Origin of the sequence: Kitasatospora sp. NPDC092948, from assembly GCF_044754805.1 — a bacterium.
Lineage (GTDB): Bacteria > Actinomycetota > Actinomycetes > Streptomycetales > Streptomycetaceae > Kitasatospora.
Genome location: NZ_JBIVPU010000002.1, coordinates 283,525 through 339,488, shown reverse-complemented (window position 1 = coordinate 339,488; position 55,964 = coordinate 283,525). Strand labels below are relative to the sequence as shown.

Genomic DNA, 55,964 nt, shown 5'->3' with positions numbered 1-55,964 from the left:
GGGTGAAGCCGGTCGACCCGCCGGATCCGCCCGCCCCCGTGCGCGCCCCGACCGTCCGCAGCCTCCGGGCCGCGTCACCGCCGCGCCTGCGTCACCCGTACCACTTGTGCCACCCGTACCACTTGTGCCACCCGTGCCACCCGCGCCAGCTGCGTCAGCTGCGCGAGACGGCCGGCTTCCACGCCGCCTGTTGAGCCCGCGGCCCACCGCGCCGCCGCTCCCGCGCCACCACCGTTCTTCCGGCTCGCCGCCGCACCGGTTTCCCGCCTGCCCGCGACCACGACGGCTGTTCCTGCAGGACAGTCGTCCACCCGCGACCGCGGAGCCGTCAGTGGGCCTTCGCCCCGGCCCGAGCCGCCCGCACCACTCCACTTCACGCACTCGCCACAAGGAGATACCGCCATGTCCGCGATGTCCGCCAAGACCGTCCGTCCCGCCCTGCGCCGCACTCTCGCCCTCGCCTGCGCCGCCGCGGCCCTCCCGCTGTCCTCGCTCGCCCTCGGCGCGGAGGCCCACGCCGTCGGCACCTCCTCGGTCGGCGGGCCGATCACCCGCACCGAGGTGCTGGCCCGGGCCCAGTCCTGGATCGACGCGGGGGTCATGTACTCACAGAGCAACTACCGCACGGACAGCAACGGCACCTACCGGCAGGACTGCTCGGGCTACGTGTCGATGGCCTGGCACATCAACACGGCCGGCACCAACTACGGCTTCACCACCAACGGCGCGGGCGGCTTCGAGACCCAGCTCGGCAGCCTGGACGACCTCAAGCCCGGCGACGCGCTGAACAACATCAACTCCCACATGGTGCTGTTCGTCCGCTGGGTCGACTCCAGCCACACCGCCGCCGTCATCGACGAGGAAGCGCACTCCGGAATCCCGGCCCGCACCCGCACCATGAGCCGGTCGGAGATCACCGGCGGCGGCTTCAAGCCCTTCCGCTACAACAAGATCGACGACTCCGCGGGCAGCACCTCGTACCCGAACCCGGCCTCGCTGCCGACCGGCACCCTGGTGAAGTCCCCGACCAACCCGACCGTGAAGCTGCTGGTCAGCGGCGCGGGCATCCCGGTGACCGGCTCGGACGTGGCGTCCGACGGCTACGACCTGAGCAAGGTGGTGGTGGTCGACGAGGCCGGCTTCAACGCGCTGCCCGCGGCCCCGCCCGCCGGCACCGTGGTGCACGACCAGGCCGGCGGCCCGGACCGGTTCGTGATCGTGGGCGGTGCGGCGCTCCAGATCAGCGCCTCGGAGTGGACCGCGGACGGCTACAACCAGCGACCCGACATGGGCGTGCCGACCGCGTGGCTGAACACGGTGAAGCAGGCCGACCTCCCGTCCGGCACCGTGGTGCACGACCAGGCCGGCGGCCCGGCCCGCTACGTGGTGGTCGGCGGTGCGGCGCTCCAGATCAGCGCCTCGGAGTGGACCGCGGACGGCTACAACCAGCGACCCGACATGGGCGTGCCCGGCGGCTGGCTCAACGCGGCCGCCCAGCGCAGCGTCGCCACCGGCCTGCTGGTCCAGGGCCAGGGCGGCAACGACCCGACGATCTACGTGATGGTGGCCGGCTCGGCGCTGCCGATCAACGGCACCGAGTGGACCGCGGACGGCTACGAGACGCAGACCCTGATGGGCGTTCCGGAGGCCTGGCTGGCCGGGGCGGCCGCCAAGCCGCTGAAGAACGGCACCGTGGTCCACGACGCCGCGGGCACCAACCCGACGATCTCGGTGATGGTCGGCGGCAAGGCCGTCCCGCTCACCAACGCCGACTTCACCGGTCTCGGCTACGACAAGAAGCCGCTGCTGGGCGTCCCCAGCACCTGGCTGGGCTGGGCGGTCAACATCGCCGCCCCGAGCAACGGCACCATGCTCCTCTCGCCGGACAACCCCACCGTCTGGCAGGTCGTCAACGGCGGCAGCAAGCGGGCCATGGCGGGCAGCGAGTTCGGCCCCGGCAAGCTCTCCTTCGACGACGTGGTCAGCGTCCCGACCAGCCTCACCGCGAGCCTCCCGACCGTGGCGCAGTAGTTCTTCGCCCGCACGGTGACCGGCCCGTCCGGCGCAGCGACTCCGCTGCGCGGGGCGGGCCGTTCGCGCGTCCGGTCCGGCGGCGCGGGCAGCGCGATCTCGGCCCACACCCACTTCCCCCAGCGCTTGCGGATCACCCCGTGGGCGAGGGCGAGTTCGGCGATCAGCAGGATGCCGCGGCCGGACTCGGAGTCCTGGTCGGGACGGCCGGCGATCGGGAGGGCGGGGGAGGCGTCGTAGACCTCGATGACGGCCCGGTGGTGCAGCGGGTCGGCGTGCACGCCGACGGTGACGGCGCGGCCGGTGGCGTGCCGGACGGCGTTGCCTAGCAGTTCCGAGGTGACCAGATCGACGGTCAGCCGGGTGTCCTCGTCCAGGGGGGCGCCGCCCCAGGCGGTGATCAGCGCGCGGACCCGGCGGCGTCCGGCGGCGACGGTGGCGGGCTCGCGGGGCAGTGAGAACCATCGACGGTGCACGGACATGGCGGGCTCCTCACGCGGTTTCGCTCGATGAGCGCTCGTGAACGTTCGTCGAGCGGGAGACTCGGCAGCCGATATGAGGGTATGTCAGATTGCAGCATCTCTAGACAAGCTGAAATCTCTAGAGATGTCAATGCATCGGGGGGCGCGCCGTGCGTAGGATGTCTAGAGAAGGGAAGGAAACCCGCCGCCATGACCAGTCACCCCCGCGCCACCCAGCCCAAGTACCAGCGGATCGCCGAGGATCTCAAGCGCGACATCGACTCCGGCCGCTACCGACCGGGCGACCGGCTGCCGGGCGAGAACGACCTGATGGTGACGTACGGCGTGGCCAGGATGACGGCACGTCAGGCGCTCGGCGTGCTGCAGACCGAGGGGATCGCGGAGGCCCGCAAGGGCGTGGGGGTCTTCGTCCGGGAGTTCCGGCCGATAAGGCGTCGTGGCATCCAGCGGCTGTCCGACCGGAACTGGGGCAGCGGCTTCTCGGTCTGGTCGACCGACATAGCGGCCCGCGAGCTGACGGTGGACCAGTTGACCGTCGGCGAACGCGAGGTCCCCGAGGACATCGCCGCCGTCCTCGGGCTGAAGGCGGGCGAGTCGGCCTGCGTGCGCAGCCGCCGCTTCGTCCTGGACGGCAAGCCGGTGCTGCTCTCCGAGTCCTACCTGCCGGCCGCGTTGGTGGCGGGCAGCCGGATCACCGACGCGGACACCGGCCCCGGCGGCACCTACGCCCGGCTCGCCGAACTCGGCCACAAGCCGGTGCACTTCCAGGAGCACATCCGCTCCCGGATGCCGGCCGGCGACGAGGCCGAGCGCCTCGCCCTGGCCCCCGGCACCCCCGTCTTCCTGGTGCACCGCACCGCCTTCGCCGAGGACGGCCAGGTGGTGGAGTTCAACGCGATGGTGCTCGACTCGTCCTCGTACATCCTCGAATACGACTTCGACGCCTGACCGTCCACAGCCGGTGGACGGCGGTGGGCGATCGGGCGCGGTTGTCCACAGGCCTGTGGACGAGTGGGCCCGCCGTCGAACGCACCGGCCGCGCCCGGGCATTCGCCTCGGCACGGTGAGGCCCGCCCGGGCGGTCGCCGCCGCGCCGGGCGGCGCGCCGGGCGGTCGTGCGGTCCGCCGTCAGTGCAGGTCGGCGGTGAACGGGTGGGTGTGGTCGGCCGGGCAGGTGAAGAGCCGGAGTTCGCCCCAGCGGCCGACCTGGATGCCGGGGACGTCGTCGCTGGCGATCGTGAAGAGCAGGGTCGTCGGGCGTCCGCAGGGTTCGCACACGGGGGTGTGGGGGTGGTTGAGGTGCCAGGTCGGCCAGCCGCCGAGCTTCCAGCCGGACACCCGGGTGATGCCGTCCTTGCCCTCGGGGTCGAGGCCGAGGATCAACTGGCGGAGGGCAGGCCGGAGTTCGGGCGGCAGCTCCTCGCGGTACGGGAAGTCGACGAGGTACTCCGCGGTGAACACGCAGGGCTCCGGCAGGTATTCGGGCTCCCAGCACTCCGACGGCTCGGGCGGACCGGCCAGTGGTGCCCCGGCGTGCGCGGCGGCTCGCCGCCAGCGGAGTTCGACGACCGGGCAGAGGTCGGCCTGGCCGGCCGGCGGGTCCCAGTGTTCGAACGGGCACCAGAGGAGTTGAAGCACGTCCATGCCGTCGGGCCACCACGGGCCGGGCACGTCGCGGGCGTGGATCTGGGCGAGCGGCACCATCGCCGGGAGATCGCCGTGCCCGTCGACCGCCGGCTCCCGGCAGTGCGGCCACGGTTCGTCGGCGGGCCACAGCAGCGGGCCGCCGATCGAACTGTCCGCGACCCCGGGCGCGCCGCGCTCGACCCGCAGCCGGGCGGCCGCGCGGCCGTACGGCGCGAGTTCCGGCATGCGCGCCAGGATTTCTTCGGTCGAGGGGCGCCGATGATCCACCGTCGAGACCTTCCAGATCGTGAGCGCACACACTAACCCGGTGTGTTGACGTCCGATCAGTTCGACGGCGGCGGCAGGGCCCGACCCCGGATCAGGGCCAGACCAGGCAGTACAGCTGGTGCCCGGCGTCGTGCAGCCGGTTGGCGAAGTCCTGCCACTCGTGCAGCATCTGGTAGATGACGAAGGCGTCCCGCGGGCCGCGGCGGTCGGGGACGGTGGACCAGATGAACGCGGCGGCGCCGAGTTCGGTCTCGTCCGCCTTGCGGAGCGGTTCGACGACGGTGTGCGGGAGTTGGACCACCGCGTAGTCGGGGTGCAGAACCACCAGTTCGAGTGGCGGGACGTGGTGCAGCGGGACGCCCTGAATGCCCGTCAGGACCATCGCGCTCATCGTCTCGGGCTTGATCTTGGTGGAGAGGTGGCCGTTGCCGGAGCCGCTGGTCTCCATCAGGTCGCCGAGCCGGCCCAGCGAGCCCAACTCCCCGGCGTCGAGGCCGAGGCCGCCGGGACCGAGGGCGGTGGGGACTCTGGCAGCGGTGGCACGGTCCGGTGCGCCGAAGTACTTGTAGGTGACCCCCACTCTGCCCTCGCCCCTCCTTCCCCTGCCCGCTTCCCTGCCCCCGCCGGTCTCGGACGGCCTGCGGGTACGCTCCGCGGCCTCGTCGAAACCGTCCTGCCTCTCGGACACTCGGACCATCCTCACCGGAACTCGCCGGAATCGACAGACCCCCGCATGTCCGACTTTCCCTCCGGACATGCCCCTTACCCGTCTGCTGGCGTGCTACACGAGCGCGCGCTACTCGACCTTACCTTCGCCACAGGCAGTGAGGGGAGCAGCACACGGATCATCGTTCCAGATGATCGGGCCCGACATGCAGAACGCAAAGACACGATTTGAGACCATGTTCGGGTAAGAGAGGCTCCAGGCCACCCCGCGGACCCAACGGATGAGCGAGCAGATGAGCTACCCGTACGAAGCACCCCAGTCCCAGTCGCTGTTCGAGCGCGCCTTGGCGGTCACCCCCGGCGGCGTCAACTCGCCGGTGCGGGCCTTCCGCGCGGTCGGCGGCACGCCCCGGTTCATGGTGTCCGGCAACGGCCCGTACCTGACCGACGCCGATGGCCGCGAGTACGTGGACCTGGTGTGTTCGTGGGGCCCGATGTTGCTCGGCCACTCGCACCCCGCGGTGATCGAGGCCGTGCAGCAGGCCGTCTCCCGCGGCACCTCGTTCGGCACGCCCGGCCAGGGCGAGGTCGAGCTCGGCGAGGAGATCGTCGCCCGGATCGCCCCGGTCGAGCAGGTCCGCCTGGTCTCCAGCGGCACCGAGGCGACCATGTCGGCGATCCGGCTGGCCCGCGGCTTCACGGGCCGCGCCAAGGTGGTCAAGTTCGCGGGCTGTTACCACGGTCACGTGGACGCCCTGCTGGCCGCCGCCGGTTCCGGTGTCGCCACCTTCGGCCTGCCCGACACGCCGGGCGTCACCGGCGCGCAGGCCGGCGACACCATCGTGCTGCCGTACAACGACCTGGACGCGGTGCGCGCCGCGTTCGCCGCGCACCCCGGCGAGATCGCCTGCGTGATCACCGAGGCCTCGCCCGGCAACATGGGCGTGGTGCCGCCGCTGCCCGGCTTCAACCGCGGCCTGGCCGAGCTGTGCCGGGAGAGCGGCGCGCTGTTCATCTCCGACGAGGTGATGACCGGCTTCCGCGTCTCCAAGGCCGGCTGGTACGGGCTGGAGGCCGCCCACGAGGGCTGGGCGCCGGACCTGCTCACCTTCGGCAAGGTGATGGGCGGCGGCTTCCCCGCCGCGGCGTTCGGCGGCCGCGCCGACGTGATGGCGCACCTCGCCCCGGCCGGCCCGGTCTACCAGGCGGGCACCCTGTCCGGTAACCCGATCGCCACCGCCGCCGGCCTGGCCCAGCTGCGGAACTGCACCGACGAGGTGTACGCCACCGTGGACAAGGTCGCCGCCGAGGTGTCCGGCCTGGTCGCCGAGGCGCTCTCGAAGGAGGGCGTGGCGCACCGCCTGCAGACCGCGGGCAACATGTTCTCGGTGTTCTTCACCGACCAGCAGGTCACCAACTACGACGAGGCCCGCCGCCAGCAGGCGTTCCGCTTCAACGGGTTCTTCCACTCGATGCTGAGCCAGGGCGTCTACCTGCCGCCGTCGGCGTTCGAGTCCTGGTTCGTCTCGTCCGCGCACGACGCGCGGGCGATCGAGCGGATCGCCGCCGCCCTGCCCGCCGCCGCCCGCGCCGCCGCCGAGGCCACCGAGGAGTCGAAGTGACCGAGCGAAGCGAGACGGGTGCGTCGACCGGCAAGGACATCACCGTCGTCCACGTGATGCGGCACGGCGAGGTGCACAACCCGGAGGGCGTGCTGTACGGCCGGCTGCCGGGCTACCACCTGTCCGACCTGGGGCGGCAGATGGCCGAGCGGGTGGCCGAGCACCTGAAGGACCGGGACATCACGCACGTGGTGGCCTCCCCGCTGGAGCGCGCCCAGGAGACCGCCGAGCCGATCGCCAAGGCGCACGGCCTGGAGGTGGCCGCCGACCCGCGGCTGATCGAGGCGGAGAACATCTTCGAGGGCAAGACCTTCGGCGTCGGCGACGGCTCGCTCCGCAACCCGGCGTACTGGCGGTACCTGACCAACCCGTTCAAGCCGTCCTGGGGCGAGCCGTACATCGACCAGGTGGTGCGGATGATGGGCGCGATCGCCGCCGCCCGGGACGCCGCGCGCGGGCACGAGGCGGTGTGCGTCAGCCACCAGCTGCCGATCTGGATCCTGCGCTCGTTCGCGGAGCGCCGACGGCTCTGGCACGACCCGCGCCGTCGGCAGTGCTCGCTCGCCTCGTTGACCAGCTTCACCTACGAGGGTGACCGGATCGTCTCGATCGGCTACCGCGAGCCGGCCCGCGACCTGCTGCCGGCCCACCTGGTGGGCAAGGGCAAGAAGGGCGACAAGCCGGTCGGGAAGAGCTTCGGGGCGTAGTCCGCACCGGGTTCGGGACATTGCTCACACCGGCGGTCCCGAGGTAAGCGCGACGGGCGACGGAATGCCCGAATTAAGACGATCATAAGCGTAGTTTTCGCAGGTCACGGGGGGTCCGGTCGACAACGCCGGACCCCCCTAAAACGGGCCGAAGAGCCATGCGAAACTTTTCACATGTCTTGGACGTCCAGTCGCCGCACCCGCCTCACCGCCGCCCTCGGCGCGGCCACCGCCCTGGCCCTCACCGGGTGCGCCAGCTCCGGCTCCGGGGGCGGCTCGACGGGCTTCATCACCGGCAAGGGCGGCATCGACACCGCCGCCGCCGGCCACCGGGTGGACGCCCCCGACATCAGCGGCGTCGGACTGGACGGCACCGGCTCCCTCAAGCTCTCCGACTACCGCGGCAAGGTGGTCGTCCTCAACATCTGGGGCTCCTGGTGCAGCCCCTGCCGGGCCGAGGCCAAGGGCCTCCAGGCCAGCTCCGAGAAGTACGGCGACCAGGTGCAGTTCCTCGGCATCAACACCCGGGACACCTCCCCCGCCAACGCCGTCGCGTTCGAGAAGAACTTCGGGGTCACCTACCCGAGCATCTACGACCCGGACGGCACCCAGATCCTCAAGTTCCCCAAGGGCAGCCTCAACCCGCAGTCCATCCCGACCACCATCGTGATCGACAAGGACGGCAGGCTGGCCGCCCGCGCGATGCGCGCGATGTCCACCGAGGACCTCGACAAGATGATCGAGCCGGTCCTCGCGGAGTCCAAGTGAGCGCCGTCCTGGCCGCTGCCGACGTCGGGTTCAACGAGACGGTGGGCAGCGGCGCGCTGGTGCTCGCACTGCCGATCGCGCTGGCCGCCGGGCTGCTCTCGTTCTTCTCACCGTGCGTGCTGCCGCTGGTGCCCGGCTACCTCAGCTACGTCACCGGCTTCTCCGCGGCCGACCTGTCGGACGCGCGCGGCACCCGCCGCGGCCGGATGCTGCTCGGCTCGGGGATGTTCGTGCTCGGCTTCGCCGCCGTCTTCATCTCCGAAGGCGCGCTGTTCGGCTACGTCGGCCAGAACCTGGTCGACCACCGGCGGATCATCTCGATCGTGATGGGCTGCCTCACGGTGCTGATGGGCCTGGCCTTCATGGGCCTGCTGCCCGGCTTCACCATGCGCGAGCTGCGCACCCACCGGCGCCCGGCGGTCGGGGTGCTCGGCGCGCCGCTGCTCGGCGTGGTGTTCGGCCTGGGCTGGACGCCGTGCATGGGGCCGACCATCGCGGCGATCAACTCGCTCTCCGCCAACGAAGCCGACGCCGGGCGTGGCGCACTGCTGATGACGGTGTACTGCGTGGGCCTCGGCGTACCGTTCGTCCTGGCCGCCCTGGCGTTCCGCAAGGCCCTGGGCGCCTTCGGCTGGGTCAAGCGGCACTACCAGTGGGTGATGCGGATCGGTGGCGCCATGCTCGTCGCGGTCGGCCTGGCCCTGGTGACCGGGGTGTGGGACTCGCTGGTCAACCAGCTCCAGTACCTCACCGAGAACTTCTCGATCGGAATCTGATCAGTGAGCGACACCAAGACCAGCCCCCAGCCGGCCGACGCCGCGGACCCCGACGCCGACGGCGTCGAGCGCCTCAGCACCGCGCCCGAGGAGGGCGACGTCCCGACCGGCAGCATAGGCTTCGTCGGCTGGCTGCGGTGGTTCTGGCGGCAGCTCACCTCGATGCGGGTCGCCCTGCTGCTGCTGTTCCTGCTGTCGCTGGCGGCCATCCCCGGCTCGCTGATCCCGCAGGACGGCCCCGACCAGATGAAGGTCGTGGCCTGGAAGGACGCCCACAAGGGCATCACGCCGCTGTTCGAGAAGCTCCAGCTGTTCCACGTCTACAGCTCGTCCTGGTTCTCGGCGATCTACATCCTGCTGTTCGTCTCGCTGGCCGGCTGCATCGTCCCGCGCACCTGGCAGTTCGTCGGCGTGCTGCGCTCGCAGCCCCCGACGGCTCCGCGCAACCTGACCCGGATGCCGGTGTACGCGGCCTGGCGCAGCGACGCCGACCCGGACGCCGTGAACGCCGCCGCCCACGCGCTGCTGAAGAAGCGCGGCTTCCGGGCCGTCGTCGGAAACGGCTCGGTCGCCGCCGAGAAGGGCTACCTGCGCGAGGTCGGCAACCTGCTGTTCCACTTCTCGCTGTTCCTGCTGCTGATCGGCGTCGCCTGGGCCGGTGTGGCCTCCGGCACCGCCAGCAAGCTGGTGCTGGAGGGCCAGGGCTACTCCAACACCACCACCCAGATCGACGACTTCTACGGCTCGCACTTCTACGGCGTGAACGACCTGGACGCCTTCGGCTTCAAGCTGGACGGCTTCACCGCCCGCTACCAGGAGAGCGGCCCGCAGGTCGGTACCGCGCGCCAGTTCACCGCGAACGTCCGCTACTGGGTGGGCGACGACGCGACCAAGCTGAAGAAGTCGACCATCGAGGTCAACCACCCGCTGGAGATCGGCGGCTCCAAGGTCTACCTGATCGGCCACGGCTACGCCCCGGTGGTGACGGTCCGGAACGCCAAGAACGAGATCGTCTTCAGCGGCCCGACGCCGTTCCTGCCGCGCGACTCCAACATGACCTCGCCCGGCGTGATCAAGGTCAACGACTACGGCACCGACGCCAACGGCAACAAGACCCAGCTGGCGTTCCAGGGCTTCTTCCTGCCGACCGCTCCGGCGAACTTCGAGCAGACCGGTCCGCGGTCGATGTTCCCGGCCGCCGCGGACCCGATGCTGGTCCTCAACGCCTACGCCGGCGACCTGCGCACCGACAGCGGCCTGCCGCAGAACGTGTACCAGCTGGACGACAAGGCGATGACCCAGCTGAAGGTGGACGGCGACATCGCCAAGGTCCGTCTCAAGGTCGGCGAGGGCTGGCAGCTGCCCGACAACTACGGCACGCTCACCTTCGACGGCTACCAGCAGTGGGCCACGTTCACCGTCTCGCACCACCCCGGCAACTCCGTCGCGCTGGTCGGCGCGGTCGCCGCGATCCTCGGTCTGATCGGCTCGCTGTTCATCCAGCGCCGCCGGATCTGGGTCCGGGCGGTCACCGGCCCCGACGGCCGCACCCTGGTCGAGGTGGCCGGTCTGGGCCGCAGCGAGTCCGCCCGCACCGCCGAGGAGCTCGCCGAGCTCGCCGTCGAGCTGCAGGGCGACGCGCCGGCCATCGACGAGGAGCCGGCCCCCGAGGGTTCCATCGACGACCCCGCTGACGACGACGCACCGGCAGCCGCCGACTCCCCGGCCGCAGCCGTCCCCACCGCCCCGGAAACCAAGGAGTAGACGGTGCTGCTCGCGCAGGTCAACACCCATTTGGCCGATATCTCCAACAAGCTGATCTACTCGGCGATGGCCGTCTACACCCTGGCCATGTTCGCCCAGATGTTCGAGTGGACGTTCGGCTCCAAGGGCGGCGTCGCCGTCCGCTCCCGGCAGCAGGCCACCCTCGGGGAGTCGGTCAGCGACTCCACCGAGGCGGCCAAGGGCGTCCGCAAGGTCAGCGTCACCGTGGCCTCGCAGGGCGGCGGAACCACCACCCTGACCCGGACCGCGCTGGCCGACGCCGGCGCCACCACGGTGACCAGCGGCCGCGGCGAGGACGGCCCGGCGGACGGCCTCGGCCCGGCCGGCAGCAGCGAGAAGGCCGACGTGGCCGGCCGGATCGCGGTCTCGCTGACCGTGCTCGGCCTGCTGCTGCACGCCGGCAGCGTGATCACCCGCGGCCTGTCGGTGACGCGCTGGCCGTGGGGCAACATGTACGAGTTCTCCGTCGCGTTCGCGCTGATGATGGTCGGCTCGTACGTCGTGCTGCTGGCCACCAAGAAGAACGTGCGCTGGCTGGGCCTGCCCGTGGTGGTCGCCGTCCTGCTGATCCTCGGCGTCGCCGTGGCCGTGCTGTACACCGAGTCCGAGCAGCTCGTCCCGGCGCTGCACTCCTACTGGCTGGGCATCCACGTCTCCACCGCGACGATCTGCGGCGGCGCCTTCTTCGCAGCGGCCGTCGCCACCGTCGCCTACCTGCTCAAGGACCGCTACGAGCACCGGGTCGCGGCCGGCCTGACCGTTCGGGCCGCCAACCTGATGGAGCGCCTGCCCGCCGCGAGCACCCTGGACAAGCTGTCCTACCGGGTCAACGCCCTGATCTTCCCGCTGTGGACGTTCACCATCATCGCGGGCGCGATCTGGGCCGAGGCCGCCTGGGGCAAGTACTGGGAGTGGGACCCGAAGGAGACCTGGTCGTTCATCACCTGGGTCGCCTACGCCGCCTACCTGCACGCCCGGGCCACCGCCGGCTGGCGCGGACGCAAGGCCGCCTACCTGGCCCTGCTCGCCTTCGCCTGCTGGCTGTTCAACTTCTACGGCGTCAACATCTTCATCACCGGCAAGCACTCGTACGCCGGCATCTGACGCCCGCACCGCCTGCCCCACCCCCTGCCTGACCCCCCTGATCCACCCCCGAGATCCACAAAGCCGCGAGGAGGGCCGCACCATGGAGTGCGACGAGGTCATCATGACCGTCCGAATCACCGCAGCGGAACGTGCGCTGCTGCGACGGCTCGCCCAGGGCCATCACAGCGACGTCTCCGAGGTCGTCGCCGACGGGCTGCTGGACGTCCTGCCCACGCTGCACTGCCCGGCGGACGCCCACCGGCTGCTCGCCGCGCTCGCCACCCCGGCGCCCTGCGCGCTCACGGTGTGGCTCCCCACCGAGCTCGCCGACCTGCTCGCCATCGCCGCCGCGCGGGTCGCCCACTCCACGGGCGTCCGCCTCGACTCGTCCTGCGTCATGCTCGGGGCCGCGGTGCGGCTCTGGCTGGCCCAGGACCCGCTGCGACTGGCGGCCAACCTCACCACCATGCACGCCGGCCGCCCTGCGGCGCTGGCCGCGGCGTAGCAGCAGCGAAAACGCGAGGGGCTCCGGAGGCACTGCCTCCGGAGCCCCTCGCGTGTCTCACGCGGCCTGCTGCCAGCTGACCGGGGAGAAGTACGCCGGGCGGCGCTCCATCCGGGACCAGGTGGCGATCGGCTCGACGGCCTGGTTGGCGGCGGCGACCGCCGAGGCCTGCGCGGCGCGGGCGGTCAGCACCGCGGTCAGGGCGGCGAGCTCCTCGGCGGACAGCGAGCCCCGGACGATACGGACGAGAGGTTCGTTCATGGTTCCTGTTTCTCCCCCTGGCTGGCGGCTGAACGGTGGCGGCGGGCGCGTCGCACCGGTTACATCGGCGGGTTGCCGTGCTTGCGGCTCGGCAGGTCGGCGTGCTTGGTGCGGAGCATCGCCAGCGAGGAGGCCAGCACGGCCCGGGTCTCGGCGGGGTCGATGACGTCGTCGACGAGGCCGCGCTCGGCCGCGTAGTACGGGTGCATCAGCTCGCTCTTGTACTCCTTGATCTTCTGCGCGCGCATTGCCTCGGGGTCGTCGGACCCGTTGATGTCACGGCGGAAGATCACGTTCGCGGCGCCCTCGGCGCCCATCACGGCGATCTCGTTGGTCGGCCAGGCGAAGGACAGGTCCGCGCCGATCGAGCGGGAGTCCATCACGATGTACGCGCCGCCGTAGGCCTTGCGCAGGATCAGCTGGATCCGCGGCACGGTGGCGTTGCAGTACGCGTACAGCAGCTTCGCGCCGTGCCGGATGATGCCGTCGTGCTCCTGGTCGACACCGGGCAGGAAGCCCGGCACGTCCAGCATGGTCACCAGCGGGATGTTGAACGCGTCGCACATCTGCACGAAGCGCGCCGACTTCTCGGAGGCGTTGATGTCCAGCACGCCGGCCAGCGACTGCGGCTGGTTGGCGATGATGCCGACCACGTGGCCGTCGACCCGGGCCAGCGCGCAGATCACGTTGGTCGCCCAGCGCTCGTGGACCTCCAGGTACTCGCCGTGGTCGACGATCTCCTCGATCACCTTGCGCATGTCGTACGGCCGGTTGCCGTCCGCCGGGACGAGGTCGAGCAGCGACTCGTTGCGGCGGTCCACCGGGTCGTCGTTGGCGACGGTCGGCGGCATCTCGCGGTTGTTCTGCGGGAGGAGCGACAGCAGGTAGCGGACCTCTTCGATGCAGGACTGCTCGTCGTCGTAGACGAAGTGCGAGACACCCGAGACCGAGGAGTGCACGTCGGCGCCGCCCAGGCCGTTCTGGGTGATCTTCTCGCCGGTGACGGCCTGCACCACGTCCGGGCCGGTGATGAACATCTGCGAGGTCTCGCGGACCATGAACACGAAGTCCGTCAGCGCGGGGGAGTACGCGGCGCCGCCGGCGCACGGGCCGAGCATGACCGAGATCTGCGGGATGACGCCCGAGGCGCGGGTGTTGCGCTGGAAGATGCCGCCGTAGCCGGCCAGCGCGGTCACACCCTCCTGGATGCGGGCGCCGGCGCCGTCGTTCAGCGACACCAGCGGGGCGCCGGCCGCGATGGCCATGTCCATGATCTTGTGGATCTTCTGGGCGTGGGCCTCGCCCAGCGCGCCGCCGAAGATCCGGAAGTCGTGGGCGTAGGTGAAGACCGTCCGGCCGTGGACGGTGCCCCAGCCGACGATCACACCGTCGGTGTGCGGCTTCTTCGCCTCCAGGCCGAAGCCCTGGGCGCGGTGCCGGCGCAGCGGCTCCACCTCGTGGAACGAGCCCTCGTCCAGCAGCAGCTCGATCCGCTCGCGGGCGGTGAGCTTGCCCTTGGCGTGCTGGGCCTCGGTGGCCTTCTCGCTCGGGCCCCGGCGGACCTGCTCGCGCAGCTCGTGAAGTTCGGCGACCCGGCTACGGGCATCGGCCGGAGCCTCGCCGCCGACCGGCGCGTCGTGCAGGACCGTCATCTCGAACCTCTCCAAGGTCACGTGAGTCAGCGAACACCTCTTCTGTTACGACAGTACGAGCCAGTGCGCCCGCGTTTCGGCGTCCATTCCGTACAAGGTCGGGACCCGATCGCTGTAGAGGACGCACAGAAGGGGGCGCACGGGGCTACTGCCGAGTCGCTCCGGGCGGGTACTCGGGGATACCCCCCACCGGGATCGCCCGGGGCGGTGAATTGGCAGGTCAGCGGCAAGATTGCGGGCATGCGAAGGCCGCCGGAACGCCGCCCTCCGGAAGGGGCGCGCGAAGGCCGGCGGCCGACGGGAACGGAAGCGAAGAAGGCTCGGATCGTAGGGATGCGCCAAAAGGCGGGATCAGCCCTTGGCGGCGTCCCCCTCGGGGCGCTCGTCGCCCCGGCGCAGCTCCTCCTCGCGGCGGCGCAGGTCCGCCTCCCACTGCTTGAGCATGTCCTCGTGCTGCTGGTTGCCGCGCTTCAGCGAGGCCAGGAACTCCGGGTCGTCGTCCGGCGCGAGCTGCCGCGGACGCTCGTACTCCGGGAACCCGGCGGTCGGGCCGGACGGCCACGGGACCTGGCGGCGGCGGGCCGCCCGGTTCTTGCCGGCCACCAGCCAGGCGATCGAGCCGACCAGCGGGAACAGCAGCACGATGATCACCCACACCACCTTCGGCAGGTGGCGTATCTCGTCCTCGGGGGTGGTCAGGCAGTCGATGAACGCCCATATCCACAGGGCCAGCAGCACGACCGTGGGGGCGACTCGCAGAAGCACGCGCAGAACTCCGAACTACGTTCGAACAGGACCCTTGGCGGGCTCAGGGTAGCCGGTATCGGATACTGACACGTATGGCATACGACGATCTCCGTTCCTTCCTCCGGGCCCTGGAACGCGACGGTGACCTGAAGCGGATCAAGGTGGAGGTCGACCCCCACTTGGAGGTCGGTGAGATCGTCGACCGGGTGCAGAAGGCCAAGGGCCCCGCGCTGCTCTTCGAGAACGTCAAGGGCTCGGCGATGCCGCTGGCCATGAACGTCTTCGGCACCGAGCGCCGACTCTCCAAGGCCCTCGGCCTGAAGTCCCCCGACGACATCGCCGAGAAGATCGGCGGCCTGCTCAAGCCCGAGATGCCGCAGGGCTTCACCGGCTTCCGCGAGGCCTTCGGCAAGCTCGCCTCGATGACGCACGTCCCGCCGAGGAACGTGAAGTCCGCCGACGCGCCCGTGCACGAGACCGTCCTCACCGGCGAGGACGTCGATCTGGACCAGTTGCCCGCGCTGTTCACCTGGCCGCTGGACGGCGGCTCCTTCTTCAACCTCGGCCTGACCCACACCAAGGACCCGGACTCCGGCATCCGCAACCTCGGCCTGTACCGGCTGCAGCGGCACGACAAGCGCACCATCGGCATGCACTGGCAGATCCACAAGGACAGCCGCAACCACGCCGCGGTCGCCGCCAAGCGCGGCGAGAAGCTCCCCGTCGCGATCGCCTTCGGCTGCCCGCCCGCCGTCACCTACGCCGCCACCGCCCCGCTGCCCGGCGACATCGACGAGTACCTGTTCGCCGGCTTCGTCGCGGGCGAGCGGGTCCGCATGGTCGACTGCAAGACCGTCCCGCTCCAGGTCCCGGCGGACGCCGAGGTCGTCCTCGAAGGCTGGCTGGAGCCCGGCGAACTGCTCCCCGAGGGCCCGTTCGGCGACCACACCGGCTTCTACACGCCGCAGGAGCCGTTCCCCGCGCTCACCATCGACTGCGTCACCATGCGCCGCCGCCCGATCCTGCAGTCCATCGTGGTCGGCCGCCCGCCCACCGAGGACGGGCCGCTCGGCAAGTTCACCGAGCGCTTCTTCCTGCCGCTGCTCAAGGTGATCATCCCGGACATCGTCGACTACGACCTGCCCGAGGCCGGCGGCTTCCACAACTGCGTGATCGTCTCGATCGACAAGAAGTACCCCAAGCACGCGCAGAAGGTCATGCACGCCATCTGGGGCGCCCACATGATGTCGCTGACCAAGCTGATCATCGTGGTGGACGCCGACTGCGACGTCCACGACTACCAGGAAGTCGCCTGGCGGGCCCTCGGCAACGTCGACTACAGCCGCGACCTCTCCATCGTCGAAGGCCCCGTCGACCACCTCGACCACGCCTCCTACCAGCAGTTCTGGGGCGGCAAGGCCGGCATCGACGCCACCCGCAAGCTCCCCGAGGAGGGCTACACCCGCGACGGCGGCTGGCCCGAGATGGTCACCTCCGACCCGGCGACCGCCGCCCGGGTCACCCGCCGCTGGAAGGAGTACGGGCTGTGAGCACGGCCGCCATCGAAGCACCGCGGAGCAGGACCCGGGCCTTCCTGCGCCTGGTCATGATCGAGCACTCGATCTTCGCCCTGCCGTTCGCCTACATCGCCGCCCTCACCGCGATGTTCCTCGCCGACAAGTCCGTGCACTGGGGCGAACTGCTGCTGGTCACCGTCTGCATGGTCGGCCTGCGCACCTTCGCGATGGCCGCCAACCGGATCATCGACCGCGAGATCGACGCCCGGAACCCGCGCACCGCGAGCCGCGAACTCGTCACCGGCGCGGTCTCCCTGCGCACCGCGTACATCGGCTCCGCCGTCGCCCTGGTGGTCTTCCTCGGCTCCGCCGCCCTGCTCAACACCCTCTGCCTGGTGCTGGCCCCCATCGCCGTGATCCCGATGGTGGTCTACCCCTACGGCAAGCGCTTCACCGACTTCCCGCAGGCCATCCTCGGCCTCGCCCAGGCGATGGGCCCGGTCGGCGCATGGCTCGCCGTCACCGGCACCTGGTCCTGGGACGCGGCCGTCCTCGGCCTCGCCGTCGGCATCTGGATCGGCGGCTTCGACCTCATCTACGCCTGCCAGGACGTCGCCGCCGACCGCGGCATGGGCGTCCGCTCCGTCCCCGCCAAGTTCGGCATCCCCGCCGCGATCACCGGCGCCCGGGTCTGCCACGCCCTGACCACCGGCCTCCTCGTCTGGTACGCCGTCCTCACCCACGCCGGCGCCTTCTTCTGGTGCGGCCTCGCGGTCGTCGCCGGCGCCTTCGTCTACGAGCACACCATCGTCAAGCCGCACGACCTCTCCCGCCTCAACCGGGCCTTCTTCTCCACCAACGGCTTCGTGGGCATCTCGCTGTTCGCCTTCGCCCTGATCGACCTGATCGCCCGGGGCCTCACCGCGTAACCAGGGAAAACACCATCAGGGAGAGCACAACCAGGGGCGCGGGGAACTGCGCGATGGGGAACGCACCACGTCCGCAAGATCGCGACGCAGGACAATGACCTGCACGTGATCGCGACCTTGCGGACGTGACTTGCGCTTGTCGCGCAGTTCCCCGCGCCCCTGTTCGTGCTCCCGTCCGCAATACCCGTCAGCCCCCCAGGGTGTCGGCATGCGCGTGCACTACCCCCGGAGCGCCGCTTCCCGCAGTGCCGCGCCCACGCCGAGGGGTACCGCCCGCACCTGACGCTCGGCCGGGCCGACGCCCGGCGCGGACCTCGACCGGATCACCGCCGGCCGGCTGCCCGGCCTGCCCGGGGTCACCGCCGTCCGCCTGCCGGGCGGCGGGCTCGACCCGGTCGGGCCGTCCGATCGTCCGCCGCCCGTCACCACGATGGGCCATGCTGGAACGAGGGGCTCGACGAGATCCGGACGGGGAGCACGATGATCGGCACACTGCAGTGCGTGGTGCTGGACTGCCACTACCCGGCGGGCCTGGCGCACTTCTACGCCGCCCTGCTCGGCGGCGAGGTCGACCGGCCCGATCCGCGCTGGTCGCTGGACGAGGAGTGGTCCACCGTCCACCTGCCCGGCGGCCAGGTGCTCGGCTTCCAGCGCGTCGAGGACTACCGCCCGCCGATCTGGCCCGACCCGGGCCACCCGCAGCAGCTCCACCTGGACATCGAGGTCGAGGACATCTCCGCCGTCGAGCAGCGGGTGGTCGAACTCGGCGCCGAGGTCAAGGACCGCGAGGCGGGCTGGACGGTGTTCGTCGACCCGGCCGGCCACCCGTTCTGCCTGATCCCGCGCCGGGCCGACCGGCGCGCCGACGCGTGAACGACCGGGGTCGCGGGAGCGCGTGCGGGCCCGGACCGCCCACCGGCGAGGGGCGGTCGGCGCATCGGGTTGAATGGCTCTCCTGCGAGGGGCGCCGGAGGGGGTGTGTCCCGGCCTGATGATTGGGGACAGATGGCCCTGTTGCCCGAACGCCCGCTCCCGGCGGAAGCGGGACCGAGTCCCCTGTCGAGGCCGGCGGTCCGCTGGGCAACGGCCGTCGGCATCGTGGCGATCGGCGTCCTGATCCGCCTGCCCGTGCGGCACGAGCAGTCGGACGACTTCCGGTACTTCCTGGTCCACTGGTACCGCTTCATCCAGCAGCACGGCGGTTTTCACGCACTCAAGGACACCGGCTTCTCGGACTACAACGTCCCGTACCTCTACGTGCTGGCGGCGCTGACCTACCTGCCGGTCTCGCCGCTCACCGGGATCAAGGCCGTTTCGGTGGCCTTCGACGTGCTCCAGTGCTTCTTCGTCTTCCGGATCGTCGCGCTGCGACACCCGCGCCCCGGCGCCTGGCAGCCGTTCGCGGCGGCGCTGCTGGCCATGGTGCTGCCGACCGTCGCGACCAACAGCGGCTGGTGGGCGCAGTCCGACGCGATCTACACCTCGTTCGTCCTCGGCGCCCTCTGGTTCGTGCTGCGCGGCCGCTCCTGGGGGGCCTGCGCGATGCTCGGCCTCGCCCTGGCGTTCAAGCTGCAGGCGGTCTTCGTCTTCCCGTTCCTGCTGGTCATGCTGCTGACCCGGCAGGTGCGGTGGCGCAGTCTGCTCGCCGTTCCGGCCGTCTTCCTCGCGCTGGACGTCCCGGCCCTCCTGCTGGGCGCCGACCCGGTCGGGCTGCTCACCGTCTACTCCCGGCAGACCGACACGTACCCGCAGCTCACCCTCAACGCGCCGTCGCTGTACCAGTTCGTCGCGTCCCCGACCGACCCGGACCGGCTCGACGCCGTCCGCCGGGCCGGGATCGTGGGCGCGGGCCTCGTGGTGATCGCCCTGATCGCGCTGGCCGTGCTCTCCCGCACCGGCCGGCTCGCCCTGCGTGGCGGCGCCGGCCGGCCGGCCCTCACGCCGAACCAGGTGCTGCTGACCGCCCTCTGCTCGGCGATCGCCGTGCCGTTCCTGCTGCCGTCCATGCACGACCGGTACTTCTACGTCGCGGACGTCCTCAGCCTGGTGGCGGCCTTCTACCTGCCGCGCCGCCTCTGGTTCGCCCCGGTCCTGGTCCAGGCGGCGTCCTTCGCCAGCTACCTGCCGTACGTGCGCCACCGGCCGGACCGAGACCCCGAGGCCTACGCGTGGTCGCCGTTCGGCTGGCACCTGATCGCCGGCGCCATGGCCGCCGCCCTCGCCGTCGTCCTCGTCACCACTGCCCTGGAGTACCGCAAGGGCCCGGCCGCAGCGGGGGTCGAACCGGTCTGACCCGCCCCTGCCGGCGCCGCCCCTGCTGGCACCGGCGGACGTTCCGGGCGCTCAGGCCAGCGTCAGCACGTCCCCGACCCGCAGCCGGCCGGGCCGGGAGACGGACGCCAGCGCGCCGAGCTCGGCGTCCCGCTTCTGCACGAGGGTCTTCAGGATCTCCGGGGCGTGCGGCAGCCCGGGCTGCGGCGCCCCGACCATCACACACCGCACGCTGGCCCGGACGAACGCCAGCCGCACGCCGCCCTTCACCCGGCCCTCCCGGCCGTACCAGGCGTCCTCGGTGAACGGCGGCGTCCCGGGCGGGGTGCGCAGCAGGACGTTCGGCCGGAACCGGCGCTCGTCCACCACCGCGGACGGCACCGCCTCGGCGATCCAGTCCAGGGTGGCGGTGGTCAGCACGCTCACCGGCAGTTCGTCGAAGTGCGACACCGCGTCCTCGCGGGCCAGCCCGACGTCCTCCTGCTCCAGGTAGGCGCGCAGGAACGCGTCCGGGTCCGGCACCGGCATGCCCAGCGGGTCGAACAGCTCCGGGCCGTCGATCCGGTTGCCGAGCCGGGAGCTGAGCCGCAGCAGGCCGTCCATCCGCCGGAACCGGCGGGTGCTCTTCCCCGACCCGAACTTCCCGGCACCGTCGCGCACCGCGTACAGCCGGTCGCCGACCAGGCCGCGGCCCTCCACCTCGACGGAGTCGAGCAACTCGCCGCCCGTGGACTTCACGGGGTAGCGCCACAGGCGCTCCACCACACCGACGATCTGAGGCATGGCGAAAGCGTATCGGCGGCCCACCCCTATGGTCTAGACCAAGTCCCGTGCGGGGGCGGCCCGTTGGCCGGTTCCGGCTGCTCGGCGGCCGATCAGCCGATCCGCGCCACCGCCCGCACCGGCGCCCCGTCCGCCGCCGTCAACCGCAGCGGGAACAGCGACACCTCCACCGGCACCCCCGCCGCCTGCGCCTCCAGCAGCAGCGACAGGTCCGTCAGGTTCTCCGCGATCACCCCACCGCCCTCCGGGCCCAGCAGCACCCGGTGCGCCGCCAGCGTCGGCAGCTCCGGCGCCGGATCGTGCTCGTCCGCCAACTCGGCCAGCAGACTCGCCACTTCGGGATCGGACGGCCCCGGATCGGGCGTCGGGTCCACCGACAGCGCATCCACCCCGACCGTGCGCACGCCCGCCGCGACGATCGCCGCCGCCGCCTCCACGGACAGGTACGGATGCGCGAAGTACCGGTCCGTCCCCCAGTACCTGGGCCACCCCGTCGCCAGCAGCAGCACCGTGCCCGGCCCCGACACCGCCAGGGCCTTCGCCAGGTGGTCGGCCGTCACCTCCCCCCGGGCCGGCAGCTCGCGCAGATCCACCACCACCGCAGGCCCCGTGAACAGCTCCAACGGCAACCCGTCCAACGTCGGCCATCGCACGTCCAGGTGATACGGCGCATCCACGTGCGTCCCCGTCTGCGACCCCAGATGCACCGCCAGCACATTCACCCCCTCCACCTCGGCCGTCAGGGCCGCCCGCAACTCCACCCCGGGATCCCCGGGATACACCGGCATCCCGGACACCACGGGATGCGTCAGATCCACCAACTCCACTGCCATGGCGCTCATTGTGGTCGACCGGGCGCCCCCGCACGCCCCTGTCCTCGCGCCCGTCTGCGTTCGCACCCGTGAGAATGTCCCCCATGACCACCACTACCCGCCGCCCCTGGGTCCTCGGCGTCTCCGGCGCCAGCGGCACCCCCTACGCCGCGTCCGTGATCCGCGCGCTGCTGGACGCCGGCGAGGCCGTCGACCTGATCGTGAGCCGGGCCGCCCGGCTGACCATCCTGGACGAGACCGGCATCTCCTTCCGGGACGCGCACTGGAAGGCCGATCTCGCGCAGTGGCTGGGCCGGGAGGAGAAGGAGCTGGACGACGTCCGGTACTGGTCGGCGGGGGACTTCGCGGCGGGCCCGTCCTCCGGCTCGTACCCGGCGAAGGGAATGCTGGTCGTCCCGGCCACCACCGGTGCGGCGGCCGGCATCGCGCTGGGCCTGTCGAAGGACCTGCTCCAGCGCACCGCCTCGGTGACGCTGAAGGAGCGCCGCCCGCTGGTGCTCTGCCTGCGCGAGACCCCGCTGACCGGCGCCACCCTGCAGCACCTGGTGGCCCTCGACGCGCAGGGCGCGGTGGTGCTGCCGGCCTCGCCGGGCTTCTACGCGGGGGGCTCGACCGCCCAGGAGCTGGTGGATTTCGTGGCGGGCCGGGTGCTGGACGCGGTGGGGGTGACGCACCGGCTGTACCGGCGCTGGTCGGGCAGCCTCGGTGAAACGGGGAGCACTCCCGGAAGTGCCCCCGAAACCCGGCCGCGCCGGGGCGAGTGAGCGGCCTCGCCACGGGAGAGTATGTTCTCTGGGATACCCCGGTCGATCGGCGCTCGGCGCCTTGGATTCCAGAAAATGATCTTGATTCTGGAAAGGTTCGGAAGGACGCGCAGGCAATGGACTCTGTGGACAGGCAGCTCATCCAGGCACTTCGGGAGAACGGCCGGGCCTCGTACGCCGAGCTGGGTCGTCTGGTGGGCCTCTCCGGGCCGAGCGTGACGGACCGGATCAACCGCCTCGAGCAGGCGGGCGTGATCACCGGGTACCGGGCGACGGTCAACCCGGCCACCCTCGGCTACGGCGTGACGGCGCTGATCGGTCTTCAACTGACCGACGCCGCCGACCACGACGACGTCTCGCACCGGCTGAAGGACCTCCCGGAGGTGGAGGACTGCTGGTTCATCGCGGGCGACGACTCGTACATGTTGAAGGTCCGGGTGCCGGACGTCGAGGGCCTGGAGTCGGTGGTCAAGCGGCTGTCCGGCACCAAGGGCGTGGCCCGCACCCGGACCACGGTGGTGCTCTCCACCAAGTGGGAGAACAGGGTCAGCGAATTGCCGCTGCACCTCGCCGAGTAGCCCATTAGGGTCGTCTCCTCACGAACCGTCAACTACGAGGATGGCCCCGGATGTCCCTGGTCGACCTGGAAGACCTGCGCGCCGCCCAGCGCCGCATCGCCGGCACGGCGGTCCGCACCCCGCTGATGCCCTGCCCGTGGGCGGAGCAGCCGGACGGGCGCCGGCTGTGGCTGAAGCCGGAGAGCCTCCAGCCGACCGGGGCGTTCAAGATCCGCGGCGCGTTCAACCGGCTGGCGGCGCTCACCGCGGAGGAGCGCGCCCGGGGCGTGGTGGCGCAGTCCAGCGGCAACCACGCCCAGGCGGTGGCGTACGCGGCGCAGCGGCTCGGCATCAAGGCGGTCATCGTGATGCCGGACACCTCGCCCGCCGTGAAGGTCGAGAACACCCGTTCGTTCGGCGCCGAGGTGCTGGTCGTCCCGGCCGAGCAGCGCGACACGCTCCCGCCGCAGCTGGTCGCCGCGCACGGCTACGTGTGGGTGCCGCCGTACGACGACCCGTACATCGTGGCGGGGCAGGGCACGGTCGGCCTGGAGATCGCCGAGGACGCCCCGGACGACCTGGACACCGTGCTGGTGCCGGTCTCCGGCGGCGGGCTGATCTCCGGCACCGCCGCGGCGCTGAAGCTGACCTGCCCGGGTGTGCGGGTGGTCGGCGTGGAGCCGGAGCTCGCGGCGGACGCCCAGGAGAGCCTGCGCAAGGGCGTCCGGACCGCCTGGCCGATCGCCGACACCTACCGCACCGTCGCCGACGGCCTGCGCACCCCGTCGGTGGGCGTCCTCCCGTTCGAGCACCTCACCGCCTACGTGGACGACATCGTCACCGTCTCCGAGCAGGAGATCAAGGACACCGTCGCGCTGCTGGCCCGCCGCGGCCGCCTGGTCGCCGAGCCGTCCGGCGCGGTCGCCCCGGCCGCGTACTTCCACCGTGCGGAGGAGCTCGGCGGCCGGGTCTTCGCGGCCGTGCTGAGCGGCGGGAACGTGGAGCCCGCCCTGCTGGCCGAGCTGCTGGCGGTAAAGGCGTAGTCTCTCGACTGGCAACGAATCGCAGGACCGAGGAGGCGGAGCGCCGCATGGACGCAGGGCTCAAGCGCGAGCTGGAGGCGAAGGTCTACGCCGGTGAGCGGCTGACCCGCGAGGACGGGATCGCGCTCTACGAGAGCGACGACCTGGCCTGGCTGGGCGGCCTGGCCCACCACGTGCGGACGCAGAAGAACGGCGACGTCGTCCACTTCAACGTCAACCGCCACCTCAACATGACCAACGTGTGCAGCGCCTCCTGCGCGTACTGCTCGTTCCAGCGCAAGCCGGGCGAGAAGGACGCGTACACGATGCGCATCGAGGAGGCCGTCCGGCTCGCCAAGGCGATGGAGTCGGAGTCCCTCACCGAGCTGCACATCGTCAACGGCCTGCACCCGACCCTGCCGTGGCGCTACTACCCGCGCTCGCTGAAGGAGCTGAAGGCCGCGCTGCCGAACGTCTCGCTGAAGGCGTTCACCGCGACCGAGATCCACTGGTTCGAGCGGATCAGCGGCCTGACGGCGAGCGAGATCCTGGACGAGCTGATCGACGCCGGCCTGGAGTCGCTGACCGGCGGCGGCGCGGAGATCTTCGACTGGGAGGTCCGCCAGCACATCGTCGACCACGACACCCACTGGGAGGACTGGTCGCGCATCCACCGCCTGGCGCACGAAAAGGGCCTCAAGACCCCGGCCACCATGCTGTACGGCCACATCGAGGAGCCCCGCCACCGGGTCGACCACGTGCTGCGGCTGCGCGAGCTGCAGGACGAGACCGGCGGCTTCCAGGTCTTCATCCCGCTGCGCTACCAGCATGACTTCCACGACTCGAAGGACGGCAAGGTCCGCAACCGCCTGATGGACCGCACCGAGATGGCCACCGGCGCCGAGGCGCTGAAGACCTTCGCGGTGTCCCGCCTGCTGTTCGACAACGTCCCGCACGTCAAGGTGTTCTGGGTGATGCACGGTGTCACCACCGCGCAGCTGGCGCTCAGCCACGGCGCGGACGACATGGACGGCTCGGTGGTCGAGTACAAGATCACCCACGACGCGGACAACTTCGGCACCCCGAACAAGCTGGGCCGCGACGACCTGCTCCAGCTGATCCGGGACGCCGGCTTCCGCCCGGTCGAGCGCAACACCCGCTACGAGGTCATCCGGGAGTACGACGGCCCGGACCTGCTGCGCCGGGAGACCCCGCAGGCGATGCGCCTCTGACTCCCGCCCGAACGTTCGAGCATGCGCCCGGCGTCCGATTTCCGGCCGCCGGGCGCAGTCGTTCCGGAGGGGCGTGCGGGATGCCTGCGCACTACCCGGTATGCCTCTCACCACCGGGAATGCGTTTCCACGCGCGTATGCTCACAGGCTCATCACACAGCCCGGGTTCCACCGCATCCCCCGGGTCTGGAAGGATCGGCGGCATGTCCGGTTCCCATCGCGCCGCCTCGCACCGCCGCTCGGCCCCCGCGCCGGCCCCCCGGAGCGAGGCCGAGCAGACCCAGGGCCGAGCCGCGAGCCGCCGCCGTCGCAAGCCGAAGACGCGCCGCGCCCGCAAGCTCACCGTCGGCACCGCGACCCTGCTGGCCCTCACGGCCGGCTGGTTCACCGTCGGCCCGGGGCGGACCTTCCAGGGCGACATCGCCAGCGCCGCCCCGGACCGCGAGCCCCAGGTCACCCCGATGAAGGCCGCCGAGGCCCACACCGAGCCCCCGGCCGCCGACCGCTCCACCCGCGACAGGATCACGAACATACCGGGACTGGGCGCCGACTGGATGGCCAAGATCCCCGCCGAGACCCGCCAGCTGCTGGTCGCCAGCGGCAAGGACAAGAACTCCTCGGACAACACCGTCACGCTGTGGACCCGCGGCGACGACGGCGGCTGGCAGGCCGGCCAGACCTGGACCGCCCACAACGCCTACAAGGGCTGGACCACCGACCACCGCTCCGGCGACCTGCGCAGCCCGATCGGCCTGTTCTCGCTCACCGACGCCGGCGGCCGCAAGGCCGACCCCGGCTCCAAGCTGCCGTACGACGAGAACGCGAAGTTCGTGATGGGCGGCCGCGGCTTCAACAACGAACCGCTGGCCGGCTCCTTCGACTACGTGGTCGCGATCAACTACAACCGGGTGGCCGGCTCCTCCCCGCTCGACACCCGGTTCCCGGACGGCGCGGCCAAGGGCGGCGGCATCTGGCTGCACCTCGACCACGGCGGCCCCACCCACGGCTGCATCTCGCTGACCGAGGACCACATGATCGAGCTGATCAAGACCCTCGACCCGGCGATGCACCCGATGATCGCCATGGGCGACGCCCAGTCCCTGGCGGTGTGACGGCCTCCGGTTGTGAGGCCCCTACAGCATCCGGCACCCGATCCTGTGTCAGGGCGTTACCGCCCGACTGGCCGGTAACCCGGTTGAGTGGCAGTATGACCGCCTCCCGTATCGTGGCGCTGGGCCACTACCAGCCGCCGAAGATCCTCACCAACGACGATCTCTCGGCGATGGTCGACACCGACGACCAGTGGATCCGGAGCCGGGTCGGCATCCGCACCCGGCACATCGCCGAGGACGAGACCCTGATCGACCTCGCCGCGAGCGCAGCCCAGAAGGCCCTCGCCCGCGCGGGAGTGACCCCCGACCAGATCGACCTGGTCGCCGTCGCCACCTGCACCGCCCTCGAACGCAGCCCCAACACCGCCGCCGCGGTCGCCGCCCGGCTCGGCATCCCCACGCCCGCCGCCTACGACATCAACACCGTCTGCTCGGGCTTCTCCTACGCCCTGGCCACCGCCGACCACGCGATCCGGGCCGGCGCCGCCACCCGCGCGCTGGTGATCGGCGCCGAGCGGATGTCCGACATCGTGGACTGGACCGACCGCACCACCTGCGTGATCTTCGCGGACGGCGCGGGCGCGGCCGTCCTGGAGGCCGTCCCCGACGAGCGGGCCGGCATCGGCCCGGTGGTGTGGGGCTCCGAGCCGGAGAAGGGCGAGGCGGTGGTGATCAGCGGCTGGCAGCCGATCATCAGCCAGCAGGGTCAGACGGTGTTCCGCTGGGCCACCACCCAGGTCGCCCCGCTGGCCCGCCGGGCCTGCGAGAAGGCCGGCCTGGACCCGTCCGAGCTGCGCGGCTTCGTCGCCCACCAGGCCAACCTGCGGATCATCGACGCGATCGCCGGAAAGCTCGGCCTGGCCGAGGACGCGGTGGTCGCCCGCGACGTGATCGAATCCGGCAACACCTCCGCCGCCTCCATCCCGCTCGCGCTGTCGAAGCTGGTCGAGCGCGGCGAACTGCACAGCGGCGACCCGGTGCTGCTGTTCGGCTTCGGCGGCGGCCTGGCCTACGCCGGCCAGGTGGTGCGCTGCCCCTGACCGGGCAACGGGCCGGGACACGCCGCAGGGGCGGTCGGGAGACCTTCTCCCGACCGCCCCTGCGTTTCGTTGTATCGGTGCGGATGACGCCCCGCGGTACGTCGGCGAACCTCCCCCGAGGACACGGCCGCGTCCGACGCACCCCGGACAGGAACCGGGGCCGGGCGCCAGTGGACTGGGCTGAGTGTTACTTCGGCGGCTTCTTTCCGGTGACTCCGAGGTACACCTGGAGCGCCAGGCTGGGCTTGAGGTCCTTGACCTTCACGCCCCACGAGGTGAACGCCTTCGAGTGTTCCGCGGACGCGGCCAGCAACGTCACCAGGGCGCCGGCGATTGCCGACCCGTCGACCGTCTTGTCGGTCTTGCCCTGGGTGTTGCGAACCGCCTCGGCGAGCGGGGACGCCACCGAGTTGAGGACCTTCATGCGGATCTTGAAGAACCGCTTGTCCCCTTCTGCGGCACCGAGTGTGACCACTCGGAGAATGGCGTCATTCTTGCGCCAGAAGGCGAGGAATCCGTCCACCAGTTCTTCGGAAGTGGCGAAGCCGGTCTTTCCCGCCCAGGACTTTCCATCGACGAGCTCTTTGAGCCCGCCGCTGTCCTCGGCCATTTCCTCGGCGATCTCAAGGACTGCGCCCTCGACATCCGGGAAGTACTGGTAGAAGGTCGCGGGGGAGGTACCCGCCATACGGGCGACGTCGATGACCTTGACGTCCCGGTACGGCGACGTGCTGAGCATCTCGCGGAGGCAGTCGAGCAGCTTCTGCCGCGTCTCCTGTCCGCGCCGCCCGGCGACGCGACCGTCGACGGTGCGAACTTGTCCTGTCATGCCGTCAGCTTACCGTGGCACGATCTTGGCGCGATTCGGTAGTGCGACTATTAGTCCGCCCGTGGGGAGAATCAACGACTTTTCAGCGTGTGTTGTTGCCCCCCCGTGCACTGATGACCCCACAGCGTGACGACAAGTCAGCTTCGAAGGGTTCGACAGCGGCCTCGACCCCCCGACACGCCCGGCGGACGGGCCCGTGGTGCCGGGTGACACGGTCGGGGGAGATTGGCTCCAGGAGGGCGGGCATTGGAGAATCGGGGGGCGCCACCGCCGGGGGGCGTTGGCGAAGGGGAGGTGGCTGCGGAGTGGACCAGCTGACGGCGCACGATCCGAGACGGATCGGGCCCTTCGAGGTGCTGGCCCGGCTCGGCGCGGGCGGTATGGGCCTGGTGTACCTGGCCCGGTCGGCCTCGGGCCGCCGGGTGGCCATCAAGACCGTCCGCACCGAACTGGCCGAGGACAACCTGTTCCGGGTCCGCTTCGCCCGCGAGATCGCCGCCGCGAAGACGGTCGGCGGCTTCTACACCGCCGCCGTGGTGGACGCCGACGCCGACGCCGCGGTGCCCTGGCTGGCCACCGCGTACGTGCCCGCGCCCTCGCTGGAGGACCTGGTCACCGACTGCGGGCCGCTGCCCGCCGACGCGGTGCGCTGGCTGACCGCCGGCATCGCCGAGGCGCTGCAGTCCATCCACGCCGCCGGGCTGGTGCACCGCGACCTCAAGCCGTCCAACGTGCTGGTGGTCGAGGACGGGCCGCGAGTGATCGACTTCGGGATCGCCGCCGGGGTCTCCAGCACCCGGCTCACCATGACCAACGTCGCGGTCGGCACCCCCGCCTACATGTCGCCCGAGCAGGCCCGCGACAGCCGCAGCGTCACCGGCGCCAGCGACGTGTTCTCGCTCGGTTCGCTGGTGGTGTTCTGCGCCACCGGGCACCCGCCGTACCGGGGCAGCAACCCGGTCGAGACGGTGTTCCAGCTGCTGCGCGACCAGCCCGACCTGTCCGGGCTGCCGGTCGAGCTGGTCGACCTGGTGCGGGCCTGCATGCGGCCCTCGCCCGAGCACCGGCCGACGCCCGCCCAGATCCAGGCCGAACTGGCCCCGCACCTGTTCTCGGCCGACGCCTCCGGCGAGGCCGGCGACTGGCTGCCGACCGCCGCGCTCGACCTGATCGAGGCCAAGCGCAGCAGCCGCCGCCCCGTCGGCCAGCCGTCGCAGCCCCGGCCGCCGGCGCCGGTGGTGCCGCCGCAGCCGGCCGCCCCGCCGATCTCGCAGGCCGCGCCGGTCGCGCCGGTCGGGGCGCCGTCCGAGGCCGAGGTGGCCACCGAGCGGATGCGGCCGCACCAGCGGCCCGCGCCCGCCGGCGACGGCGAGATCCGGCTGGCCGGCACGCACGTGCCGATAGGCCCCGGGCCCCGGGTGGAGCCGGTCGCGCCCTCCGCCGCCCCGGTCGGCACCGACTGGGTGCGCCGCACCTCCGCACCGGTGGCACCGGCGGCGCCCGCCGCCCCGCCGCAGCCGCCCGCCGCCCGCTGGCGGCCCTGGCGGTTCCGGATGTCCAACGACGTGTGGGGCACCCCCGTGGTCGCCGACGGCACGCTGTTCGTCTCCAGCTTCGAGGTGCACGCCCTGGACATCGGCTCCGGCGAGCGCCGCTGGAAGACCCGCGACGTCGCCTGGGCGCTGGCCGTGGACGGCGGCCGGGTGCACGCCGCCGACGGGCCGCACCTGTACACCGTGGACTCCGCCGACGGCACCGAGCGCTGGCGGACCTCGCTGGACGGCTGGGTGTACTCGCTGGACGCCGCCGACGGCGTGTTGTGCTGCGGCATCCGCGGCGGCGGGGTGCAGCTGCGCTCGGCCGCCAGCGGCGCCGAGCTGTGGCGCGCCGACGACGCCCAGCAGGAGTACGAGAACCCGCAGTCCGGCCCGGCGCTGATCGCCGGCGCCGCCTACTACCAGGGCTCCGGCCGCCTGTACTGCGTGGACCCGCGCGGCGGCGGCGTGCGCTGGGCGTTCCCGGTCTCCGGCAAGGTGCCGGCCCGGCCGGTGGAGCGCGGCGGCGTGCTGTACCTGACCTCCGGCCAGCGGGTGCACGCACTGGACGCCGCGACCGGCGTCGAGCGCTGGCGGTTCGACGCGCCCGTGGTGCTCTTCACCCCGCCCGCGGTGGACGACCGCGCGGTGTACGTCGCCGACTACCTCGGCACCCTGTACGCCCTGGACGCCGTCACCGGGCACGGCCTGTGGCGGGCCGCCACCGCCTCCCGGCAGGGCGCCGAGCCCGCCGTGGTCGCGGACGGCACGGTGCTGCTGGGCTCCGGCGACACCCTGTTCGCGTTCGACAGCGCCACCGGCCTGGAGCGCTGGCGCTACGCCACCCGGGCCGACCTGGTGGGCTCCCCGGCGGTCGCCGACGGCCTGGTCCACCTGGGCAGCCGCGACCAGTCGCTGCACACCCTGGAGCTCGCCACCGGCCGGCTGCGCTGGGAACTCGGCACCAAGGGCGAACTGACCGGCTCCCCGGTCGCCGTCGACGGCCGGGTCTTCGTGGGCTCCAAGGACCGCTGCGTGTACGCGCTGGACTCGTTCTACGGGACGGCCGTGCCCCACTGACGCCGGGACGCCGGCGACACCGTGCCCGGCCGCGGGGCGTCGGCACCGCGCCGCCCGGCGCGGCGGGCGGGTCCGACGCGCCGAAGGCGGTCGACGTCGCGCAGGCCCGCCCGGCGGGCCGGCGCGCGGTCGGCCCCGGGCGGCCGGACGGGTTCGTCCGGGGCTACGGGTGGCGGTGCTGCCAGCCGGCCCAGGCGGAGGCGACCATGGAGCGGACGTCGTGCCGGGCGGTCCAGCCGAGTTCGCGGTGGATCAGCTCGGCGGACGCCACCACCCGGGCCGGGTCGCCGGCGCGGCGGGCGGTCACCTCGGGGGCGGTGTCGAGGCCGGTGACCTCGGCGATCTCGGCGAGCATCTCGCGGACGGAGACCCCGTGGCCGGTGCCGATGTTGAGGGCCAGCCGGATCTGCTCGTCGGGTGCGGCGGCGGTCAGCCGGCGGACGGCGGCGACGTGCGCGGAGGCGACGTCCGAGACGTGGATGTAGTCGCGGATGCAGGTGCCGTCCGGGGTGGGGTAGTCGTCCCCGAAGATCAGCGGGGGCAGTCCGGCGGTGAGGCGCTGGAAGGCCAGCGGCACCAGGTTGGCCGCGCCCGGGTCGGACAGCCCGGGGGAGGCCGCGCCGGCCACGTTGAAGTAGCGCAGCGACACCGCGGACAGCCCGTACGCCTCGGCGCAGGCGTTCAGCAGCCACTCGCCGGCCAGCTTGGTCTCGCCGTACGGGTTCATCGGCGCGCACGGCGTGGACTCGGTGACCAGATCGACGTCCGGCATGCCGTAGACGGCGGCCGAGGAGGACAGCACCGCCCGGCGCACGCCCGCGTCGACCGCGGCGGCCAGCACGAGCCGCAGGCCCTCGACGTTCTCGCGGTAGTAGCGCAGCGGCTGGGTGACCGACTCGCCGACCTGCTTGCGGGCCGCCAGGTGCAGCACGCCGGTGACGCGGTGTTCGGCGAGGACGCGGTCCAGCAGCGGGCGGTCCAGCGTGGAGCCCGTCACCAGGGGGACACCGGGCGGCAGGTGGTCGGCCGAGCCGGAACTCAGGTCGTCCAGGACGACCATCGACTCGCCGGCCGCCAGCAGCTCTCGAACGACATGACCGCCGATGTAGCCGGCCCCGCCCGTGATCAACCAGGTCATGGCCCGATCCTAGACGGCGGCCTTCCGGGTGGCGGCGGGTGTGTCTGTGCAGGTATTCCGACATTTCGCTGAAATGCTGACAAAGTTCTGTCCTGCGACCGGAGGTGGCTGCCGTGCGCCCCAAGAAGGAACCGACCCGCCCGCTACCGGCCGGCCCCCGGCCCACCGGGCCCAAGCTGTGGCTCGGTCCGGCGGCGGTGCTGGCCGCGGCGGCGCTGCTGGTGACCGGCTGCTCCAGCTCCGACAAGGGATCCGGTTCCAGCACGGCGGTCGGCGCCGCCACGACCGCGCCCGCTCCCTCCACCAATGACCAGCTGGAGCAGAACTACCAGCAGGTGATCTCCCAGGTACTGCCTTCGGTGGTGCAGATCACCGCGGGCGACAGCCTGGGCTCCGGGATCGTCTACGACGACAAGGGCGACATCGTCACCAACGCGCACGTGGTCGGCAGCGCGCAGAACTTCACCGTGACGCTGGCCAACAGCACCAAGCCGCTGGACGCCACCCTGGTGGGCAGCTACCCGCAGTCCGACCTCGCGGTGATCAGGCTGAGCAGCCCGCCCGGCGGCCTCAAGCCCGCCACCTTCGCGGACAGCTCCAAGGTCGCGGTGGGCCAGATCACGCTGGCCATGGGCAGCCCGCTCGGCCTGTCCAGCAGCGTCACCGAGGGCATCGTGTCGGCGGTCGGGCGGACCGTCAGCGAGCCGGCGAGCTCCGGCTCGGGCGGCGCCACCATCGGCAACATGGTGCAGACCTCGGCCGCGATCAACCCCGGCAACAGCGGCGGCGCGCTGGTCAACCTCTCCAGCCAGGTGATCGGGATCAACACCCTGACCGCGGTCGACCCGGAGCTGGGCAACTCGGCCGCACCCGGCATCGGCTTCGCCATCCCCGCCGTCACCGTGACCGGCATCGCCGACCAGCTGATCAGCAGCGGCAAGGTCACCAACTCCGGGCGGGCCGCGCTCGGGGTGACCGTCCGCCCGTTCTTCAGCACGAACTTCCAGCCGGCCGGGGCGGCGATCGTCTCGGTGGTCTCCGGCGGACCGGCGGCCTCCGCCGGGCTTCAGGCGGGCGACGTGATCACCGGGATCAACGGCACCGCGATCACCAGCCCCGCCGTGCTGACCACCGCGCTCGCCGCGTTCTCCCCGGGAGACAAGGTGACCGTGGCCTACCAGCGCGACGGCCAGAACCAGAACGCGGACGTCACGCTGGGGACGCTGTAGCCCCGCCCGCTCGGGCCCGGAGTGCCGTACCGCGCAAGGGAGACGGCACCCCGGGTCCGTCCACGCCCGGGGCGGCCCGTCAGCTCCGGCCCGCCCGGGTGCGCCAGGGGAGCTCGACGGCTATCGAGGTCGGGCCGCCGGGCGGGCTGTCCACCACGAACACGCCGTCCACCGACTCGGCGCGCTCGGCCAGGCCGGCCAGCCCGCCGCCCGGGCGGACCTCGGCGCCGCCCCTGCCGTCGTCCTGCACCGTCAGCATCAGCCGGTCGTCCTGGCGCCAGACGTCCACCGAGGCGGAACGGGCGCCGGAGTGCTTGGAGGCGTTGGTGAGCAGCTCGCTGACGGTGAAGTAGGCGATGCCCTCGACCGCGGAATCGGGGCGCTCCCCGCCCAGCTCGACGTGCACCTTGACGCCGCCGGGCAGCGTGCAGCGGGCCGCGACCGAGGACAGCGCGGCATCGAGCCCGCGGTCGGTCAGCACCGCCGGGTGAATGCCCCGGGCGAGATCGCGCAGCTCCTGCAGGGCGAGCTTCACCTCTCCGTGCGCCGCGTCGACCATCTTCTGGGCGGCCACCGGATCCTCCGACAGCTTCTCCTTGGCCAGGCCCAGATCCATCGCCAGCGCCACCAGCCGGGCCTGCGCGCCGTCGTGCAGATCCCGCTCGATGCGGCGCAGGTCGGCGGCGGCGTGGTCGACCACCACGCCCCGGTCGTCCTCCAGCTCGCGGACCCGCTCGACCAGCGCGCCCGGCGACAGCAGGCCCTCCACCAGCAGCCGGGAGACCCAGGCCAGGCCCCGCATCGCCCACGGCAGCACCGGCCAGCCGACGATCAGCAGCACCAGCGTCAGCGTGAAACTGATGATCCCCCAGGGCAGCATCAGCAGGCAGTACAGCGCGCAGCGCCAGCTCAGCCCGTCCGCGAGCGACGCCATGACCCAGCCGGCCGGGCCGGGCCGGCTCGTCGCCAGCGGCGGCGGCTCGGCGACCTCACTGCCCAGCGAGGCACGGGCCCGGACCCGGCCCAGCCGGCCGAACATCCGGCAGCACGTCAGCCCGAAGGCCAGAATCGGCAGCCCGACGACCGTCACCGCCATGCCGAGCCCCGTCGACAGCAGCGTCACCATCACGGTGAAGGCGGCCACCCCCAGCGGGAGGTTCAGCAGCTCGTGCTGGACCCGCTGCCACAGCTCCGCCCCGTACAGCGACGGACGCTTCGCCCTGTCCTCCATGGTCGGCGCCCTCTCCTGATGCTCGCCGTTCTCTGACGATCACCAGCATCCCGGCTGCGGACCGTGCGCCGCCATGGTGCTGCACTCCGTCTTCGTCCGGGGGTTATCCCCACCCCCCGGGCTGAACTCCGCTCCCGACGGGGCCGCAAGCGGAATTCCGGCGGCTGTCCACCGGACGTCTTGCAGGACGGGCAGATGGGGGAGTAGACGAGCGGTGCACATAGACTCCCGCGATAGCGATGGTTATGGACGGGCAAAGAAGAAGGGCGTAATCCATGGAGTGGCAGCCGCTCGCTGCCGACCCCGCCGCCGGCAGTGGCTACTTCGACGCCTACGCGGCGATCGGCCTGCTGGCGGTCATCGGCGTCCTCTTCGTCACGGTGGCCTTCACCGCCAACCGCCTGCTGCGACCGGTGGTCAACACCCCGGAGAAACTGCTCGCCTACGAGTGCGGCGTCGATCCGGTCGGCGAGGGCTGGGCGCACACCCAGATCCGCTACTACGTCTACGCCTTCCTGTACGTGATCTTCGCGGTCGACGCGATCTACCTGTTCCCGTGGGCCACGGTGTTCGCCGCCGCCGGCTTCGGGGCGGCCACGCTGGTGGAGATGTTCGTCTTCATCGGCTTCCTCGCGGTCGGACTGCTCTACGCCTGGAAGAAGGGCGTTCTGGAATGGACGTGACGCACTCGCACGGGACGCCCGGACAGGGCCCGGTCCCGCTCGGCATCCCCGACCCGGCCAACCCGGGCGCCGCCGTCGAGCAGCGCCGCCTCGGCCCGCTCGCCCGGCTCGCCCCGGACCCGGTCAAGGTGGTGCTCAACTGGGGCCGCCGCTACAGCCTCTGGTGCTTCAACTTCGGACTCGCCTGCTGCGCGATCGAGTTCATCGCCGCGTCCATGGCCAAGCACGACTTCATCCGGATGGGTGTCATCCCGTTCGCGCCCGGCCCCCGACAGGCCGACCTGATGATCGTCTCGGGCACCGTCACCGACAAGATGGCGCCCGCCGTCAAGCGCCTGTACGAGCAGATGCCCGAACCGAAGTACGTCATCTCCTTCGGCGCCTGCGCCAACTCCGGCGGCCCCTACTGGGACTCCTACTCCGTCACCAAGGGCGTCGACCAGATCATCCCGGTCGACGTCTACGTGCCCGGCTGCCCGCCCCGGCCCGAGGCACTGCTCCAGGGCATCCTCAAGCTCCAGGAGAAGATCGCCGCCGAGGACGTCCCGCAGCGCTACGCCGCACCCGCCGCCGCGCTGCGCCGCCCGCTTCAGGCCGCGCCCGCCCCCGCCGAGGAGGGCGAGCGGTGACCGAGACCCCAGACGTCCCCCCGACGCCCGCCGAGCTCACCGCCGCCGCGATCGGCCCGTGGGCGACCGCCGCCGAGGCGTACGACCTGCTCACCGTCACCGTCCCCGCCGAGCACTGGATCGAGGCGCTCACCGCCGCCCGCGACGTCCTCGGCCTGGCCTTCCTGGACTGGCTGAGCGCCGTCGACGAACTCGCCGAGGGCTTCGCGGTCTGCGCCCACCTGGCCGCCGTCGGCGAGCCCGGCCGGGTGCGCCGACTGCTGCTGCGCACCCGGGTGCCGCGCGACCAGGCCGTGCTGCCGACCGCGGTCGGCGTGTACGCCGGCGCCGCCTGGCACGAGCGGGAGACCCGGGAGATGTTCGGCATCGAGTTCCCCGGCCACCCCCACCCCGCCACTCTGCTGCTGCCGGACGGCTTCGAGGGCCACCCGCTGCGCAAGGACTTCGTACTCGCCGCCCGGGTCGCCAAGGACTGGCCCGGCGCCAAGGAACCCGGCGAGTCCGACCACGGCGGCGGCCCCGCCCGACGCAAGATGCTGCCCCCCGGCGTCCCCGACCCGAACGAGTGGGGCCCCCTCAAGGGCACCCTCCCCCCGGTCGCCGAACGCCCCGCCCGCACAACGAGGGCCGGCGCCGGAGCCGGCGTCGACCGCCCCCGGCGCGCCCGCAGCGTGGGCGAGGGCTCCGCGAGCCAGGCTGCCGAGTCCGCTGCGCCTGCGGCCGACGCGCCGCCGGTACGTGCCGATCGGCCGCGCCGCAGCCGCAGCGTCGACGAGGGCTCCGCGAGCCAGGCCGCCGAGTCGGCCGTGCCTGCGGCCGACGCGCCGCCGGTACGCGCCGACCGGCCGCGCCGCAGCCGCAGCGTCGGCGAGGGTTCGGTCAGCCAGACCACGCCCGAGCCGTCGTCCCCCCCGGAGACCCCGCGCCGCACCGCCCGGACCCAGTCGTCCGACGCCCCGTGGCACGCCCCCGTCCCGGCCCACGACCAGCCCGCCGACGCAGAGCCCGAGGCCGGGCAGGCCGAACCCGCAGAGGTGAAACCCGCGGAGCCCGCGAGGCCCGAGCCGGTGAAGCCCGAGGCTGCGGCGGCCGAACCTGCGGCGGCCGAACCTGCGGAGGCGGAGGCTGTGATGGCCGAGCCAACGAAGGCAGAGGCCGCGCAGCCCGAGGCCGGGCAGGTCGAACCTGCGGAGGCGAAGCCCGCGGAGCCCGCGAGGCCCGAGCCGGTGAAGCCCGAGGCTGCGACGGCCGAACCCGCGGAGGCGGAGTCTGCGCAGCCCGAGCCCGAGCCCGAGCCCGAGCCCGGCCGGCGCGAGCCCGCAGAGGCGGAGGCCGCACAGCGCGAGCCCGGCCGGCGCGAGCCCGCAGAGCCCGAATCCGACCAGCAGCCCGACCAGCAGCCCGATCAGAACGGAGACAGCGCGTGAATCTTCTCGACACGCTGCTGCGCTGTGTCGGCACGCTGGTGGCGTTCCTGGTGTTGCCGTTGGTGGTCGGGCAGGCCGAGCACAAGGTGATGGCGCACATGCAGGGCCGGCTCGGGCCGATGTATGCGGGTGGGTTTCACGGGTGGGCGCAGTTGGTCGCCGACGGTGTGAAGTTCGCGCAGAAGGAGGACATCGTTCCGGCGGGGGCGGACCGGCGGATCTTCCGGTTGGCGCCGGCGGTCGCGCTGTTGCCGTACCTGCTGGTGCTGCTGGTGATTCCGGTCGGGCCGCACGGGCTGGTCGGGCAGGCGGTGGATGCGGGCATCTTCTTCGTGCTGGCGGTCATGGGCATCGGCGTGCTGGGCTCGCTGATGGGTGGTTGGGCGTCGGCGAACAAGTTCTCGTTGCTGGGCGCGCTGCGCACGGCCGCGCAGCTGATGTCGTACGAGCTGCCGATGCTGCTGGCCGCGGCGTCGGTGGCGATGGCGGCGGGCACCGTCTCGTTGCCGGGGATCGTGGACGCCTTCCACTGGTGGTGGGTGCCGTGGCAGCTGATCGGCGCGTTCGTGTTCTTCACGGCGGGTCTGGCGGAGCTCCAGCGGCCGCCGTTCGACATGCCGGTGGCCGATTCGGAGATCATCTTCGGCGCGTACACCGAGTACACCGGCCTGCGTTTCGCACTGTTCCTGCTCTCCGAGTACGCGGGCATCGTGGTGCTCTGCGGACTGACCACGGTGCTGTTCCTGGGCGGCTGGCACGGCCCGTTCTCCGACGGCCTGGGCGTGGTGTGGACGTTGGTGAAGACGTTCGCGCTGGCGTTCGTGGTGCTCTGGCTGCGGGTCACGTACCCGCGGCTGCGCGAGGACCAGCTGATGCGCTTCGCGTGGACGGTGCTGATCCCGCTCGCCCTGGCCCAGCTCGCCCTCACCGGCATCGTCAAGGTGGCGATCTCCTGATGAAGTTTCCCGGCTCCGGCCTGGCCAAGGGCCTGGCCGTCACCATGCGGACGATGACGCGGAAGTCCGTCACCGCGCAGTACCCGGACGTGCAGCCCGAGCTGCCGTCGCGCTCGCGCGGCGTGATCGCGCTGCTGGAGGAGAACTGCACGGTCTGCATGCTGTGCGCCCGCGAGTGCCCGGACTGGTGCATCTACATCGACTCCCACAAAGAGACGCTGCCCGCCGCCGACCCGAACGCCCGCGCCCGCACCCGTAACGTGCTGGACCGCTTCGCCATCGACTTCTCGCTCTGCATGTACTGCGGGATCTGCATCGAGGTGTGCCCGTTCGACGCGCTGTTCTGGTCGCCGGAGTTCGAGTACGCGGAGACCGACATCCGCGAGCTCACCCACGAGCGCGACCGGTTGCGCGAGTGGATGTGGACCGTCCCGCCGCCGCCCGCGCACGACGCCGCGGCGGAGGAGCCCAAGGAGATCGCCATGGCCCGGAAGGCCGCCGACAAGCTGGCCGCCGCGGCTGCCGCTGACGCCGAGGAGGGTGAGCGGAGTTGAGCGCCCTGCTGGCCGCGGCGGGCTCGTTGGAGCCCGCCGCGCGCTCGTACCTCTCGCCGACCGGACAGGAGATCGTCTTCCTGCTGGTCGGTGTGCTCGTGCTCGGCGCGGCCGTGGTCTCGGTGACCACCCGCCAGCTGGTGCACGCCGCGCTGTGGCTGGTGGTCGCGTTGGGCGGCCTGGCGGTCGAGTTCCTGCTGCTGACGGCCGAGTTCGTGGCCTGGGTGCAGGTGCTGGTGTACCTGGGCTCGGTGGTCGTGCTGGTGCTGTTCGGCCTGATGCTGACCCGCGCCCCGATCGGCCGCTCCCCGGACGCCGACTCCGGCAACCGCCCGGCGGCGCTGGCCGTCGGCGCGGCCTCCGCCGCCACCCTGGTGACGCTGGTGGTGGACGCGTTCCGGTCGTCCTGGATCGACCTGTCCGGCCCGGCCGGGACCACCCGGCTCACCGGCGAATTCCTGTTCTCGCACTGGGTGCTGCCGTTCGAGGCGCTGTCGGTGCTGCTGCTGGCCGCCCTGGTCGGCGCGATCGTGCTGTCCCGCACCAAGGGCGACGGGACGAAGCCGCGGCCCGGGAACCTGCGCACCGTCCTGACGAAGACGAAGGAGCGCTGAGCGTGCACCTCGCCTACCCCGCCGTCCTCGCCGTGCTGCTGTTCAGCGTCGGCGTGTACGGCGTGCTCGCCCGGCGCAACGTCGTCCTGGTGCTGATGTCCGTCGAGCTGATGCTCAACGCCGTCAACCTCAACCTGGTCGCCTTCGACGTCTGGCTGCGCGACACCCTGCACGCCGGCCAGGCGCTCACCCTGTTCACCATCACCGTCGCCGCCGCGGAGATCGGCCTCGGCCTGGCCATCGTGCTGCTGGTGTACCGCACCCGCCGCACCGCCGCCGTCGACCGGGTCACCGCGCTCGGCGACCGGCACGAGGCGGACGCGGCAGCGGACGTCGCAGAGGAGAAGGAGCAGGCCGCCGCATGAACCTCGCGCTGCCGATCCTCGTCCCCGTGCTGCCCGCGCTCGGCGCCGCCGCCGGCCTGGCCACCGGACGCCGCCACCCCGCACTGGCCCGACCGCTCGCGGTGCTGCCGGTCGCGGTGGCCGCCGTCCTCGCCCTGGTGACGGCCGTCCAGCTGGGCACCGGCGCCACCCTGGACGCCGCCACCCGGCTCGCCCCCACCGGCGGCCCGGAGATCTCGCTCGCCCTGCACCTGGACGGCTTCACCTCGCTGATCTCGGTGCTGGTCGGCCTGGTCGCCACCTGCGTGCAGATCTACTCCACCGCGTACCTGAAGGACGACCCGCGCTACCCGTCGTACGCGGCGCTGGTGTCGCTGTTCACCGCCGCGATGTTCCTGGTCGTCTACTCCGGCGACCTGATCGTGCTGCTGGTCGGCTGGGAAGTGATGGGCATCTGCTCGTACTTCCTGATCGGCCACCACTGGGAGACCGCCGACGCCCGGGCCGCCTCGCTGAAGGCGTTCCTGGTCACCAAGCTCGGCGACGTGCCGTTCCTGTTCGGCCTGTTCCTGCTCGGCGCGGACGCCGGGACGTTCCGGATCACCGACGTGCTGCACACCGCCACCTCCGGCGGGCTGCACCACCCGACACTGATCGCCCTGCTGCTGCTGGCCGGCGTGGCCGGCAAGAGCGCCCAGTTCCCGCTGCACACCTGGCTGCCGGACGCGATGGCCGGCCCGACGCCGGTCTCCGCGCTGATCCACGCCGCCACCATGGTCGCCGCCGGCGTCTACCTGGTCGCCCGGCTGCTGCCGGTGTTCCTCCAGTCGTCCGCCGCACTCGTGGTGCTGGCCGTGATGGCCGCCGTCACCATGGTCGGCTCCGCGCTGTGCGCGCTCGCCCAGGACGACCTGAAGCGCGTCCTCGCCTACTCGACGGTCGGCCAGCTCGGCTACATGACCGGCGCGCTGGCCTCCGGCGACCGGCAGGCCGCGGTGTTCCACCTGGTCTCGCACGGCGTGTTCAAGGCGCTGCTGTTCCTCGGCGCCGGCGTGGTCATCCACGCCGCGCACACCAACTCGCTCAGCGCGATGGCCCGGATGCACGGCCTGCGCCACCGCATCCCCGACGCCATGTGGACGATGGGCATCGGCCTGGCCGCCCTGGTCGGCCTGCCGCCGCTGGCCGGCTTCTTCTCCAAGGAGTCGGTGCTCACTGCCGCCGAGCACGCCGCCCACGGCGAGGCCCTCACCGGCGCCCTCGGCCCGGCGTCCGCCGTGCCGACCGCCGCCGGCTGGACGGTGCTGGTGGCCGGCCTGCTGACCGCGCTGCTCACCGCCGCCTACGCCGCCCGGCTGTGGTTGGCCGTCTTCTGGGGCCGCACCCCGGACGGCGCCTCGCTCGCCCCGCAGCCCGGCGCCCCGTACTCCCCGGAGGTCGACGAGGCCGACCCGGCCCACGTCGAGCCGGTCGCGATGCGGGTGCCGCTGTGGGTGCTGGCGATCCCCGCGATGGGCTTCGGCGTGGCCGGGCTGCGCACCGACTGGCTGCCCGCCCTGCTCGACGGCGAGTCGCTGCGCCCGTCCACCGTCACCTGGGTGCTCGGCACCGGCATCGCCGTCGCGGGCCTGCTGATCTCGTACGCCGCCTGGCGCACCGTCACCGCCCGCGCCGCCGCCGGACAGCCCGCCGACGACCCGGGACGCCTGCTGCTCGGCCCGCTGTACCGGCCCGCCCAGCACGGCTTCGGCGTCGACCGGCTGTACAGCACGCTGTTCGTCCGGCCCACCGAGGCCGCCGCCCGACTGGTCCGGTTCCTGGACCGCGCCGTGGTGGAGACCTACGTCCGCGGCGCCGGCGCCGCACCCGGCTGGCTCGGCCGCGCCGTGCGCTTCGCCCAGACCGGCAACGCCCAGGGCTACCTGAGCGCGCTGCTCGCCGGGGCCGTCCTGCTCGCCGTCCTGGTGGCGGTGGGATCGTGACGCACCCCCAGTTCCCCGTTCCGGCACGTCCTAGGAGCCACCGATGAACGCGGTCCTCATCGCCCTCCTGGCCCTGCCGCTGCTCGGCGCCGCCCTGATGCTCGCCCCGATCGGCGACCGGCAGGCGCTGCGCCTGGGCACCACCGTCACCGGCGGCACGCTGCTGCTGGCGATCGGCCTCGCCGCCGGCTTCGACCACGGCGCGCCGAGCCGGATGCAGGCCGTCACCGACGTGGCGTGGATCCCCGCGCTGGACGTGCGGCTGCACCTCGGCGTGGACGGCATCTCGCTGCCGCTGCTGGTGCTCACCGCGCTGCTCACCTTCCTGTGCGCGGTGTACTCGGTGAAGAAGCTCCCCGCGGGCCCCGGCGGCCGCGCCTTCACCGGGCTGCTGCTCCTGCTGGAGACCGGCATGCTGGCCACCTTCGCGGTGCTCGACCTGGTGCTGTTCTTCCTGGCCTTCGAGATCGTGCTGATCCCGATGTACTTCCTGATCTCCCGCTGGGGCAGCGGGAAGAAGGTCGCCGCGGCCAACCGGTTCATCCTGTACACCCTGCTCGGCTCCGCCGTGATGCTGCTCGGCTTCCTGCTGATCGGCGTCAAGGCCGGCACCTTCGACATGGTGAAGCTCGCCGACGCGCACGGCGGCGGCCTCTCGCACACCACCCAGCTGATCGCCGCACTGGCGATCCTGGTCGGCCTGGCCGTGAAGGCCCCCGCCTGGCCGCTGCACTCCTGGCTGCCGGACGCGCACACCGCCGCGCCGACCGCCGGATCGGTGCTGCTGGCCGGCGTCATGCTCAAGATGGGCACCTACGGACTGGTCCGGGTGCTGCTGCCGATCGTCCCCGACGGCACCGCCACCTACGCCCCCTACCTGGGCGCGTTCGCCGCCGTCGGCATCGTCTACGGCTCGCTGGCCTGCCTCGCCCTCGCCCGCACCGGCGCCAAGGGCGACCTGAAGCGGCTGATCGCGTACTCCTCGGTCGGCCACATGGGCTTCGTGCTGCTCGGCATCGCCTCGCTCACCCCGACCGGCGTGAACGGCGCGCTGTTCGCCAACATCGCGCACGGCCTGATCACCGGCCTGCTGTTCTTCGTGGTCGGCGCCGTCAAGGACCGCTACGGCACCGCCGACCTGGACACCCTCGCCGGGGCCACCGGCGCCGCGCTGTACGGACGCGTCCCGCGGATCGGCGCGCTGCTGGCGTTCGCCGCCGTCGCCAGCCTCGGCCTGCCCGGCCTGGCCGGCTTCTGGGGCGAGCTGCTCGCCATGTACGGCGCCTTCGACCCGGCCGCCGGCCTGTCCCGGCCCGCCTTCCTCACCTACATGGTGCTGGCCGGCCTCGGCACCCTGCTGACCGCCGCCTACCTGCTGGTCGTGGTCCGGCGGGTCTGCATGGGCGACCCGAAGCAGCCCGCCCCGGTCGCCGAACTGCCCGACCTGCAGGCCTACGAGGCCGCCAGCTGGACGCCGCTCGCCGCGCTCACCCTGGTGGCGGGCCTGTGGCCGGCGCTGCTGCTCGGCCTCTCCGACCCGGCCGTCAAGCACCTCCTCGGGAGCGGCTGATGACCACCACTCACGACCTGGGGCAGCCCCTCATGACTCCGCTCGCCGTCGCCGACCCGGGCGGCCTGATCCAGTCCGTCGACTGGGCGGCCGTCGCCCCGCCGCTGATCGCCGCGCTCGCCGCCCTCGCCGTGCTGGTCGCCGACCTGTTCCTGCCCGCGGCCCGCAAGCGCCTGCTGGGCTGGTTCAGCGCCGCCGGGCTGCTGGCCGCGCTCGCCATGCTGCTGCCGCTGGTGCTCGGCGACACCCGCTCCACCTTCTGCTTCCGCAGCGGCGGCGGCTGCTCCTACACCGCCGACCACTTCGCGCTCGCCTTCCAGCTGCTGGCCCTCGGCGGCGCGCTGCTCACCGCGCTGCTCTCGCTGCACACCGTCGAGGACGAGAAACTGCCCGGCGGCGAGTACTGGTTCCTGCTGCTCTCCTCCGCCTGCGGCGCCGCCCTGCTGCCCGCCGCCCGCGACCTCGCCACCCTGGTGATCGCCCTGGAGGTCGCCACCCTGCCCGCGTTCGCCCTGGTCGCGCTGCGCCGGGACGGCCGGGGCGCGGAGAGCGCGCTCAAGTTCTTCCTCTCCTCCGTCACCGCGACCGCCGTGATGCTGCTCGGCGTCAGCTTCGTCTACGCGGCCGCCGGAACGATCCAGCTCCAGGGCATCGCCGACGGTCTGGCGCACGCGCCCGCGCAGCTGAAGCCGCTGGCCGAGGCCGGTGCGGTGCTCACCCTGGTCGGCTTCGCGTTCAAGACCGCCGCCGTCCCGTTCCACTTCTGGGTCCCGGACACCTACGTCGGCGCGCCGCTCCCGGTGGCCGGCTACCTGTCGGTGGTCGGCAAGGCGGCGGGCCTCTCCGGTCTGGCGCTGGTCACCACGCTGGCGTTCCGCCCGTACGGCCACACCTGGGGCCTGGTGCTGGCGGTGCTGGCCGCGCTGACCATGACGGTCGGCAACGCGGCGGCGCTGCGGCAGCGCACCGACACCCCGTACGGCGCGGTGCGGCTGCTGGCCTGGTCGTCGGTCGGTCAGGCCGGCTACCTGCTGGTGCCGCTGGCCGCCGCCGGGTACGCCGACTCCGCCGAGCCGCTGGGCGCGACGGTGGCGTACGCGCTTATCTACGGCCTGGTGAACCTGGGCGCGTTCGGCGTGGTCGCACTGGTCGGCGGCTCGGGCCGGCTGGAGGCGTTCCGCGGGCTGGCCCGGCGCAACCGCTGGGCGGCGTTCGCGATGGCGTTCTTCCTGCTCTGCCTGGCCGGTCTGCCGCCGGGCGTGGTCGGCCTGTTCGGCAAGGTCGTGGTGTTCCGCTCGGCCGTCGACGCGGGCCTGGGCTGGCTGGCCGTGGTGATGGCGGCGAACGTGGTGATCGCGCTCGCCTACTACCTGAAGTGGACCGCGCTGCTGTTCGCCCCGGCCGCCGACGCCCAGGTCGAGAAGGGCCGCGTCCCGGCCTCGCTGGCCGGTGCGCTCGGCCTCGCGGCGAGCGGCGCCGTGGTGCTCTCGGTGGCTCCGCAACTCGTGTTGCAGGTGGTGTCGGGCAGCCTGTTCTGACCTGTGGTCGAATGCCGGAGGGAACGATCGGGCCAGCTCGGCGCGTTGATCCCGGTAGAAGGAAGCTGCTCCACCGGCTTCCCCGGCACCACAGGAGGGCCCGCAGTGCACCGCCACCACAACGGATTGCGGACGGCTGTTCTGCTCGGCGGCCTGTCCGCGCTGATCCTGGTGATCGGCAGTTTCTTCGGCCGCACCGGCCTGCTGGTGGCACTGCTGATCGCGCTCGGCACCAACGCCTACGCGTACTGGAACAGCGACAAACTGGCGCTGCGTGCGATGCGGGCCCGGCCGGTCAGCGAGATCGAGGCCCCGCAGCTGTACCGGATCGTCCGGGAGCTCTCCACCGCGGCCCGGCAGCCGATGCCCCGGCTCTACATCTCGCCCACGCCCGCGCCGAATGCTTTCGCCACCGGCCGCAACCCGCGCAACGCGGCGGTCTGCTGCACCGACGGCATCCTCCAACTGCTGGACGAGCGGGAGCTGCGCGGGGTGCTCGGCCACGAGCTCAGCCACGTCTACAACCGGGACATCCTGATCTCCTCGGTGGCCGGCGCGCTGGCCTCGGTGGTGATGTTCCTGGTGAACTTCGCCTGGCTGATCCCGTTCGGCCGCTCCGACGACGACGAGGGCCCGGGCCTGCTCGGCATGCTGCTGATCATGATCTTGGGGCCGATCGCCGCGAGCCTGATCCAACTGGCCGTCAGCCGCTCCCGCGAGTACCAGGCGGACGCCGACGGCGCCCGGATCACCGGCGACCCGCTGGCCCTGGCCAGCGCGCTGCGCAAGCTGGACGCCGGCACCCAGCGGCTCCCGCTGCCGCCCGAACCGCAGTTGCAGACCGCCAGCCACATGATGATCGCCAACCCGTTCCGGCCCGGCGAGGTCGGCGCGAAGCTGTTCTCCACCCACCCGCCGATGCGCGAGCGGATCGACCGCCTGGAGCGGATGGCCGGCCGCTGATTCCTTCGGGGGAGGGCGCGGCGAGCGTCCGCTCCGGCATTCGGCCCCGCTGGTAGTGCTGGACGCACTGCCAGACCCGAGGCCGGAGGTGCGGTGCGGTGACGATACTGCCGAGCGATGCCGAACTGGGCGTGACCGGCCCGCCCGTCCCCCCGGGGCCGCGCCGCCGGTTCGGCCGGGCGACCCGTCCGCACCGGGGCCGGGTGCTGGTGACGTGGCTGACCACCACCGACCACAAGCAGATCGGCACCCTGTACCTGGTCACCTCGTTCGGGTTCTTCCTGGTCGGCGGGGTGATGGCGCTGCTGATGCGGGCCGAGCTGGCCCGGCCGGGGATCCAGTTCCTCTCGCCCGAGCAGTTCAACCAGTTGTTCACCATCCACGGCACGATCATGCTGCTGATGTTCGCCACCCCGCTGTTCGCGGGCTTCGCGAACTGGTTCATGCCGCTCCAGATCGGCGCGCCCGACGTGGCCTTCCCCCGGCTGAACGCCTTCGCGTACTGGCTGTACCTGTTCGGCTCGCTGATCGTGGTGGCCGCCTTCCTCACCCCGCAGGGCGCGGCCGACTTCGGCTGGTTCGCCTACGCGCCGCTGAACGACGCGGTGCACTCGCCGAGTGTCGGCTCCGACATGTGGATCATGGGCCTGGCGTTCTCCGGCTTCGGGACCATCCTCGGCTCGGTCAACTTCGTCGCCACGATCATCTGCCTGCGGGCGCCGGGGATGACGATGTTCCGGATGCCGATCCTGGTCTGGAACGTCCTGCTGACGGCCGTGCTGGTCCTGATGGCCTTTCCGGTGCTGGCCGCCGCGCTGCTCTGCTTGGAGGCGGACCGCAAGTTCGGCGCGCACGTCTTCGACCCGGCGAACGGCGGGGCGATCCTCTGGCAGCACCTGTTCTGGTTCTTCGGCCACCCCGAGGTGTACATCATCGCGCTGCCGTTCTTCGGCATCGTCTCGGAGATCATCCCGGTGTTCAGCCGCAAGCCGATGTTCGGCTACTCCGGCCTGATCGCCGCGACCATCGCGATCGCCGGCCTGTCGATCACGGTCTGGGCGCACCACATGTTCGTGACGGGGCAGGTGCTGCTGCCGTTCTTCTCCTTCATGACGCTGCTGATCGCCGTCCCGACCGGAGTGAAGTTCTTCAACTGGATCGGCACCATGTGGCGCGGCTCGCTGTCCTTCGAGACGCCGATGCTCTGGTCGGTCGGCTTCCTGGTGACGTTCCTGTTCGGCGGCCTGACGGGCGTGCTGCTGGCGTCCCCGCCGATCGACTTCCACGTCTCGGACTCGTACTTCGTGGTCGCGCACTTCCACTACGTGGTGTTCGGCACGGTGGTGTTCGCGATGTTCGCCGGCTTCTACTTCTGGTGGCCGAAGATGACCGGCCGGATGCTGGACGAGCGGCTCGGGAGGATCCACTTCTGGACGCTGTTCATCGGCTTCCACACCACGTTCCTGGTCCAGCACTGGCTCGGCGCGGAGGGCATGCCGCGCCGGTACGCCGACTACCTCGCCTCGGACGGCTTCACCACCCTGAACACCGTCTCCACCATCGGCTCGTTCCTGCTGGGCCTGTCCACCCTGCCGTTCCTCTACAACGTCTGGCGGACCGCCGGCCACGCGCCGCGGGTGACGGTGGACGACCCGTGGGGCTACGGCCGCTCGCTGGAGTGGGCGACCTCCTGCCCGCCGCCCCGCCACAACTTCGTCACCCTGCCGCGGGTGCGCTCCGAGTCCCCGGCGTTCGACCTGCACCACCCCGAGATCGCCGAGTTCGACCGCCTGCAGAACAGCCGGGACTGACCGCCCGCCGCCCGACATGCGATGCCCGAATCGCGGTGATACGAATCGTTTCGTCCCTGAGGCGTGCGAGGCGCGGGGACGTTCGGCCTGACTGTGCGCGGGATCGGAGCGTCATGGACAACTATCCGTTGCTCAACATCTTCTGGACGATGCTGGAGCTGTTCCTCTGGATCCTCTGGTTCTTCCTGCTGTTCAAGATCATCACGGACATCTTCCGGAGCCACGACATGGGCGGCGGGGCCAAGGCCGGCTGGACGATCCTGGTGATCCTGCTGCCCTTCCTCGGCGTCCTGGTCTACCTGATCGTCCGCGGCGGCTCGATGCACGAACGCGACGTCGCCCAGGCCAAGCAGGCCGACGCCGCCTTCCAGGACTACATCCGCCGCGCCGCCGGCACCTCCCCGGGCGCCGCCGAGGGAGGTGGGTCCGCGAAGAGCCACGTGGACGACCTGCACCGGCTGGCCGACCTCAAGAACAGCGGTGCGATCACCGAGGAGGAGTACCAGCGCGCCAAGGACAAGCTCCTCGCCTGACCGCTTCGAACGGGCCCGCCCCGTCCGGGGCGGGTCTTTCGCTGCCCGGAGTCGATCCGGTGCGACCGCCGACGATCGGTGGGGAACGCTTTGCGACCGGGTTCGACTGCTTGCCGGAACTCGCCCAACGGGGGGATTGCGCAGTCCGGTTGACGCCGGATCGGCCGCCCGGGGCCGGTAGATTCTGCGGTACGGCCACCCCCGCAGCGGGGCAGCCCCGCCCGGTGCTGGAACACCGGACGAGGCGGTTCGGGCCGATCAGAGGAGGTTGCACACCTGTGAATGACCGACCCTCCCGGGAACGCACGAGGTTTCCCGAAGTGGCCCACGCTAGCAGGGCCGACGGCCCGGGCGTGGGATGGCGCAGACTTCGCGCCGTCCGTGGTGCGGCCCGGCTGCGGGCCCTGTTGGCGGTCCCGGTACTGGCCTGGGCGGTGTCCGCCGCCGGCCCGATCGAATGGGAGCGCACCGCCCTGGTGCTCGGCCTGCTGAGGCTGTGCCAGGAGGCCCGCGTCGAGTGGTGCTGGGTCGACCTGCGCTGATCCGGCCGCGACCGCCCGGGCCGCCGCTCGGCGCCCGGGCGTTCGCCGTCGCCCGATCCACCCCGCCGCGCCCGCGCCCGGATTCCGGGCCGACGTCGAAGGAGCCATGGGTGTCCCGTCCGCGCAGGTCCGCGACAGCCGATTCCGGCTACGCGGCATTCGTCCAACTCCACTGCCACAGTTACCAGGCCTACGCCCGGGCCCGACTCGGCGACGGCCCGCTGGCCGGCCGGGTGGTCGACCAGGTGCTGCGCTGCGCCGAGTCGAGCTGGACGCAGGCGCTGCACGAGGACCCGGCCGCGTTCACCTGGCGGGTGCTGCGGGAGAGCGTCACCCGCGCCAGCCGGCAGTCCTGCGACCACCGGCAGGACCGGCTGCACCGGGCCCTGCCCGCCCGGGCCGCCGACGCCGCGCTCCTGCACGTGCGGCTCGGCATGGCGCCGCGGGCGGCGGCCGAGCTGATGGGCCTCAACGAGCCGCAGCTGCACGTCCAGTTGATGGCGGCCCGGAGGCTGCTGGCCGGCGGCGGGCCGGCCTGCGGCGGGACGGAGGCTGCCGAGACCTGATCCGGGCGGGCGGCGCGCGGCCCAGTGGCGCACGGCCGGGGGCGCGTTCGCCACGGTTCGCCATACTCGCAAGGGTTTCTTCACCCTTGCGAGTAGTTTCGCGTGGCCGCACTTCGGTCCGAACCGATGCTCCATCAGAATCCTTGTAGTGGAGCGGAGTTCGAGCATGGGGGTCGGTGGCGTGGCCGAGGGCGCAGGAGCGTTTCCGCAGTTCGACCCCGACAGACCCAGCGTGGCGCGGATGCACGACTGGCTGCTCGACGGCCGGAACAACTACGACTCCGACCGGCTGGCGGGCGAGGAGCTGCTGCGGATCGCCCCCGGTGCCCGCGAACTGGCCCGCAGCAACCGGGCGTTCCTGGTCCGGGTGGTCCGGCACATCGCCACCCGGTACGGCATCCGGCAGTTCCTCGACCACGGCTCGGGCCTGCCCACCCGGAAGAACGTGCACCAGGTCGCCCAGGCCGTGCACCGGGACTGCAAGGTCGTCTACATCGACAACGACCCGATGGTGCTCTCCTACGGGCGCGCCCTGCTGGACGAGAACCCGAACGTGACGATCCTGCCCGCCGACCTGGTGGACACCGCGAAGATCCGGGCGGGCGTGCAGGACCGCATCGACTTCTCCCGGCCGGTCGCCGCGCTGTTCGTCTCCGTCCTGCACTGCCTGCCGGACAGCAAGGACCCGCGGGCGGTGATCGAGCGCACGGTGCGCCAACTCGCCGAGGGCAGCGTGGTGGTGGCCTGCCAGCTGGTCAGCGGGAGCGGCCGGATCCGCCGGCAGGTGACCGACCTGATGACGGAGCGGACCGGGGGGCGCTGGGGGCAGGTGCGGACGGAGGAGGAGGTCCGCCGCTTCTTCGACATCGACCGGCTGACCGTCCAGGCCCCCGGCCTGCTGGACGTCGCGCGGTGGGAGCCGGACAGCGCTCCGCCCACCCGCCGGGCGGCCGGCGAGTGGGTCGAGTTCGGCGGGCTGGCCACCGTGGAGTGAGCGGGCGGGCTGCCCGTGCGGGCGGGCACGGGTTCGAAGGGAAGGCCTAGCTGCGCGAGCGGTGGGCGTTCAGCGCCTCGACGATCAGCCGACGGCTGTCGTCCCGGCCCGGAGCCTGCCGCACGGCCTCGTCGATCACGTGCCGGAAGTCCAGGAACTCGTTGGAGGAGGTCTCTCCGTCCAGCGGGCCGCGGTAGTAGTCGCCCCGCCCGGCCCACTCGTTGTAGATCACCGAGAGCATGGCGAACAGGTGCCCCTCGAACTCCAGCCGGGTCACCGAGGACACCTGCAGGGCCAGGGACAGCTCCATCGGGATGATGCGCACACCGATCTGCGGCGTCTCGACGAAGGAGAGCAGCCGCTCCAGCTGCTCCACCATCAGCTCGCGCGAGCCGATCACCTGGCGCAGCACGCTCTCCCGGATGAAGAACACCGAGCGCGGCGGCTCCGCGGCGAAGAACCGGCGGGTCCGTTCGGCGCGCAGCCTGATCACCTGCTCCGCCAGGTGTCGCTGGCTGGGCAGCAGGGTCTGCTCGGTGACGGCCCTGCGGTAGGCGTCGCTCTGCAGCAGGCCCGGGACGAACCCGGTCTCCACCGAGTACAGCTGGCTGGCCCGGCTCTCCAGCTCGCTCAGGCGGATCATCCCGTCCGGCACGGCGTCCCGGTAGGCGGTGCGGAACGAGGACGTCCAGCCGTGGACGGAGGCGTCCCGCGCCAGGCCCATCAGCTGGTCGAACTCCGGCCCGGCGGGCACCTCCAGCTCCTTCAGGATCAGCGCGATCGCTTCGGGCTTGTCGATCCGGACCGCGCCCGCCTCGATCCGGGAGTAGACCGTCGGGGAGTAGCCGGTCTTCTTGGCCAGCGACTTCTGGGGCCGCGCGCCCCGGAGCGTCTTCAGCCGGGCGCCGAGCAGCAGGGCCGGCAGCGGCCAGGATTCGCCCTCGCCCACCACGGGCAGCGGGCGCTGGAACGGAATGACGTTCGTCCTGTTCCCATCACGTCCGGTTGTCGCCATGAAATCCCCCCTCGCGTCAATCAATCCAACCTCTGCGGGAAGGCGAATATAGCTGACGCGAGGAGGGTATGACGACAGGTCCCCGAAACCGGGGAATGTCGTCAGCTCATGTGATTAAACGGCCATGTGGTCGAATTCGCCATTTCGCGCCCCGTCGAGGTATGCCGCGATCTCCTGGACGCTGAAAATCAGCGCCGGGCCCGACGGATCCAGGCTGTGTCGGACAGCGACCCGGCCGTCGTCCATCTTGCGCATCTCCACGCACTGGCCGACGTTCGAACTGCGCCGGGCCTTCACCCACGGTGTCTTCGCCTCGATCAGGTCCGCCGCCATGCCGTTGGTGTACTCGCCCATACCAAGCACCTCCTGTTGATGGGACCGCCGCCCGGGCCCCCGGCCGTCCGGCCGGGGGCTGCGGTGAGCGGCCTGCGCAATCCCGCGCGAAATTGCGCGGCTCGGGCGAGACGAAATCATTCACTCCGGGTGGCGCGGCGCGCCATTCCCCGTAGGGGTGAATTGTGACGAGATCTGAACACTTGTTATCAGATCCTGGTCGAATCAACTGGGTAATGGTCGGGATGATCGGTCGAACAATGACCGAAAAGGCGACGCGAAACCGCGGTCGTCGGCCGCCGACCGGTCGGATCGTCACACCCGTGCCACAACCGTGTCGCACCGGCTCCCCAGCCCGGCCCGACCGTGGGACGCTGGAGGCATGAAGCTGATCAACTTCCTGCTCAACGTCATCTGGCTGCTGTTCTGCGGCCTGTGGATGGCGATCGGGTACGCCGTCGCCGGGATCGTCTGCTTCGTCCTGATCGTCACGATCCCGTTCGGCATCGCGTCCTTCCGGCTGGCCGGCTTCATGCTCTGGCCGTTCGGCCGCACCACCGTGGTCCGGGCCGACGCCGGTGCGCCGTCCTGCGTGGGGAACGTGATCTGGCTGGTGTTCGCCGGGTGGTGGCTGGCGCTCGGCCACATCGTCACGTCGATTCCGCTGTTCCTGTCGATCATCGGCATCCCGTTCGGCTGGGCGAACCTCAAGATGGTGCCGATCTCGCTCACCCCGCTCGGCCGCGAGGTCGTCCGGACCGACGACGGCTTCGGGGCCCGCTGACCGGAAACCCGGTTGGCAGCCGCCCGGGGCCGGGGTACAACCGGTCCGTTCCGGGAAGCGGCGGAGGAGGAGCGGACGGTGGCGGACAGCGAGATCCTGACGGGCGGCGTCAACCAGGTGGAGCGGGTCGGTGACCGGGTGCTCCGGCCCACCGGGCCGTGGTCGCCGGCCGTGCACGGGCTGCTCGGGCACCTCCGCGCGAACGGGTTCACCGCGGGGCCGGAGTTCCACGGGCTGACGGCGGACGGGCGGGAGATCCTCGACTTCCTGCCCGGCGAGGTCTCCGACTACCCGGCCACCCCGGCCGCCGCGTCCCGCACCGCACTGCTGAGCGCGGCCCGGGTGCTGCGGGCCCTGCACGACGCCACCGCCGGGTACCGGGCCGAGGGCTGGATGTCGGCCGCCCGCGAGCCCGCCGAGGTGATCTGCCACGGCGACTACGCCCCGCACAACTGCGTGCTGGACGGCGAACGGGTGGTCGGCGTCATCGACTTCGACACCGCCCACCCCGGCCCCCGGCTGTGGGACGTCGCCCACGCCGTCTACCGCTGGGCCCCGCTCACCGCCCCCGGGAACGCCGACGGCTTCGGCACCCCGGACGAACAGGCCGCCCGCGCCCGGGAGTTCTGCGACGCCTACGGGCTCGACCGGGCCGGTCGGGCCGGGCTGGTGGACGCCGTCGCGGCCCGACTGCACGCCTTGGTCGACCACATGCGGGCCGAGGCCGCCGCCGGCAGCGCCGCGTTCGCCTCGCACCTGGCCGACGGGCACCACCTGATGTACCTGTCGGACGCCGCGTACGTGCTGCGCGAGCGCGACCGCTTCGAGCGGGCGCTACTCGGAGACTGACGCCGCCAGGTGCTCGCGCAGGGCGCGGAACTCGGCGGCGATCCTGTCCAGGGTGTAGTGCGCGTTCAGCCCGCTCGGGTTCGGCAGCAGCCAGACCTCGGTGTCGCCGATGGTCTCCGGCTGCCGGCCGACCGCCGCTCCGGGCCGCCCGAACGCCGCCCGGTACGCGCCGATCCCGAGCACCGCGAGGGCGCGGGGCCGCAGCCGCAGCACCCGGGCGGCCAGCGCCTCGCCGCCCGCCCGGTACTCCTCGGCGGTCAGCTCGGCGGCCTTCGCGGTGGTCCGGGCCACCACGTTGGTGATGCCCAGCCCGAGTGCGAGCAGCTCGTCCTGCTCCTCGGGCCCCAACTGCCGCGGGGTGAAACCGGATCGGTGCAGGGCCGGCCAGAAGCGATTGCCCGGTCGGGCGAAGTGGTGGCCGGTGGCGCCCGACCACAGGCCCGGGTTGATGCCGCAGAACAGCACCCGAAGGCCCGGCGCGGCCACGTCGGGAATGGTGGTGTCCTGGGCGGCGGCGAGCTGCTCGGCGGTGGGGCGGGGCGGGGGAGTGCGGGTCACCCGGACCACTCTGCCGTACCTGTCGGTGGCCACGGGGACTTGATACGTTCATGTCCGGTATATCGGATGGATAGCCAGTTCGATTGTTTTCCAGACCTGATGACTATTCGGACGGAGAATGGGGCGATGCCATACGAACTGAACGCCCTGATCGCCACCGATGAGCTGATCACCGTCGTGGCGGCCGAACTCCCGATCGCGCGGATCACCCGCCTGCCCCGCGGCCTGGCGCTCATCCGGATGACGGACGAGCTCCACAACGCGCTCCAACAGCCGTCCACCACACCCGACTACGACTTCAAGCGATTCCCCTCCGGATTCGCGCTGCGGATCGCCGGCTGGTCCAAGGCCGACCGGATCGCCTACGCCGAGATCGACGCCGACCACCCCACCGGCAGACGCGCCGCCCTCTGGTACGACGGCCGCATCACCCTCGGCCCGCTCACCCCCGCCGACGGCGCCCCGCTCGCCCGGATCCTGTGCGCCCTCGGCGCTCCCGCCGACGCCCTGCCCGAACTCACCGGCGCCCTGGACGAACTCACCGCCGCCCTGGACGCCCACCGCACCGCCCCGCCCGCGGACTGACCCGCGGTGAACAGCCCGACGGCCCTGACGCAAGAATGATCACCGGCCGATCGGAACGGGGACGGACACAGTGCGGATCAACATCCTGGGGCCGCTGCAACTGGTGCGCGCCGACGGGCCCGTCGACGGACCGGGCGGCGCCAGACTGCGACTGCTGCTGCTACGGCTGGCCCTCGACCCGGGACGGGTGGTCACCCGCGAACGGCTGGTCGACGACCTCTGGGGCGACGCCCCGCCGGACGAACCGGCCGGCGCCGTGCAGTCCCTGGTCTCCCGGCTGCGCCGCGCACTCGGCGAGGACCGGACCGCGATCGGTTCGCACCCCGCCGGCTACCTGCTCGACCTGCCCCGCCACCACATCGACGCCTGGGACTTCGAACAGCGCGCCGCCACCGGCCGGGCCGCCCTCGCGGCCGGCGAACACGCCCGCGCGGCAGCCGAATTGGACGCCGCCCTGGACCTCTGGCGCGGAGCCCCGTTCGCCGACGCCGAAGCCGCCGGGTTCACCGCCGCCCCCGCCGCCCGGCTTGCCGAACTGCGGCTCGCCGCCGTCGAGGACCGCGCCGACGCCCTGCTCGCCCTCGGAGACCCGGACACCCTGCCCGGGCTGGTCGCCGAACTCACCGGTCTCGGCGTCGACCACCCGCTGCGCGAACGGACCGCCGCCCGCCTGATCCGCGCCCTGCACGCCAACGGCCAGAGCGCCGCCGCGCTGGAGACGTTCGACCGCACCCGGCAGGCACTCGCCGAGGAGCTCGGCGCCGACCCGTCCGCCGAACTGCGCGACGCCCACCGGCACGTCCTGTCCGGCCACCGGCCGGCCGCGCCGCCTCCCGCCGCGGCCGCCCGCGCCGCCCTGCCCGGACCGCTCACCGCCCTGCCCGGGCCGCTCACCGCGCTGATCGGCCGGGACGCCGACCTGACGGCCGTGCAGGACCGCCTGCGCCACTCCCGCCTGGTGACGCTCACCGGGCCGGGCGGCGTCGGCAAGACCCGCCTCGCCCTGGCCGTCGCCGCCCGGGCCGGAACGGACGTCCGATTCGCCGAACTCGCCGGCGCCGACGGCCCGGACGGGCCGGCCCGGGCCGTGCTGAGCGCCCTGTGCCGCCCCGCCGGGACCGGCGCACTCGCCGGCGGCCTGCCCACCGGCGAACCGCCCGGCGGGCCGACCGAACGGATCGTCCGCGCCCTGGACGGCCGCGACGTCCTGCTCGTCCTCGACAACTGCGAACACCTGATCGCGGACGCCGCCGGGCTCGCCCACCGCCTGCTGACCGCCGCACCCCGACTCACCGTGCTCGCCACCAGCCGCGAACCGCTCGGCGTCCCCGGCGAGACACTCTGGCCGGTACGGCCGCTCGCCGTCCCCGAACCCGGCGGCACCCCGCAGCAGGCCCTCGCCCACCCCGCCGTCGCCCTGTTCGCCGAACGGGCCGCAGCCGTCCGCCCCGGCTTCACCCCGGACCGGGACACCCTCGAACCCGTCGTCCGGATCTGCCGCGAACTCGACGGCCTCCCGCTCGCCATCGAACTCGCCGCCGCCCGGATGCGCGCCCTCGACCCCGACCGGATCGCCGCCCGGCTGCACGACCGCCTCCGCCTGCTCGACCGCGGCCCGCGCACCGCCCCCGACCGGCACCGCACCCTGCGCGCCGTCATCGACTGGAGCTGGGACCTGCTCGACCAGGACGAACGCGTCCTGCTGCGCCGGCTCTCGGTCTTCGCCGGCGGAGCCACCCTCCGCGACGCGCACGCCGTCTGCGCCGCACACTGGCCCACCGGACCGGCCCCCGACCCCACCGAGGTCGAGGACCTGCTGACCGCCCTCGCCGACAAGTCCCTGCTGGCGACCGGCGGCAACGGCCGGTACCGCCTGCTGGAGACCGTCCGTGCCTACGCCGCCGAACGGCTCGCCGAGGCCGACGAGCACGACCGCACCGCCGCCACCCACCTGCGCTGCTTCCTCGACCTCGCCGAACGCACCGAACCCCTGCTGCGGACCGACCGGCAGACCGTCGAACTCGCCCGGC

General features: G+C 72.1%; 55 protein-coding genes (2 of these 55 only partly in view). 41 read left to right on the top strand and 14 right to left on the bottom strand.

Going from position 1 to position 55,964, the window contains the following annotated elements; genetic code table 11:
• Positions 1-6, top strand: the 3' portion of a protein-coding gene (locus ACIQF6_RS06240; protein WP_400890698.1) for a hypothetical protein. The gene continues 144 nt to the left of window position 1, outside the view; the window shows 6 of its 150 coding nt (coding positions 145-150); its start codon lies beyond the left edge, outside the window; the stop codon is at positions 4-6.
• Positions 7-1,787: 1,781 nt separating this feature from the next.
• On the opposite strand, the gene ACIQF6_RS06235 is transcribed toward ACIQF6_RS06240, so the two are convergent.
• Positions 1,788-2,513 (bottom strand): ATP-binding protein, encoded by a 726-nt coding sequence (locus tag ACIQF6_RS06235; protein ID WP_400890696.1) that lies wholly within the window; start codon positions 2,511-2,513, stop codon positions 1,788-1,790.
• 189 nt (positions 2,514-2,702) lie between these two features.
• Between ACIQF6_RS06235 and ACIQF6_RS06230 the strand changes: the two genes are divergently transcribed.
• Entirely contained in the window at positions 2,703-3,461 is a 759-nt protein-coding gene (locus tag ACIQF6_RS06230) for a GntR family transcriptional regulator (protein WP_400890693.1), read from the top strand.
• A gap of 180 nt (positions 3,462-3,641) precedes the next feature.
• Here the strand turns inward: ACIQF6_RS06230 and ACIQF6_RS06225 are convergent, their stop codons facing one another.
• Together ACIQF6_RS06225 and ACIQF6_RS06220 are read right to left on the bottom strand one after the other, a co-directional pair.
• Complete coding sequence (locus tag ACIQF6_RS06225; protein WP_400890690.1) at positions 3,642-4,385, bottom strand: hypothetical protein; 744 nt, start codon at positions 4,383-4,385, stop codon at positions 3,642-3,644.
• 133 nt (positions 4,386-4,518) lie between these two features.
• Positions 4,519-5,007: a hypothetical protein gene (locus tag ACIQF6_RS06220; protein ID WP_400890687.1), complete on the bottom strand. Its 489-nt coding sequence runs from the start codon at positions 5,005-5,007 to the stop codon at positions 4,519-4,521.
• A gap of 379 nt (positions 5,008-5,386) precedes the next feature.
• Between ACIQF6_RS06220 and hemL the strand changes: the two genes are divergently transcribed.
• From hemL to ACIQF6_RS06185, 7 genes are all read left to right on the top strand, one after another.
• Entirely contained in the window at positions 5,387-6,715 is a 1,329-nt protein-coding gene (hemL, locus tag ACIQF6_RS06215) for a glutamate-1-semialdehyde 2,1-aminomutase (RefSeq protein WP_400892145.1), read from the top strand.
• Positions 6,716-6,771: 56 nt separating this feature from the next.
• Positions 6,772-7,422 carry a histidine phosphatase family protein gene (locus tag ACIQF6_RS06210; RefSeq protein WP_400892142.1) on the top strand — a complete coding sequence of 217 codons (651 nt, stop codon included), beginning with the start codon at positions 6,772-6,774 and terminating at the stop codon, positions 7,420-7,422.
• 174 nt (positions 7,423-7,596) lie between these two features.
• Positions 7,597-8,190, top strand: coding sequence for a TlpA family protein disulfide reductase (locus ACIQF6_RS06205; RefSeq protein WP_400890685.1), 594 nt, complete (start codon positions 7,597-7,599; stop codon positions 8,188-8,190).
• Positions 8,187-8,966, top strand: a complete 780-nt coding sequence (locus tag ACIQF6_RS06200) for a cytochrome c biogenesis CcdA family protein (protein ID WP_400890683.1) — start codon at positions 8,187-8,189, stop codon at positions 8,964-8,966. The genes ACIQF6_RS06205 and ACIQF6_RS06200 overlap by 4 nt, the downstream gene beginning before the upstream one ends.
• 3 nt (positions 8,967-8,969) lie before the next feature.
• A complete protein-coding gene (locus ACIQF6_RS06195) occupies positions 8,970-10,730 on the top strand; it encodes a cytochrome c biogenesis protein ResB (RefSeq protein WP_400890681.1) in 1,761 nt (586 codons plus the stop codon).
• Between the two features lie 3 nt (positions 10,731-10,733).
• Positions 10,734-11,855 (top strand): c-type cytochrome biogenesis protein CcsB, encoded by a 1,122-nt coding sequence (gene ccsB, locus ACIQF6_RS06190; RefSeq protein WP_400890679.1) that lies wholly within the window; start codon positions 10,734-10,736, stop codon positions 11,853-11,855.
• Positions 11,856-11,937: 82 nt separating this feature from the next.
• A complete protein-coding gene (locus ACIQF6_RS06185) occupies positions 11,938-12,342 on the top strand; it encodes a hypothetical protein (RefSeq protein ID WP_400890677.1) in 405 nt (134 codons plus the stop codon).
• Between the two features lie 57 nt (positions 12,343-12,399).
• Here the strand turns inward: ACIQF6_RS06185 and ACIQF6_RS06180 are convergent, their stop codons facing one another.
• The 3 genes from ACIQF6_RS06180 to ACIQF6_RS06170 all read right to left on the bottom strand — a co-directional run bounded on the left by ACIQF6_RS06180 (position 12,400) and on the right by ACIQF6_RS06170 (position 15,020).
• The gene (locus ACIQF6_RS06180; RefSeq protein ID WP_400890675.1) at positions 12,400-12,603 is read right to left on the bottom strand and encodes an acyl-CoA carboxylase subunit epsilon; all 204 of its coding nucleotides are present in this window, start codon (positions 12,601-12,603) and stop codon (positions 12,400-12,402) included.
• 59 nt (positions 12,604-12,662) lie between these two features.
• The gene (locus ACIQF6_RS06175; protein ID WP_400892140.1) at positions 12,663-14,255 is read right to left on the bottom strand and encodes an acyl-CoA carboxylase subunit beta; all 1,593 of its coding nucleotides are present in this window, start codon (positions 14,253-14,255) and stop codon (positions 12,663-12,665) included.
• Positions 14,256-14,606: 351 nt separating this feature from the next.
• Entirely contained in the window at positions 14,607-15,020 is a 414-nt protein-coding gene (locus ACIQF6_RS06170) for a PLD nuclease N-terminal domain-containing protein (protein WP_400890673.1), read from the bottom strand.
• A gap of 74 nt (positions 15,021-15,094) precedes the next feature.
• On the opposite strand from ACIQF6_RS06170, the gene ACIQF6_RS06165 reads away from it, so the two are divergent.
• The 4 genes from ACIQF6_RS06165 (at position 15,095) to ACIQF6_RS06150 (ending at position 19,740) form a co-directional block, all read left to right on the top strand.
• Positions 15,095-16,552: a menaquinone biosynthesis decarboxylase gene (locus ACIQF6_RS06165; protein WP_400890670.1), complete on the top strand. Its 1,458-nt coding sequence runs from the start codon at positions 15,095-15,097 to the stop codon at positions 16,550-16,552.
• The gene (mqnP, locus tag ACIQF6_RS06160; RefSeq protein WP_400890668.1) at positions 16,549-17,448 is read left to right on the top strand and encodes a menaquinone biosynthesis prenyltransferase MqnP; all 900 of its coding nucleotides are present in this window, start codon (positions 16,549-16,551) and stop codon (positions 17,446-17,448) included. The genes ACIQF6_RS06165 and mqnP overlap by 4 nt, the downstream gene beginning before the upstream one ends.
• Positions 17,449-17,928: 480 nt before the next feature.
• Positions 17,929-18,321 (top strand): VOC family protein, encoded by a 393-nt coding sequence (locus ACIQF6_RS06155; RefSeq protein WP_400890665.1) that lies wholly within the window; start codon positions 17,929-17,931, stop codon positions 18,319-18,321.
• 225 nt (positions 18,322-18,546) lie between these two features.
• Positions 18,547-19,740, top strand: a complete 1,194-nt coding sequence (locus ACIQF6_RS06150; protein WP_400890663.1) for a hypothetical protein — start codon at positions 18,547-18,549, stop codon at positions 19,738-19,740.
• A 51-nt stretch (positions 19,741-19,791) separates the two neighbouring features.
• On the opposite strand, the gene ACIQF6_RS06145 is transcribed toward ACIQF6_RS06150, so the two are convergent.
• A complete protein-coding gene (locus ACIQF6_RS06145; RefSeq protein ID WP_400890660.1) occupies positions 19,792-20,502 on the bottom strand; it encodes an MOSC domain-containing protein in 711 nt (236 codons plus the stop codon).
• A 92-nt stretch (positions 20,503-20,594) separates the two neighbouring features.
• Positions 20,595-21,335, bottom strand: a complete 741-nt coding sequence (locus tag ACIQF6_RS06140; RefSeq protein WP_400890658.1) for a cyclase family protein — start codon at positions 21,333-21,335, stop codon at positions 20,595-20,597.
• Positions 21,336-21,418: 83 nt separating this feature from the next.
• Here ACIQF6_RS06140 and ACIQF6_RS06135 point away from each other — a divergent pair, with 83 nt between their 5' ends.
• The 6 genes from ACIQF6_RS06135 to ACIQF6_RS06110 all read left to right on the top strand — a co-directional run bounded on the left by ACIQF6_RS06135 (position 21,419) and on the right by ACIQF6_RS06110 (position 27,062).
• Positions 21,419-22,099 carry a UbiX family flavin prenyltransferase gene (locus ACIQF6_RS06135; RefSeq protein ID WP_400890656.1) on the top strand — a complete coding sequence of 227 codons (681 nt, stop codon included), beginning with the start codon at positions 21,419-21,421 and terminating at the stop codon, positions 22,097-22,099.
• Between the two features lie 116 nt (positions 22,100-22,215).
• On the top strand, positions 22,216-22,677 hold the full coding sequence (locus tag ACIQF6_RS06130) for an Lrp/AsnC family transcriptional regulator (RefSeq protein ID WP_030462120.1): 462 nt from the start codon (positions 22,216-22,218) through the stop codon (positions 22,675-22,677).
• Between the two features lie 50 nt (positions 22,678-22,727).
• Complete coding sequence (locus tag ACIQF6_RS06125) at positions 22,728-23,699, top strand: threonine/serine dehydratase (protein WP_400890653.1); 972 nt, start codon at positions 22,728-22,730, stop codon at positions 23,697-23,699.
• Between the two features lie 47 nt (positions 23,700-23,746).
• Positions 23,747-24,910, top strand: a complete 1,164-nt coding sequence (mqnE, locus tag ACIQF6_RS06120; RefSeq protein WP_400890650.1) for an aminofutalosine synthase MqnE — start codon at positions 23,747-23,749, stop codon at positions 24,908-24,910.
• Between the two features lie 203 nt (positions 24,911-25,113).
• On the top strand, positions 25,114-26,022 hold the full coding sequence (locus tag ACIQF6_RS06115) for a L,D-transpeptidase family protein (RefSeq protein WP_400890647.1): 909 nt from the start codon (positions 25,114-25,116) through the stop codon (positions 26,020-26,022).
• Between the two features lie 95 nt (positions 26,023-26,117).
• On the top strand, positions 26,118-27,062 hold the full coding sequence (locus ACIQF6_RS06110) for a beta-ketoacyl-ACP synthase III (protein ID WP_400890644.1): 945 nt from the start codon (positions 26,118-26,120) through the stop codon (positions 27,060-27,062).
• A gap of 187 nt (positions 27,063-27,249) precedes the next feature.
• Here the strand turns inward: ACIQF6_RS06110 and ACIQF6_RS06105 are convergent, their stop codons facing one another.
• Positions 27,250-27,891 (bottom strand): TetR family transcriptional regulator, encoded by a 642-nt coding sequence (locus ACIQF6_RS06105; RefSeq protein WP_400890641.1) that lies wholly within the window; start codon positions 27,889-27,891, stop codon positions 27,250-27,252.
• 305 nt (positions 27,892-28,196) lie between these two features.
• Between ACIQF6_RS06105 and ACIQF6_RS06100 the strand changes: the two genes are divergently transcribed.
• On the top strand, positions 28,197-30,506 hold the full coding sequence (locus ACIQF6_RS06100) for a PQQ-binding-like beta-propeller repeat protein (RefSeq protein WP_400890638.1): 2,310 nt from the start codon (positions 28,197-28,199) through the stop codon (positions 30,504-30,506).
• Between the two features lie 163 nt (positions 30,507-30,669).
• Here the strand turns inward: ACIQF6_RS06100 and galE are convergent, their stop codons facing one another.
• Positions 30,670-31,644 (bottom strand): UDP-glucose 4-epimerase GalE, encoded by a 975-nt coding sequence (gene galE, locus ACIQF6_RS06095; protein WP_400890635.1) that lies wholly within the window; start codon positions 31,642-31,644, stop codon positions 30,670-30,672.
• Positions 31,645-31,820: 176 nt separating this feature from the next.
• Between galE and ACIQF6_RS06090 the strand changes: the two genes are divergently transcribed.
• Positions 31,821-32,873, top strand: coding sequence for a S1C family serine protease (locus ACIQF6_RS06090; protein ID WP_400892138.1), 1,053 nt, complete (start codon positions 31,821-31,823; stop codon positions 32,871-32,873).
• Positions 32,874-32,952: 79 nt separating this feature from the next.
• Here ACIQF6_RS06090 and ACIQF6_RS06085 read toward each other — a convergent pair whose 3' ends face one another.
• Complete coding sequence (locus tag ACIQF6_RS06085) at positions 32,953-34,104, bottom strand: sensor histidine kinase (protein ID WP_400890632.1); 1,152 nt, start codon at positions 34,102-34,104, stop codon at positions 32,953-32,955.
• A 275-nt stretch (positions 34,105-34,379) separates the two neighbouring features.
• On the opposite strand from ACIQF6_RS06085, the gene ACIQF6_RS06080 reads away from it, so the two are divergent.
• The 16 genes from ACIQF6_RS06080 to ACIQF6_RS06005 all read left to right on the top strand — a co-directional run bounded on the left by ACIQF6_RS06080 (position 34,380) and on the right by ACIQF6_RS06005 (position 49,810).
• Positions 34,380-34,787: an NADH-quinone oxidoreductase subunit A gene (locus tag ACIQF6_RS06080; RefSeq protein WP_043914675.1), complete on the top strand. Its 408-nt coding sequence runs from the start codon at positions 34,380-34,382 to the stop codon at positions 34,785-34,787.
• On the top strand, positions 34,778-35,416 hold the full coding sequence (locus ACIQF6_RS06075) for an NADH-quinone oxidoreductase subunit B (RefSeq protein ID WP_400890628.1): 639 nt from the start codon (positions 34,778-34,780) through the stop codon (positions 35,414-35,416). Before ACIQF6_RS06080 ends, ACIQF6_RS06075 begins: the two co-directional genes overlap by 10 nt.
• Positions 35,413-36,843: an NADH-quinone oxidoreductase subunit C gene (locus ACIQF6_RS06070; RefSeq protein WP_400890625.1), complete on the top strand. Its 1,431-nt coding sequence runs from the start codon at positions 35,413-35,415 to the stop codon at positions 36,841-36,843. The genes ACIQF6_RS06075 and ACIQF6_RS06070 overlap by 4 nt, the downstream gene beginning before the upstream one ends.
• Complete coding sequence (gene nuoH / locus ACIQF6_RS06065; protein WP_400890622.1) at positions 36,840-37,799, top strand: NADH-quinone oxidoreductase subunit NuoH; 960 nt, start codon at positions 36,840-36,842, stop codon at positions 37,797-37,799. Before ACIQF6_RS06070 ends, nuoH begins: the two co-directional genes overlap by 4 nt.
• Positions 37,799-38,353 (top strand): NuoI/complex I 23 kDa subunit family protein, encoded by a 555-nt coding sequence (locus ACIQF6_RS06060; protein ID WP_400890619.1) that lies wholly within the window; start codon positions 37,799-37,801, stop codon positions 38,351-38,353. The genes nuoH and ACIQF6_RS06060 overlap by 1 nt, the downstream gene beginning before the upstream one ends.
• Entirely contained in the window at positions 38,350-38,967 is a 618-nt protein-coding gene (locus ACIQF6_RS06055; RefSeq protein WP_400890616.1) for an NADH-quinone oxidoreductase subunit J, read from the top strand. The genes ACIQF6_RS06060 and ACIQF6_RS06055 overlap by 4 nt, the downstream gene beginning before the upstream one ends.
• Before the next feature lie 2 nt (positions 38,968-38,969).
• Positions 38,970-39,332, top strand: a complete 363-nt coding sequence (nuoK, locus tag ACIQF6_RS06050; protein WP_400890614.1) for an NADH-quinone oxidoreductase subunit NuoK — start codon at positions 38,970-38,972, stop codon at positions 39,330-39,332.
• Positions 39,329-41,293 carry an NADH-quinone oxidoreductase subunit L gene (locus ACIQF6_RS06045; protein ID WP_400890612.1) on the top strand — a complete coding sequence of 655 codons (1,965 nt, stop codon included), beginning with the start codon at positions 39,329-39,331 and terminating at the stop codon, positions 41,291-41,293. Before nuoK ends, ACIQF6_RS06045 begins: the two co-directional genes overlap by 4 nt.
• Positions 41,294-41,336: 43 nt before the next feature.
• Positions 41,337-42,863, top strand: a complete 1,527-nt coding sequence (locus ACIQF6_RS06040) for a NuoM family protein (protein ID WP_400890610.1) — start codon at positions 41,337-41,339, stop codon at positions 42,861-42,863.
• A gap of 32 nt (positions 42,864-42,895) precedes the next feature.
• On the top strand, positions 42,896-44,401 hold the full coding sequence (locus tag ACIQF6_RS06035; RefSeq protein WP_400892136.1) for an NADH-quinone oxidoreductase subunit N: 1,506 nt from the start codon (positions 42,896-42,898) through the stop codon (positions 44,399-44,401).
• Between the two features lie 105 nt (positions 44,402-44,506).
• The gene (htpX, locus tag ACIQF6_RS06030; RefSeq protein WP_400890607.1) at positions 44,507-45,364 is read left to right on the top strand and encodes a zinc metalloprotease HtpX; all 858 of its coding nucleotides are present in this window, start codon (positions 44,507-44,509) and stop codon (positions 45,362-45,364) included.
• 203 nt (positions 45,365-45,567) lie between these two features.
• A complete protein-coding gene (gene ctaD / locus ACIQF6_RS06025) occupies positions 45,568-47,175 on the top strand; it encodes a cytochrome c oxidase subunit I (protein ID WP_400892134.1) in 1,608 nt (535 codons plus the stop codon).
• Between the two features lie 113 nt (positions 47,176-47,288).
• Positions 47,289-47,708: an SHOCT domain-containing protein gene (locus tag ACIQF6_RS06020; protein WP_400890605.1), complete on the top strand. Its 420-nt coding sequence runs from the start codon at positions 47,289-47,291 to the stop codon at positions 47,706-47,708.
• Positions 47,709-48,061: 353 nt separating this feature from the next.
• Positions 48,062-48,250: a hypothetical protein gene (locus tag ACIQF6_RS06015; protein WP_400890603.1), complete on the top strand. Its 189-nt coding sequence runs from the start codon at positions 48,062-48,064 to the stop codon at positions 48,248-48,250.
• Between the two features lie 110 nt (positions 48,251-48,360).
• On the top strand, positions 48,361-48,816 hold the full coding sequence (locus ACIQF6_RS06010) for a hypothetical protein (RefSeq protein ID WP_400890601.1): 456 nt from the start codon (positions 48,361-48,363) through the stop codon (positions 48,814-48,816).
• A gap of 166 nt (positions 48,817-48,982) precedes the next feature.
• Positions 48,983-49,810, top strand: coding sequence for an SAM-dependent methyltransferase (locus ACIQF6_RS06005; protein WP_400890599.1), 828 nt, complete (start codon positions 48,983-48,985; stop codon positions 49,808-49,810).
• Between the two features lie 46 nt (positions 49,811-49,856).
• Here the strand turns inward: ACIQF6_RS06005 and ACIQF6_RS06000 are convergent, their stop codons facing one another.
• Together ACIQF6_RS06000 and ACIQF6_RS05995 are read right to left on the bottom strand one after the other, a co-directional pair.
• Complete coding sequence (locus ACIQF6_RS06000; RefSeq protein WP_400890597.1) at positions 49,857-50,825, bottom strand: helix-turn-helix domain-containing protein; 969 nt, start codon at positions 50,823-50,825, stop codon at positions 49,857-49,859.
• A gap of 114 nt (positions 50,826-50,939) precedes the next feature.
• Positions 50,940-51,179 (bottom strand): DUF397 domain-containing protein, encoded by a 240-nt coding sequence (locus ACIQF6_RS05995; protein ID WP_400890595.1) that lies wholly within the window; start codon positions 51,177-51,179, stop codon positions 50,940-50,942.
• Between the two features lie 361 nt (positions 51,180-51,540).
• Here ACIQF6_RS05995 and ACIQF6_RS05990 point away from each other — a divergent pair, with 361 nt between their 5' ends.
• The gene (locus tag ACIQF6_RS05990) at positions 51,541-51,942 is read left to right on the top strand and encodes a YccF domain-containing protein (RefSeq protein ID WP_400890593.1); all 402 of its coding nucleotides are present in this window, start codon (positions 51,541-51,543) and stop codon (positions 51,940-51,942) included.
• A gap of 78 nt (positions 51,943-52,020) precedes the next feature.
• A complete protein-coding gene (locus ACIQF6_RS05985; RefSeq protein ID WP_400890591.1) occupies positions 52,021-52,791 on the top strand; it encodes a phosphotransferase in 771 nt (256 codons plus the stop codon).
• On the opposite strand, the gene mug is transcribed toward ACIQF6_RS05985, so the two are convergent.
• Entirely contained in the window at positions 52,777-53,349 is a 573-nt protein-coding gene (mug, locus tag ACIQF6_RS05980; RefSeq protein WP_400890589.1) for a G/U mismatch-specific DNA glycosylase, read from the bottom strand. The genes ACIQF6_RS05985 and mug overlap by 15 nt on opposite strands.
• Before the next feature lie 126 nt (positions 53,350-53,475).
• On the opposite strand from mug, the gene ACIQF6_RS05975 reads away from it, so the two are divergent.
• Positions 53,476-53,934, top strand: coding sequence for a hypothetical protein (locus ACIQF6_RS05975; protein ID WP_400890587.1), 459 nt, complete (start codon positions 53,476-53,478; stop codon positions 53,932-53,934).
• A gap of 70 nt (positions 53,935-54,004) precedes the next feature.
• On the top strand, positions 54,005-55,964 hold the 5' portion of the coding sequence (locus ACIQF6_RS05970) for an AfsR/SARP family transcriptional regulator (protein WP_400890585.1). The gene runs 1,268 nt beyond the window's last position; the window shows 1,960 of its 3,228 coding nt (coding positions 1-1,960); it begins with the start codon at positions 54,005-54,007; the stop codon falls past the right edge of the window.

What these genes read in the sequence shown, in the direction of transcription:
- ACIQF6_RS06130 (WP_030462120.1), top strand. Translation starts at nt 22,216, where the DNA reads ATGGACTCTGTGGACAGGCAGCTCATCCAGGCACTTCGGGAGAACGGC.
- hemL (WP_400892145.1), top strand. Translation starts at nt 5,387, where the DNA reads ATGAGCTACCCGTACGAAGCACCCCAGTCCCAGTCGCTGTTCGAGCGC.
- ACIQF6_RS06225 (WP_400890690.1), bottom strand. Translation starts at nt 4,385, where the DNA reads ATGCCGGAACTCGCGCCGTACGGCCGCGCGGCCGCCCGGCTGCGGGTC.
- ACIQF6_RS06085 (WP_400890632.1), bottom strand. Translation starts at nt 34,104, where the DNA reads ATGGAGGACAGGGCGAAGCGTCCGTCGCTGTACGGGGCGGAGCTGTGG.
- ACIQF6_RS06040 (WP_400890610.1), top strand. Translation starts at nt 41,337, where the DNA reads ATGAACGCGGTCCTCATCGCCCTCCTGGCCCTGCCGCTGCTCGGCGCC.
- ACIQF6_RS06075 (WP_400890628.1), top strand. Translation starts at nt 34,778, where the DNA reads ATGGACGTGACGCACTCGCACGGGACGCCCGGACAGGGCCCGGTCCCG.
- ACIQF6_RS06175 (WP_400892140.1), bottom strand. Translation starts at nt 14,255, where the DNA reads ATGACGGTCCTGCACGACGCGCCGGTCGGCGGCGAGGCTCCGGCCGAT.
- ACIQF6_RS05995 (WP_400890595.1), bottom strand. Translation starts at nt 51,179, where the DNA reads ATGGGCGAGTACACCAACGGCATGGCGGCGGACCTGATCGAGGCGAAG.
- ACIQF6_RS06125 (WP_400890653.1), top strand. Translation starts at nt 22,728, where the DNA reads ATGTCCCTGGTCGACCTGGAAGACCTGCGCGCCGCCCAGCGCCGCATC.
- ACIQF6_RS06185 (WP_400890677.1), top strand. Translation starts at nt 11,938, where the DNA reads ATGGAGTGCGACGAGGTCATCATGACCGTCCGAATCACCGCAGCGGAA.
- ACIQF6_RS06210 (WP_400892142.1), top strand. Translation starts at nt 6,772, where the DNA reads ATGCGGCACGGCGAGGTGCACAACCCGGAGGGCGTGCTGTACGGCCGG.
- ACIQF6_RS06165 (WP_400890670.1), top strand. Translation starts at nt 15,095, where the DNA reads ATGGCATACGACGATCTCCGTTCCTTCCTCCGGGCCCTGGAACGCGAC.
- ACIQF6_RS06110 (WP_400890644.1), top strand. Translation starts at nt 26,118, where the DNA reads ATGACCGCCTCCCGTATCGTGGCGCTGGGCCACTACCAGCCGCCGAAG.
- ACIQF6_RS06035 (WP_400892136.1), top strand. Translation starts at nt 42,896, where the DNA reads ATGACTCCGCTCGCCGTCGCCGACCCGGGCGGCCTGATCCAGTCCGTC.
- ACIQF6_RS06115 (WP_400890647.1), top strand. Translation starts at nt 25,114, where the DNA reads ATGTCCGGTTCCCATCGCGCCGCCTCGCACCGCCGCTCGGCCCCCGCG.
- ACIQF6_RS06230 (WP_400890693.1), top strand. Translation starts at nt 2,703, where the DNA reads ATGACCAGTCACCCCCGCGCCACCCAGCCCAAGTACCAGCGGATCGCC.
- ACIQF6_RS06020 (WP_400890605.1), top strand. Translation starts at nt 47,289, where the DNA reads ATGGACAACTATCCGTTGCTCAACATCTTCTGGACGATGCTGGAGCTG.
- ACIQF6_RS06235 (WP_400890696.1), bottom strand. Translation starts at nt 2,513, where the DNA reads ATGTCCGTGCACCGTCGATGGTTCTCACTGCCCCGCGAGCCCGCCACC.
- mqnE (WP_400890650.1), top strand. Translation starts at nt 23,747, where the DNA reads ATGGACGCAGGGCTCAAGCGCGAGCTGGAGGCGAAGGTCTACGCCGGT.
- ACIQF6_RS06005 (WP_400890599.1), top strand. Translation starts at nt 48,983, where the DNA reads ATGGGGGTCGGTGGCGTGGCCGAGGGCGCAGGAGCGTTTCCGCAGTTC.
- ACIQF6_RS06060 (WP_400890619.1), top strand. Translation starts at nt 37,799, where the DNA reads ATGAAGTTTCCCGGCTCCGGCCTGGCCAAGGGCCTGGCCGTCACCATG.
- ACIQF6_RS06000 (WP_400890597.1), bottom strand. Translation starts at nt 50,825, where the DNA reads ATGGCGACAACCGGACGTGATGGGAACAGGACGAACGTCATTCCGTTC.
- ACIQF6_RS06105 (WP_400890641.1), bottom strand. Translation starts at nt 27,891, where the DNA reads ATGACAGGACAAGTTCGCACCGTCGACGGTCGCGTCGCCGGGCGGCGC.
- ACIQF6_RS06140 (WP_400890658.1), bottom strand. Translation starts at nt 21,335, where the DNA reads ATGGCAGTGGAGTTGGTGGATCTGACGCATCCCGTGGTGTCCGGGATG.
- ACIQF6_RS06180 (WP_400890675.1), bottom strand. Translation starts at nt 12,603, where the DNA reads ATGAACGAACCTCTCGTCCGTATCGTCCGGGGCTCGCTGTCCGCCGAG.
- ACIQF6_RS06080 (WP_043914675.1), top strand. Translation starts at nt 34,380, where the DNA reads ATGGAGTGGCAGCCGCTCGCTGCCGACCCCGCCGCCGGCAGTGGCTAC.
- ACIQF6_RS05975 (WP_400890587.1), top strand. Translation starts at nt 53,476, where the DNA reads ATGCCATACGAACTGAACGCCCTGATCGCCACCGATGAGCTGATCACC.
- ACIQF6_RS06155 (WP_400890665.1), top strand. Translation starts at nt 17,929, where the DNA reads ATGATCGGCACACTGCAGTGCGTGGTGCTGGACTGCCACTACCCGGCG.
- galE (WP_400890635.1), bottom strand. Translation starts at nt 31,644, where the DNA reads ATGACCTGGTTGATCACGGGCGGGGCCGGCTACATCGGCGGTCATGTC.
- ACIQF6_RS05990 (WP_400890593.1), top strand. Translation starts at nt 51,541, where the DNA reads ATGAAGCTGATCAACTTCCTGCTCAACGTCATCTGGCTGCTGTTCTGC.
- ACIQF6_RS06145 (WP_400890660.1), bottom strand. Translation starts at nt 20,502, where the DNA reads ATGCCTCAGATCGTCGGTGTGGTGGAGCGCCTGTGGCGCTACCCCGTG.
- ACIQF6_RS06205 (WP_400890685.1), top strand. Translation starts at nt 7,597, where the DNA reads ATGTCTTGGACGTCCAGTCGCCGCACCCGCCTCACCGCCGCCCTCGGC.
- ACIQF6_RS06045 (WP_400890612.1), top strand. Translation starts at nt 39,329, where the DNA reads ATGAACCTCGCGCTGCCGATCCTCGTCCCCGTGCTGCCCGCGCTCGGC.
- ACIQF6_RS06135 (WP_400890656.1), top strand. Translation starts at nt 21,419, where the DNA reads ATGACCACCACTACCCGCCGCCCCTGGGTCCTCGGCGTCTCCGGCGCC.